Raw genomic sequence first — 57,671 nt, 5'->3', positions numbered from 1 at the left:
GAGTCTTTTCAGCAAAGCAGGAGAATTCAATATCATTATTAGTGCAAATGAGTATGCAGATGTATCAGTTTCACAAAAAATCGTAAATGGATACAATATTCATTTTGTAGTAAAAGGTGAAAAAGCACCATTCGAAGTAAAAGACCAAATCGTATCTCGTCGTATCACAGAACCAGTTGTACATGGTTATGAGTTAACATGGTTTGCAGATGAAGATTGCACAATCCCTTGGGATTTTACAAGTTCAATCTATTCTTCAAAAACGATTTACGGAAAATGGAAACCAGCAAAATACATTGTAGTCTATAACACTCAAGATGCTGGACTAGTAGTTTCATTGAAAGCTGAATACAACACTTTACTAGAAGAAACAATACCAACAAGAACAGGCTATACATTCCTTGGTTGGTATAAAGAAGCAGAAGGTAAAACACTATGGAACTTTGCAACAGACAAAGTAACAGATAACACGATCCTTTATGCGAAATGGAGTATTAACTCTTACACAGTTCACTTTAATAGTAATGGTGGCAACCAAGTAGCTGACAAAACTGCAAATTATAACACAGGAATCGCTTCACCATCAACGACTAGAACAGGATATACTTTAGTTGGATGGTCTAAGGATGCTGCTGGCAAAGTGGCGTGGAACTTTGCAACAGATAAAGTAACAAACGACACTACATTATATGCGAAGTGGCAAATCAATTCGTATAAAGTGAGCTACGTAAGCAATGGTGGTTCTACAGTTCCTACTCAAACGGCAAATTATAATAGCGTCGTTAATTTACCAAAACCAACAAAAACAGGTTATGCATTTGCTGGATGGTACAAAGATGCTTCATTAAAAACGCCAGTAGGAAATTCTGTAACATTAACTAACAACATCACACTTTATGCAAAATGGAACATTAACACGTACACTGTGAAGTTTAACAGTAACGGTGGAAGTTCAGTTGCTTCAAAAACAGCAACTTACAATGGGGCGATTAGCCAACCAAAGTCACCAACAAGAAAAGGCTACACATTCCTTGGATGGTACAAAGATGCTGCAGGTAAAGTAACTTGGAACTTTACGAAGGATCATATTACAGCTAACACGACAATCTACGCTAAATGGGTTGCAAATCCAGCTAAACCATCAAATGCGAAATTATCGAAAGCTGGAAAAGATTCAGTGAAATTATCATGGTCAAAAGTTTCAGGTGCAACAGGATATGAAATTGTTAAAGCAACTTCAAAAACAGGATCATATTCTCACCTAACTAGTGTGACAACAACGAATTACACAAACAAAGGATTAAGTAAAGGTAAAACATACTATTACAAAATCCGTTCTTACAAACTTGTTGGATCGCAAAAAATCTATGGTGAATGGACAAGCGTACTGTCTATCAAGCTATAAAAAATGAGGCAACAAGCAGTGCAATTTTCTCTCAAGCAATAAAGTCAAAAAGGGTGTTTATGATAGTAAGAAGATCAATTAACCACCCTTTTTGTAAGTAAAACGATTAGATCGGCTTTTTCAAATTAAAAACTTCCCTTAAAAATAATAAAAGACAAGAGTACAAATTAGTATTCTTGTCTTCTTTTTATCTAAAAAAGGTTTATCAATAAAAATTAGAGTAATATTAACAATTTTGGGTGTTTTATCAACAAAAAAATGAATATATCAATAAAGTTCACAGCTTTATCAACAAAAGACATAATTTGTTCGTCTTTCTGTTAATAACAACTCTGGAATTCCCCCAAAAAAAATCTTCATAAAAAAGAGCCGTATCAATTAAGAGACAGCCCCGATCTATAATAAAAGTATAAGTCCTAAGCATTCACAATTAATTGTGCAATTTCCATTGCCTGTTCATTTAAATTCATCTTTTTATAATAATTGAATAATTCCTTTTTCGAGCGCTCCACTAAAAATGTGAAGCCATTTTTTATAAACATTGGTAAAGCTTTATTATTAAGGTAGATATGATATTCTTTTTCCTTAGACTTTAATAAATAAAGTAAAAGTTTAAATAAGTGTATATATAAAGTATAGTTATTCTTCTTCGCTATAAGTAGTCCAGAGTCTGTGCCATGAATAAGCTCTTCGATATTAGATGAACCACCATCAAATGAACTTCGAATATAACCTTCTAATGAAAGTAAATATGATGCAGATTCGGAATCCTTCAGTAACATCGATTCTTTGTAGTATTTACTAGCATCCTTATAATGTTTACCTCTATATAATTCATAAGCTAAGTTATGCAGTACTTTTGCTTTTCGCTCAGGTGCATTGCATAGTTCGCAACTTCTAATTAAATTTTTAAAACGATTAATAATTTCTTCATCTAATGTATCACCTTGAACTTGTATAATCATCAACATTTCAGCGTCAATCACTCTAAGATAGTTATTGATTTGTTTGAAAAAATGATGAGATTTTTCAGCATAATAATAGGCTAGTACAGGAGCATTTAAAGTATGGTAAGCCGATGCTAAATGGTAATTATATTCAGGGTTTTTATAAATTGTATTATCGATCGATTTTAAAATTTGGATTACTTTACTATATTCTTGTTTTGCTAAATAATAAATTCCTAAAATATGCTTTAATAAATTTCTTTCATATTGTGCTAATTTATCTTCTTTTTTTTGAATCTTTTTGATGATTTTAAATGCTTCATTACATTTATCATACACTAGAAAATATTTAGCTCTTAGCAGCTGATACATATCATTATATTCAGAGATTTGAATTAACTCTTCCATTTCAAATTCATAATAGATTTGATCCATCTCTTCGAATAATTGCATGATAATAACATCATGCCAATGAAGTAAACGTTGTTTTATATTCATAAAATTTGTTACTTCTAATTCCATATCAATGCCAAGTCTTTGTGATAATAAATTTAGTATTTCTGGTGCGTACTTTGTTTGAGCACACTCTATTTTACTTATATGGGTAACGGAGCAAATGTTTTTTCCTAATTGTTCTTGCGTTAGCTTGTACTTTTCTCGATAAAATTTAATGATTTTTCCTTCATACATAACTAAGTCCTCCTCCCATTCTAGGTTTCAAAAATAGTACCTAATACTAAAATTCTACATTTAACAACAAAATTAGTATATTTAGAATAGTGGTATAGCATGTGAAGTAATACTTAAAGATATGTTAAGAACTGGTAAAAAGGAAAAAGCAGGAAAAGAAAGGGGGAGAAGGAAGTAATTTTTTGCCATCCCTTTCCCGAACTTCATTTTTTTACCTTACGTTGAATTATTTCTCTATTTTATTACCGATTCTAAAGAGCATAGATAGTTGCTTTGCTAGATATTGCGGAGTATAGGGCATATCATTTCTTAACCAAGATACAATTGTACCGATCAATGCTGATGATCCGTACCAAATAATAATATCCTTTTGAATATCAGTTTTAATATGTAAGGAATCAATTTCTCTTCTTTGCGTTATTGTTTCGGTAATGATTTTTAATAATTGCTCCGTAAAGATAGGTGTTTTAGTAGAGGCAAGAACTACTTTATAAAATTTAGCATTCTGAGCTATATGTTCGAGCAATTTTAAAAGCTTCACTGAATCTGTTTCTTCTATAGATTTATAATCCGTTGAATCCCTCATAATTTGGCCAAGCTTTTCGCCCATTTCCAAAGCCATATTCTCCATCATATCTTGTATGTCACGATAATGTAGATAGAATGTAACTCGGTTAACGGTTGCACGCTCAGCAATTCGATTAACTGTGATTTTGTTTAGATCCATTTCATGAAGTAGATCGATAAATGCATCTTTAATCAATTGGCGTGTACGAATGATCCTAGGGTCTACTTTTATTTTATCCTTCAAATCAAATCACCTTTTCCATAAAATTTACAATTTTTTTAGATGTGTATATTAAGTTGGATTTTTGCTACAGAACTAAAAAGTGTGATAACTACAATACATTTCTACAAATATTGTTGGTTGTAAGAACTAACTATATAACTATAATTAATTTATATCATGTTAATTATTAAACACTTTGTAAATTATGTCCATGATAAAGATAGAAGGAGTTGATGGGGGATTGAGTAAAATTACTGTTTCAGACACAAATTCAATAAAAAAAGGACCTATTATGTTCATATTGATTTTAGGTGCTTTTTTAGCAACGTTAAATCAAACGCTTATGAGTGTTGCCATTCCTGAGCTAATGGTTGATTTTCAAATCAAGGCAGCAACAGCACAGTGGTTAACAACAGGTTACATGCTAGTAAATGGTGTGTTAATCCCGATTACAGCATATTTAATGCTACGTTTCACTACGCGCCAGCTTTATCAAGCTTCAATGATTATCTTTTTAGCAGGAACAATTGTATCGGCAATTGCGACTGACTTTCCTGTTTTGTTAACAGGGCGATTGATTCAGGCTGCAGGTGCAGGAATTATTATGCCACTACTTACGAATGTTATTTTGACAATATTCCCACCAGAAAAACGTGGGGGAGCAATGGGGATGGTCGGGCTTGCGATTATTTTTGCACCAGCAATCGGACCTACTCTTGCAGGTTACATTATGGAAAACTACAAATGGGAAACGATGTTTTACGGAATGATTCCATTTGCTGTTTTAGTAATCGTACTTGGGTTTATTTATTTACGTAATGTATCCGATCGTGTCGTAACAAAATTTGATTTACTTAGCGTAACATTATCGACAGTCGGTTTCGGTGCAATGCTATATGGTTTCAGTCGAGCTGGAAGCTTAGGCTGGAAGAGCGCCGAAGTCATTACTACGATTGCTGTTGGAATTTTAGCGCTTGTACTTTTTTCTTGGAGACAAATAGTTTCAAAAAATCCTTTACTTGATTTGCGTGCATTCAAGTTTAGTACGTTCTCATTAACGACAGTTATTAATATCGCAGTAACGATGGTAATGTATGCAGATATGATGCTACTTCCACTTTACTTACAAAATATTCGTGGCTATACACCAGTTGAGTCAGGTCTTCTATTACTTCCGGGTGCATTAGTAATGGGCTTTCTTATGCCAGTTACTGGAAGACTATTCGACCGAGTGGGTGCGAAATGGCTTGCTATTTTCGGGATGATTATTACAATTGCAACAACACTTGGCTTCACAAACTTAACGGATTCAACGAGCTACACTTACCTAGTTTTAATGTCAACAGGTCGACGAATCGGAATGGCATTAATGATGATGCCAATCCAGACAGCTGGTTTGAATCAACTTCCAAAGCAATTAAATGCTCACGGTACAGCAATTACGAATACAATTCGTCAAGTTGCTGGAGCAGTTGGTACATCACTTCTAGTTACAGTTATGACAGACCGTACAAAAACACATATACAGGAATTAATTCCTACAGCGGCCTCTAGCGGTCTAACACAAGCTCAAATGATAAAAGAAGCTTCAATAAATGGAATAAATGACGCTTATTTAGTGATTGTTGGAATAGGAATTCTTGGATTATTGCTTTCTTTCTTTATTAAAAGAGGGAAACAAACAGCTTCTGAAGACGCATCTATTAAGTTAGATAAAGTAACAGTTAAAGCATAAAACATCATAATTAATTGGAGGAATAATCGTGAGACTTCAAAATAAAGTAGCTGTAGTAACTGGTGCAGGTTCAGGTATGGGGAAAGCAATCGCTGTCCTTTATGCAAAGGAAGGTGCAAAAGTAGTAGTATCTGATATTAATGTAGATGCTGCTAAAGCAACCGTTGAAGAAATAAAATCAAACGACGGAGATGCAATAGCTGTAATGGCAAACGTTGCGCTCGAAAATGATGTTCAAAACTTAATTGATTCTGCCATTAATACTTTTGGCACATTAGATATTCTAGTTAATAATGCAGGAATAATGGATAACTTTGAACCTGCAGGTGATATTGAAGATGAAAAATGGGAAAGAGTTTTTGCAGTAAACACAACAAGTGTCATGCGCTCAACTAGAAAAGCCTTACCGATCTTTTTAGAAAAAGAGCATGGAGTTATTATTAACATAGCTTCCGCTGGCGGTTTACAAGGTGCTAGAGCAGGAGCGGCATACACAGCTTCTAAGCATGCTGTTGTTGGATTTACAAAGAATACTGGATTCATGTACGCAACGAATGGAATCCGTTGTAACGCAATTGCCCCTGGTGGTGTTGAAACAAATATCGGCTCATCAATGACAAACATCAACGAGTTTGGTATGGGACGAATTCAATCAGGACTAGGAATAAACCCTCGAGTAGGTAAACCAGAAGAGATTGCAAAGATCGCTTTATTCCTTGCTTCAGATGAATCGAGTTTTGTGAATGGTACTGTTATTACTGGGGATGCAGGTTGGACTGCATATTAAAGCAGGAATTTTATAGTAGGGTGCTATTAGGAAAAGTTTGCCTTTAAAATATCGAATCTTTCATGATCAAATTTGATATAAACAATGAAAAAACCATCATAAATCTAATTTTAGATGGTTTTTTCATGTCTTTGGATCTACTCCAATTAAATTAAAAAAAGAAAATGAGAGTGATAAATCTATAATGAAAATATCTTAGATGCCAATTTTAGGTATAAGTATAAGTGCAACTACCCCTCTGTCTTCACCTAAAGGCTCGCCAATCGGAGAGTTTTCTTTATTTTCCAACCTGCTTCTTAACATCCTTCTTCTCATCAATCCAAGCCTCTAGCTGATCACGGCCAGGTATGTTATCAATCTGATCAGCAGAGAAAACAGGATCCAGACCTTGTTTCTTTTGAGAAATATAATCTATTAATAAGGCTTTTACTACTTTAGCTAAACGTGTAATTGCGTAAAGATTAACGATTACCATTAATCCCATGAAGATATCTGCTAAGGACCAAATTAATTCAGCGCTATATAGTGCTCCGAATAATACCATTCCAATAACTGCAAAACGGTATAGATAAATTGATTTTTTTGAGTGCTTCATGAAGCTAATATTTGATTCACCGTAGTAATAGTTACCCATAATTGTGCTTAGTGCAAATAGGAATACTGAAATTGAGACGAATGTGGCAGCGAAGTCTCCAAGACTTGCGCGTAAAGATTCCTGTGTTAAAGGTATACCAGTAAGTTCAGTTGTTTTATATACACCTGAAACTAATACGATCATTGCTGTCGATGAACAGATGATAAATGTATCGACAATTACACCTAAAGCTTGAATAAAGCCTTGTTTAACTGGGTGAGTTACTTCAGCAGTTGCTGCTGCGTTTGGAGCAGAACCCATTCCGGCTTCGTTTGAGAATAATCCACGACGAATCCCGTGAAGAACTGCAGCACCCATTACACCACCAAACATTTGTTTAAACGTAAAAATTCCTTCAGAGAATATTGCACCGAAAACGCTTGGTAAAATATCAAAATTTGAAATCATTACCCATAAAGCTAAAATGATATATACACCAGCTTTAATTGGAACTAAAACAGTTGAGAATTTTGCAACTGAATGTACGCCACCAAAAATAATTAAAGCTGTAATAATTCCTAATACAATTGCTGTAGTTTTTGTATTTACACCGAATTCATTATTAATAGAAGCAGCAATTGTGTTTGCTTGTACTGCATTAAAAATAAGACCAAAAGATAAAGTAATTAAAATACTAAAGATAACACCAAGCTTTCGATTACCTAAAGCTTTTTCCATATAATAAGCAGGTCCGCCGCGCCATGAAGAACCATCTTTCACTTTATAAAGCTGAGCTAATGTACTTTCTACAAATGCTGAAGCTGAACCAATTAATGCCATTAACCACATCCAAAATACTGCGCCTGGTCCACCTAATGCTACTGCGGTTGCTACACCTGCAATATTACCTGTCCCAATACGAGCAGCCATACCAATCATAAATGCCTGTAATGAAGATACTGTTTTTTTACTTTTGTCTCTGTTTCGACCATCAGCTAATAATCGAACCATTTCAGGGAAGAATTTAAACTGAATAAATCCTAAATACGCTGTTAAAAATAGGCCAATTGCAACTAATAAAATGACAATTAATTTAGCCCATAGATAGTCGTTGATTACTGTAACCAATTCTGTCATGAATCCCTCTCCTTTGTATGAATATTCGCAAAATTATACGATAATTTTGACTATAAAGTGTAATAATAAATTATTACGCCGATGATGACAATGGTTTTTTAATGAAATCTTAATGAAATTAGGTTGAATTAAAAAAAGATTAAAAAAGTGAGTGTTCACTTACTTTTTTGTTGACGAAATGATTTTCGGTTAATATACTAGAAAAGTGAATAAACACTTACTTTTTTTGAGGCATGCTAAAATATAGGTTTAATTCCTTTTTTAACATTAGTTCGTAAGGAGGTAAATGGTGAATAAGGGTGAAAGAACAAAGCATCATATATTAGAACAATCTAAACAGCTTTTTGCGAAGAACGGTTATGATGGAACGACAATTAATCAAATTGCAAAGGAAAGTAAAATTTCTGAAGCGACAATTTATAAGTATTTTAAAAGTAAATTAGATGTATTAATTACTTGTGTAAAGCCTGATATTCAAGAAGTTTGGATGGAAGAGGATTTTAGTAACTATTCGATTGAAGAGTTGCTTAGATTATATGTAGAGAAACGAATTAAATGGGTAGAGATGAATCGAAATCAAATTGAAATTTTGATAAGCGAAACTTTACGCCATCCTGAGTTATCAGAAATTTTCTTTCAACAAATCTATCGTAAAACACCAATTGAAGAAGAAATTGAAGCTAGAATGCTCGCAAAAGAAACGAATCTACATTTAGAAATTCCTATACTAAGCTTAAGTATGATTACGACAATCATATCGATTTTAAATCTACAGAAAAGCGTAATGGGTAAAGATCCAATGCATATAACAGATGATGCTATCAATAAAATGGTGCAATTAATTTTATTTGGTTTAATAGGAAATAAAAGTCCTGAATAAACATGAATATGTATTTAGTTTTTAATGAATAAAACGGGAGAATGGTTTAGTATAACCTTTTATTTTTTATAAAAGGGAGTATTAAACTATTTAAATGACAAGAATTGACCAAAATACAAATTCGGTCAATCAGTCTAAAAGGGGAGTGATATTGTGTTTAAACAAGAATGGAAAAATATTTTTAAGAAGCCAATGACTATAGCAACAATCATTGCAATTGGACTTGTACCGATGCTATACTCATTAATTTTCTTATCTGCTTACTGGAATCCTTATAACAAAACAGAGAAACTTTCTGTCGCAGTTATTAATAATGATAAAGGTACCGAGTTTAATGATAAAAAGCTTAATGTCGGGAAAGATTTTGTCGATGGTTTAAAAGATAATAAATCTTTTAAATGGAAAGTGACAAGTAAAAAACAGGCAATGGATGGACTAAACGATGAAAAATATTATTTAGTCATCGAAATTCCTTCTAATTTCTCTAAAAATGCAGCTACGTTATTAGACGAAAAACCGAAAAAAATGAAGTTAAACTATTACACGAATGCGGGCAAAAACTATGTAGGTGCTCAAATCGGTACTAATGCAATGAAAGAAGTAAATGCTAATATCTCTAAAGAAATTACAGAGCAATATGCTAAATCTGTCTTTGATAACTTCAAGGATATTGGTGATGGAATGACAAAGGCAACTGATGGTGCTGGTAAAATCAATGATGGCGCATCAAAAATAACAGATGGAACAGATGTCTTAAATAAAAATTTAAAAAAATTAAATGATAGCATGCTAACATTTGAAAACGGAAGTAGTCAGCTTAAAAGTGGCGCAACACAACTTTCAGATGGGATTAAACAATCAAATGATGGAGCAAATAAATTAAACACTGGTTTAAACGCACTTCTAGAAGGTACTGGCACATTAAAAGCCGGTTCTAGTGAATTAAATAATGGTCTGTCACAGTTAGTTGATGGTGGAACTAAAATTGAAGCAGGGTCTTCTAAGTTGGAATCTGGAAGTAATCAATTAAATGCTGGATTAAAACAATCTTATGAAGGTGCAAGCCAACTGCAAAAAAGTGGGGCAGGTTTTAATGAGAACCTAGGTGCTACAAATAACGCATTAAAATCAATTGTTAGTGGATTACAAGATGGCTCATTAAGTAAGGAAGATTTACAAAAATTACAAGCAATCTCAAACAGCTTAAATCAGCTTTCACAAGGAAGTAACCAAATTAAAGCTGGTATCGATCAAGTTGCTACAGCGCAAGGTCAATTATATGAAGGCTCGAATAATTTACTTGCAGGACAAAAAGAACTAAATTCAAATTTAAGTTTATTTAATAGTAAATTGCAACAAGCGTCTAACGGAGCGAATCAATTAGCCGGGGGAAGTAATGATTTATACAATGGTACTAAACAATTAAGTGAAGGAAGCTCATTACTTTCATCAGGTTTAGGTAAATTAAATACAGGTGGAGACCAACTAGTTCAAGGTATTGATCAACTAAATGATGGTTCTAAGCAACTATCTGATGGAACAAATAAACTATATAATGGGTCTGGAGACTTATTAAAAGGAGCAACTGATTTATCAAAAGGAACGACTGAACTTCATAAATCATTAAAAGATGGTGGAGATGAAGTAAACAAAGTTAAAACAAGTGATAAAACCGATCAGTTCTTTGCACAACCAACAGAGTTAGTTGCTCATAAAATAAATAATGTTAAAGAGTATGGTGTTGGATTAACGCCTTATATTTTATCAATTGGATTATTTGCAGGTGGATTAATGTTCACTTCAGTTTATCCAATGAGAAAGAACTCAATCACTCCGACAACTGGTTTAGCTTGGTTCTTTAGTAAATATAGCGTTCTAATTTTTGTGGGGATTATGCAATCGATTGTAGCAGATATCGTTTTAATTTACGGTATGGGTCTTGATGTGAAAAACGTCGGATTATTCGTTCTGTTTACAATCATCACTAGCTTAACATTCTTCTCATTAATTCAATTCTTAACTGTTACATTAGGGAATATAGGACAATATTTTGTGTTTGTAATGATGTTATTACAAATTGGAGGAACTTCAGGTACTTTCCCAATTTCATTAACACCGACATTTTTCCAAACGATTCATCCATATTTACCGATGACATATGCTATAAAAGGATTTAGAGAGTTAATCTCAAATTCTGTCAGCAAAGGATTTGTGTGGGATCAAGTCTACTATTTATGTGGATTTGCAGTGCTATTTATTATCCTAACAAATGTAACATTTGCAGTTAGCGTTAAATCATCAAAGAAAAAACAACTAAGTGAAATCGAAGCATAAATCATAAATTAATAAAAAGGATTGAAGTCTAATTAAAAAAAGATTTCAATCCTTTTTTACTATATATGAAATAAAAATCCAGTATCTTTAGGGGAATATTTTATTGTAAAATTAGAGATGAAAAATGGGCATATTGAAGGAAAAATTTTAGTTTTGCTTTACATTGTAAAGTAATTATCGGTAAACTTTAACATGGTAATTATATAGGGGTGCATTTAAGTTCGATTAAATATAAAAAAACAAGGAAGCGTTTTCATTCATAGGAAAAGTGGTGAATAAATGAAATTAACGGACGTAGATAAAAGAATTTTAGAGATGCTCACTAAAAATGGTCGGATGTCTTACGCGGATATTGGAAAAGAACTTAATTTATCAAGAGTTTCGATTCGTGAGCGTGTGAATCAATTAATGAAAAATGGCGTAATTGAGCGGTTCTCTGTAGTTATTAATTCAGAAAAAATTGGAAAAGGAGTATCTGCTTTCTTTGAGGTTGATTGTGAACCAGCTTTCTTAGTAGATGTAGCTGAAGCACTAGCAGATAATCCTGTAGTAGCTAGTTGTTATCAAATGACGGGTCCAAGTACTTTACATATGCATGTATTAGTCGATGATTTTGTCAGATTAGAACAATTTATAAATAATGAATTATATGCTTTAGAAGGTATTACGAGAGTAGAAAGTCATATACTGTTGCGAAGATTTAAAAGTAGAAATGGACTAAAGTTATAGGTACTTTTAACCGAGAGATGTCGTATCTCTCGGTTTTTTTTACTATTTTTTGTAAAAATTCATAAAATTATAGAATATTCTGTCTACCGGGGGTATAATCGAAAATAATTAAATTTACATTGTTAGGTTATTTATTATCATTAGTTAACAAACGTATGTGATTTTAATTAATATACTTACAAATGGAGTAGGTGGAAAGATGGCAGCACTCATATTGAGAAGATTGTTCCAATTGTTTTTACTTTTACTAGGTATCTCTTTTTTAGTCTTTGCTTCGATGCATTTAGCACCTGGTGATCCAGCTGCAGTCATTGGAGGACCTACAGCAACGAAGGCTGATCTTAGTGCCATTCGAGAAAGTTTGGGATTGAATGATCCTTTTTTTGTTCAATATTGGCATTATTTATCAGGTGTATTACACGGGAATTTTGGATATTCCTTTCAAACGAAACAGTCAGTTGCAGAGGCAATTTCAATTCGTTTTCCCAATACATTAAGTTTAGCAATCGCGAGTATGGTTGTTGCGGTAATAATCGGAGTAGTAACTGGCATTATTTCTGCACTTAAGCAAAACTCGTGGATGGATGTATCAAGTACAATTATTGCACTTGCAGGTATATCAGTACCTAACTTTTGGCTAGGGGCGATCCTAATTCTCATATTTGGGGTTAACTTACAAATATTGCCTGTTGGGGGATTAGATTCACCAATTTGGACATTAGCCGGGCTGAAGCAAATTATTTTACCAGCCATCGCATTAGGGACAGCTTCAGCTGCTATGATTGCAAGAATGAGCCGTTCTTCTATGCTTGAGGTAATTCGAGCAGATTACATACGAACTGCTAGAGCAAAAGGTGTAAAAGAAAAATCGATTGTTTGGATTCATGCATTAAAGAATTCGATGATTCCAGTCATTACTGTAATTGGACTAAATTTCGGATTTCTTCTTGGAGGAACAATTATTACTGAACAAGTATTTGCGATTAACGGCGTTGGCAGATTGATGATTGATGCAATTGCATCTAGAGATTTTCCAATGGTTCAAGGGGCAGTATTACTAGTGGCAACTCTATTTGTAATCGTAAACTTATTTGTTGATATTTTATACGTATTTATAGATCCAAGAATTAGCTACGATTAATCAGTGAAAGGAGGAAGGGAATTGTCTACGGAAGTTGTCATTAATAATATAGGTACAAAACAAGTTAGTTCTAAAAAGAAAGAAAAATTTATTGTTCAAACGTTTAAACGACTAGTAAAAAATCGATTAGCCGTTTTTGGATTAATTATTATTATTTTACAAATTTTAATGGCAGTGTTCGCTCCATTAATTACGATCCACGATCCAATTAAACAACATTTATCATCAACGGAGCTACCAGTATTCTCAAGTGGACATTGGTTAGGGACTGATAATTATGGACGTGATATGTGGAGTCGAATTGTATACGGATCACGAGTATCACTTCTTGTTGGGTTTAGCGCAGTAATTCTTGGCTTAATCGGTGGAATTACAATCGGTATGCTAGCAGGATATTACTCAAAACTAGATGGCTTGCTAATGAGAATTGTCGATTTACTCTTTGCTTTCCCAGGAATACTACTAGCTATGCTAATTATCGCAATACTTGGGACTAGCCTTGTAAATGTTGCAGTTGCGATTAGTATATGGGCAATACCTTCATGTGCGAGAATCGTTCGTGGTTCTGTATTATCAATAAAAAAGCAAGAATACATACAAGCAATGAAGACTTTAGGAGCTAGTGATTTACGCATTATGGTGAAACATATTTTACCAAACTGCATGGCACCAATAATTGTTTTTGGCACAATGAAGATGGCCACGGCTATTTTAGCAACGGCATCACTTAGTTATTTAGGCCTTGGAGCTCAACCGCCAACAGCAGAATGGGGATCAATGATTTCGCAAGGGCAAGATTATATGTTTTCTTCACCACATATGACAATCGTACCGGGTATCGCGATTATGTTGATCGTTTTCTCTTTTAATGTCGTAGGTGATGGGTTAAGAGATGCTTTAGATCCAAATATGAATATAAACAATTAAGGAGATGGATATATGAAAAAGTGGATGTTTATCGTATTTAGTGCAATTCTTTTACTTGCTGGATGTTCTAGTAAAACGACTGGATCAAATAGCGCTAATGTTTCTCAAGAACTTACTTATGCTTCAACATCAGATGTAGTTGGTTTATCACCAATTTTAACAAATGACTCAGTTTCGGCTAATGTGATCAGTCAGGTTTATGAAACTTTATTTAAACGAGATCCAAAAACAATGGAAATTGAACCACTTTTAGCAGAATCATATACAAATCCAGACAATAAAACTTGGGATATTACGCTTAAAAAAGGAATTAAGTTTCAAGATGGAACAGATTTCAACGCAGAAGCAGTAAAGTACACATTCGATAAATTCCGTGACCCAAAAACGGCTGCTCCACGTGCTTCTTTATTAGAACCAGTCCAATCAATTAATGTAGTTGATGATTACAAATTAGAAATTAAAACGAAATATCCATACGGACCTCTTTTAGCGGCACTTGCTCACTCAGCTGCTTCAATTGTAAGTCCAACAGCAGATAAAAATGGAGATTTAATGAAAAAACCTGTAGGTACTGGGCCATTTAAGTTTGTTAGCTGGACACCTGGTGACCAAATTGTTCTTGAAGCGAATAAAGATTATTGGAATGGTGCACCTAAACTGAAAAAAGTTACGTTTAAAGTTGTTCCTGAAGTATCTACAGCGATCTCAATGCTACAAACTGGAAAAGTACAATTTATTGATGCAATACCAGCAGAGCAAATTAAACGTCTAGAATCAATTAAAAAAGTAAAAGTTACAAAAGCAGAAGGAACACCTGTTTATTATTTAGGATTTAATATGAAAAAAGCACCAATGAATAACTTAGCATTCCGTCAAGCAGTTGCTTATGGATTAGATCGTAAAGCGTATATTAATCAATTAAACGGATTAGGTATTGAAGGGAATAGTGTAATTGGTCCAAAAGTTTTCGGATATGACCAATCTGAAGAAGAAGCAGGCTATTCTTATGATGTAGAAAAAGCTAAGAAACTGATTAAAGATAATGGATTTGAAGGAAAAGAAGTGAAAATGTTAGTTCCAAACAGAGATATGTATATGAAAATGGCAGAAATTGCTCAAGCTCAAATGACTGATATTGGCTTAAAAGTTAAGCTTGAAACGATGGAATGGGGTACGTTCCTAGATGCAACAATGAAAGGTCAATACGATGTAACGTTCTTAGGATGGGCAAATAGTACAGGAGATGGTAGTGAATTATTATATCCAAACTTCCACTCTGACAATGTTGGAATATCTAACCGAATTTCATATAGTAATCCTGAGTTTGATAAGTTAGTGAATGAATCTCGTCAAACGATTGACCCAGATGCTCGAAAAGAAAAACTAAAAGAAGCGGATGATTTATTAGTAAAGGATGCTCCGGTCATCGTTATGAATCAAGGTGTAGTAACATCTGCAGTTGATCAAACGGTGAAAGGTTTAGTAATTGACCCTACTGGACAATGGTCTTTATATAACGTACACAGAGAGTAGGTAGCATGATGACGACAGAACTTCTATCTGTAAACAATTTAGTAACAACGTTTCGAACAGCTGACGGAGAAATCCCAGCTGTTCGAAATGTATCCTTTTCAGTAAACAAAAGCGAGACTTTATGTATCGTTGGAGAATCTGGTTGTGGGAAAAGCATTACATCATTATCCGTAATGGGATTATTGCCAAGTAATGGATCAATTAAAAGTGGCTCTATTCAATTAGAAGGAACAGATTTAACTAAGCTAACAAATGATGAACTAAGAAAAATTAGAGGTAATAAAATATCGATGATTTTTCAAGAGCCAATGACTGCTTTAAATCCTGTTATTACAATTGGGTATCAACTACGTGAACCACTAATGATTCACCAAAAGCTTACTAAACAAGAAGCAAATAAAAGAGGTATTGAACTTTTAAAACAAGTTGGTATTCCTTATCCAGAAAAAAGAATGCATCAATATCCTCATGAATTAAGCGGCGGAATGAGACAGCGGGTTATGATTGCCATTTCATTAGCTTGTACGCCAGGACTTTTAATAGCGGATGAACCAACAACAGCACTTGATGTCACGATTCAGTCACAAATTTTAGATTTAATCCATGATTTACAAGAACAGCTTGGAATGGGTGTCATCATGGTTACACATGATATGGGAGTCGTTGCTGAAATTGCTGATAAAGTGATGGTTATGTATGCAGGAGAAAAAATTGAAGAAGGCCCTGTAGAAGAGATCTTTAATAATCCAAGTCATCCATATACAATTGGTCTATTAAACTCTGTACCAAATGTTGATGATCCAGATTTTGAATTGGAAGCTATTCCAGGCTCGACGCCGAGCTTAAACGAACAAATAACTGGCTGCCGTTTTCATCCACGCTGTGAACGTGCCCTTGCGCGATGCAAAGTTGAAGTGCCAAAGGAATTTAAAATAAAAAATGGGCACACGGTTAAATGTTGGTTAAGTGAGGAGGATGCACTATGACTCTAGTAAAAAGTAAGTCACCTTTATTAGAGCTTCGAAATGTAAAAAAGTATTACCCAATTCGTGGAGGATTACTAAAAAAAGTACAAGGTCACGTTAAAGCCGTTGAAGCAGTAAGCCTTTCATTATTGGAAGGTGAAAGCTTAGGAGTTGTAGGAGAATCGGGCTGCGGTAAATCTACTTTAGGTAAGACAATTTTAGGTCTTGAGGAAATTACAGATGGAAAAGTAATTTTTAGAGATACAGAAATTCAGCATTTATCCAATAAAAACCGAAATGATTTTAAGAAACAAATGCAGATGATTTTCCAAGATCCATATGCTTCATTAAACCCAAGACAACGAATTGGCGATGCGTTAGAAGAAGTATTTGTAATTCATACTAATCTATCAAAACAAGAACGAAAAGAGAAAGTAATCGGATTGCTTCGTGAAGTAGGTTTAAATGAAGATCATTACGATCGCTATCCCCATGAATTTAGTGGTGGACAACGCCAACGTATTGGAATTGCTAGAGCGATTGCTCTAAATCCATCACTAATCATTTGTGACGAAGCAGTATCTGCACTTGACGTGTCAGTACAAGCACAAGTATTAAAGCTCTTAAAATCATTACAAGCAAAATATCAATTGACTTATTTATTTATCTCCCATGATTTAGGAGTAGTTAGATATTTCTGTGATCGAGTTTTAGTAATGTATTTAGGTAATACTGTTGAGCTAGCTCCAGTAGACAAATTATATAAAAATCCACTACACCCTTATACAAAGGCGTTATTATCTGCGATTCCCCGTCCAAAAGTCGGAAAAAGACATGAGAAAATCCGTTTGACAGGTGAAATTCCAAATCCAGCTAATCCACCTTCTGGTTGTACATTCCGTACACGTTGTCCACTTGCGACAGATCTTTGTGGCCAAAAAAAGCCAGAGTGGAAGGAAGTAGAAGAAAATCATTTTGTTGCATGTCACCATGTAGAAGCATAAAGGAGAAGATACTAAATGCAGTTTGATCATTTAAATAATCCATATTCAGCACAACGTCATACAACATTTGGAAAAAATGGAATGGTGGCAACATCCCAGCCTTTAGCAGCACAAGCAGGGCTAGATATATTGAAAAAAGGTGGTAACGCAATTGATGCTGCAATTGCTACCGCAGCCGCTTTAACGGTAGTTGAACCAACATCAAATGGAATAGGTGGCGACGCCTTTGCATTAGTTTGGGTGAAAGGGGAGTTACATGGCTTAAATGGTAGTGGGCCAGCACCAAAATCAATTTCAATCGAAAAGTTAAAAGAACAAGGAATTGAGAATATGCCAACTCACGGTGTTATTCCTGTTACAGTACCAGGAGTTCCTGCCGCATGGGCAGCATTATCAAAACGATTTGGTAAATTACCATTAGAAGAAGTTCTCCAACCAGCAATTACCCTTGCAGAAGAAGGCTTTCCGATCTCGCCAATTCTAGGGAAGTTTTGGAATATAGCTTATGAAAAGTTTAAAAAACAATTTACTACATCTGAGTTTGACGAATGGTTCAAAACATTCACTCCAGATGATCGAGCTCCGGAAATCGGTGAAATGTGGTCATCCAAATCGCATGCTAAAACTTTACGAGAAATTGGAGCAACAAATGCAGAAAGCTTTTATCGTGGAGAGTTAGCAGAAAAAATTGCTTCATTTATGAAAGAGCATAATGGATATTTAAGTTTAGAAGACTTAAGTGAATATAAAGTGGAATGGGTAAAACCAATCTCTACTAATTATCGTGGATATGATGTATGGGAAATCCCGCCGAATGGACAAGGTATGGTCGCGTTAATGGCATTAAATATTGCTAGAGGTTTTAATTTTTCTACAAAAGATGAAGTTGATACATATCATAAGCAAATAGAAGCTATGAAACTAGCTTTTACTGATGGAAAAGCATTCATTACCGATTCAGAACATATGAATATCGATGTCGATGAGCTATTGTCAGAAGAATATGCTGCATCACGTAGAGAATTAATTGGTGAAAAAGCGATTGAACCGGAAAATTACACTCCTCCAAAAGGTGGTACTGTTTACTTAGCTACTGCTGATGGGGAAGGGAATATGGTTTCTTTTATTCAAAGTAACTATATGGGATTTGGATCAGGAATCGTCATTCCAGATACGGGTATTGCACTCCAAAACAGAGGGCATGACTTTTCGTTAATTCCAGAGCATTCAAATTCACTTAAACCAGGTAAAAGAACATATCACACGATAATTCCTGGATTTTTAACAAAGGATGGCGAAGCGGTTGGTCCATTTGGCGTAATGGGCGGATATATGCAACCACAAGGCCACGCACAAGTTGTAATGAATACGGTAGATTTTCTATTAAATCCTCAAAGTACATTAGATGCACCTAGATGGCAATGGATGGAAGGGAAAAAAGTGGTAGTTGAACCTCATTTTCCAAATCATCTTGCTCAAGCACTTGCTCGAAAAGGCCATCAAATTCAGATTGCTACGGATTGTAGCAGCTTTGGTAGAGGCCAAATTATATGGCGTAATCCACAGAACGGTGTGTTAATGGGAGGAACAGAATCTCGAACAGATGGCGCAATTGCAGTTTGGTAAAGGAATGATTCAATGTTAAATCAATGGCAACTTTTTTTAGCTTTTTTTAGAGTAGGAATGTTAGGTTACGGGGGAGGTCCATCTTCCATACCACTTATACATACAGAGGTTGTAGATAAGTATAAATGGTTAAATAAAGATGACTTTTCCGATGTATTAGCAATTGGAAATGCTCTTCCTGGACCAATCGCAACAAAGCTTGCGGGATATATTGGATGGAGGATAGGTGGGGTAGTGGGTATGCTAAATGCAATAATCGCAACAACGCTACCGACTGTCATCCTACTTATGATTCTATTATCAACGTTAAATCGTTTTAAAGGCATTGCTTGGGTACAAGGTATGTCAAAAGCGGTTGTTCCAGTAGTAGGAGTGATGTTAGCGACTTTAACATGGGATTTTGTAGAAAAATCAAGAGAATCTCTCGGTTGGAAAATTACTAGTATAATTGTAGTAGCTAGTTTTATCCTTCTCTATTTTTTAAATGTACATCCTGCAATACTAATCGGATGTTTAGTTGGATATGCCTTTTTCTCAAAAAGTAAAAATGAAAAGAAGAAGAAGGTGAAGGCATCATGATCTTTTGGAAAATATTCTTGGCATTTTTCTTACCTGGAATTTTCGGATACGGTGGTGGACCAGCCTCTATTCCTCTGATTGAGAATGAAGTTGTAGATAAATACGGATGGATGAGTTCAGTTGATTTTAGTAATGTACTTGCATTAGCCAATGCACTACCAGGTCCAATAGCTACAAAGCTGGCAGGGTATATTGGTTATGCTCAAGGAGGAGCGTTTGGCGCATTTGTTGGATTATTTGCTTCAATCGCACCATCACTTATTTTGATGATTGCATTATTAAGCATATTAATGAAGCACAAAAATTCACCTAAAGTTAAAAAAATGACTGCATTTGTTAAACCGCTAATTGCAGTATTACTTGGCATTATGGCTTTTGACTTTTTCAATGATTCATATAATGGTGTAGGTGTAACTCAAACAATCATTATTAGTGTACTTTCTCTATTATTTTTGGAGCGTTGGAAAATTCACCCTGCATATGTAATCGGGGGAGCACTTGTATATGGAGCTGTATTCTTAGCATAAGTAGTTGAACATTATTGAAGCAACAGTTAATGTGGTGTTGCTTTAATAATGTTTTTTTGCGTTGAGTCTTTTTAAATTTATTACCATAATGTGAAGTGTCATAAAAATAGCAATTATTATAGCATGTAAAAATTATACATATCAACATTTGTGAATTTCGTCACAAAATAGACAATTTATTGACACGAATTTGACATATTAGTTTAAGTCAAAAACCCTTTTAGAAAAGTAAACTATAAGTAACAAGAGATACCGTATGTGATTCTCTAGAAATTACTTAATGAATTATTTGTGAAAAAATGTTCAAAGTTATCCTAAGCTTTATGAAATTTTTTTTGAAATATTCTTTATCCTAAGGGGGATGGACTGTGAGTGTGTTAGAACTTGCAAGAATACAATTTGGTTCCACGACGATTTTCCATTTTTTATTTGTACCACTTTCTATTGGTTTAGTATTTATGGTTGCAATTATGGAAACATTGTATGTTTTTCGAAATAACGAGACATATAAAAAGTTAACAAAATTCTTTGGGCACTTATTTTTAATTAATTTTGCTGTTGGTGTTGTTACTGGTATTATTCAAGAATTTCAGTTTGGTATGAACTGGTCTGAGTATTCTCGATTTGTAGGGGATGTATTTGGAGCACCGCTAGCAATTGAAGCACTTTTGGCGTTTTTTATGGAATCTACGTTTTTAGGTATATGGATTTTTGGTTGGGAAAAACTGTCTAAAAAAATTCATTTATTGTGTATTTGGCTAGTTGCATTTGGAACTGTCATGTCTGCATTTTGGATTTTAGCAGCTAATTCATTTATGCAGGAGCCAGTTGGTTATACGATCAAAAATGGACGTGCACAAATGAACGATTTCTTGGCAATCATTACAAATCCTCAGCTAAAAGTAGAGTTTCCTCATACGATTGCTGGAGCATTAGCAACTGGTGCACTATTTGTAGCTGGTGTAAGTGCATATAAAATTTTAAAGAAACAAGAGATCGCAATCTTTAAGAAAGCATTCAATCTAGCAATGGTTGTCGCTTTAATAGCAGGAATTGGCGTGGCGTTTAGCGGCCATTCTCAAGCGAAGCATTTAATGGAATCACAGCCAATGAAAATGGCTGCAAGTGAGGGGCTTTGGAAAGATAGTGGCGACCCTGCAGGCTGGATGCTCTTTGGTCTGATCGATTCGAAAAAGAAAGAGAATAAATATGAGGTAGAAGTACCATATTTATTAAGTTATCTAGCTTACGAGAAGTTTGAAGGTAAAGTACCTGGAATGAATACATTACAAAAGCAATATGAGAAATTATATGGTCCCGGAAATTATATTCCACCAGTTAATACGACATTCTGGAGCTTTAGAATTATGGCAGGTGCAGGAATGGTCATGATTTTAATGTCGATGCTAGGATTATATTTTAGTTATCGTAAAAAATTAGAATCAAAAAATCTATTCTTAAAGGCAACAATATTCCTTATTTCATTACCATTTATAGCAAATACAGCTGGATGGGTTATGACGGAAATAGGCCGTCAACCTTGGACTGTATTTGGTTTAATGACGACAGCTGCATCTGTGTCACCTAATGTTTCAAAAGGATCACTTATATTCTCTATCATAACTTTTACTTCAATGTACGCAATTTTAGCAGCCGTTTTAGTTTACTTGTTTGTGAAAGAAATTAAAAAAGGAACACATCACGTTAAAAAAGAAGAGGTTCCTACTGTTGATCCGTTTGAAAGGGAGGTCACAATTGTATGATTGGGTTAAATGAATTATGGTTTTTACTTGTTGCAGTTTTATTTATTGGCTTCTTCTTTTTAGAAGGCTTTGACTTTGGTGTAGGTATATCTACGAAGCTACTAGCTAAAAATGATACTGAAAGAAGAATATTAATAAATACAATTGGGCCATTTTGGGACGCAAATGAAGTTTGGTTATTAACTGCTGGTGGAGCAATCTTTGCAGCATTTCCGAATTGGTATGCAACGATGTTCAGTGGCTATTATATTCCGTTTGTATTCGTCTTAATGGCATTGATTGGACGCGGAGTTGCTTTTGAATTTAGAGGGAAAGTTGAAAGTTTGAAATGGGCAAAAGCTTGGGATTGGGTAATTTTCTTCGGTAGTTTATTACCACCATTTTTATTCGGCGTACTATTCTCTAGTATCCTTAGAGGAATGCCGATCGATAAAAATATGAATATATCTGCTGGATTTACTGATTACGTTAATTTATTCACTGTAGTCGGCGGTATAACTGTGACGCTTTTATGTCTATTACACGGATTAATGTTTTTAACTTTAAAAACGGTTGGAGACTTAAGAGATCGCGCACGATCTCTAGCACGTTTAGTAATCATACCAGTATTCCTATTCTTAGTTGCATTTACTGGTATGGCATTTTTTGAAACGGATATGTTTAAAGTAAAAGCGCAAATAACAGTGCCACTTATTTTATTAATCGTAGTATCTTACGTTCTTGCTACAGTCTTCATCATTAAGAAAAGAGACGGTTGGTCATTTACTATGACAGGACTTGGTATTGTACTTACTGTAGGAACTCTATTTACTTCTCTGTTCCCAAGAGTCATGATTAGTTCAATAAAAACAACTTATGACTTAACAGTTTATAATGCATCATCAGGTCCATATTCATTAAAAGTAATGACAATTGTAGCATGTACACTATTGCCATTCGTACTAGGTTATCAAATTTGGAGTTATTATGTGTTTAGAAAAAGAGTGGATGAGAAGGATTTGACTTATTAATGGGAAGAGATCTTATTAAATACAAAGGGATAAAGAGTTTATTTATTATCTTATCTTTTTTAACAATTATACATGTAGCGACAATTATTATTCAGGCATATATGCTTTCACAAGCTATTGTCAAATTGTTCAATGGAAAAAGTAGTAGCGATATTTTATACGCTACTATTTTCTTCATCGTCGCATTTGTCTGCCGATATATTGTCTCAACAATCAAACAGAAGTGTTCGGAAAGCTTTGCAGACATTGCATCGACGGAAATAAAGATGGAAGTTTTAGAGAAGCTTTTTAGACTCGGACCTAGATATGCAAGAAAATCAGGAACAGGAAGCATTGTAACACTAATTATGGAAGGAACTACCCAACTAAAACAATATTTAGAAATCGTTCCTTTGAAAATGATTAATTTAGCCATCATCTCACCAGTAATTGTGGTCTATATTTTCTTTGTTGATAAAGTTTCTGCACTTATATTAATCGTAACATTTCCAATCATTATTATTTTTATGATCTTACTTGGATTAGCGGCTAAAAAGAAATCAGATAAACAATGGAAGATTTACCGAATTTTATCGAACCATTTTACAGATTCACTGCGTGGTCTGGAAACATTAAAATTTCTTGGATTAAGTAGAAAACATATTAAAAAAATTGAAAATGTAAGTGAAAGATACAGAGAAGCGACGATGGGAACTCTGAAAGTAGCTTTTTTATCATCATTTGCGCTAGATTTATTTACTATGCTATCGATTGCTACAGTTGCCGTATTTTTAGGTCTTCGCTTAATTGACGGAGTAATATTATTAGGTCCGGCACTTACGATTTTAATCTTAGCTCCTGAATATTTCTTACCAGTTCGCGAAGTTGGTGCGGATTATCATGCTACATTAAACGGTCAAGAAGCTGGAAAGGCAATGCAGAATATTTTAGATGAGCAGGAGTTTAAAGCTCAAGATACAGCTCCTCTTTCAGAGTGGAGCCATAAAAGTACAATTAATTTGCATGACCTATCCGTAAGCCCTGAGAAAGATGGTCAGACGATTTTATCGAATATAAATTTAAGTATTAATGGGTTTCAAAAGATAGGGATTGTTGGAGAGAGTGGCTCGGGTAAATCAACACTAATTGACTTGATCGGAGGATTTTTGGAGCCTTCACAAGGTACTATTCAAATTTCAGGTGAAGAGGTATCGCATCTTCAATTAGCTGATTGGCATAAACAGTTAATCTATATCCCACAAAATCCGTACATCTTTTCAAAATCATTAAAAGATAATATAAGTTTCTATAAACCTACTGCAACTAACGAGGAAATTGAAGATGCAGCTAGAGAGTCCGGTTTAACTTCTTTAATGAACGAACTGCCGAATGGAATAGAAGAAAAGATTGGTGAAGGTGGCAGAGCGTTAAGTGGGGGACAAAGCCAACGCGTTGCACTTGCTAGAGCTTTTTTAGAAAATCGTCCAGTACTTTTATTGGATGAACCTACTAGTCATCTTGATATTGAAACAGAGTTTGAATTAAAACAAACAATGCTTAAGTTATTTTCAAATAAATTAGTGGTATTAGCTACACATCGCTTACATTGGATGAAAGAAATGGATCAAATTATTGTGATGAACGAAGGTAGCATAGTTGAAGTTGGTACGCACGAACAATTAATGATGAATAAAGGTCATTATTATCGACTAATTCATAGTTAGAGGGAAAAATATGTTAAATAAAAATGGGTGGATTTTACCATATATAAAAGAAAATCGTCGTTTATTTATAGTTGTGATTTTCTTAAGTGCACTGACAATTTTTGCAGCGGCTTCACTTATGTACACTTCTGGCTATTTAATCTCAAAAGCAGCAACTAGACCTGAAAATATTTTAATGATTTATGTACCAATCGTAGCTGTAAGGACATTTGGAATTTTAAGGTCGGCATCTAAATATGTTGAAAGATTAGTCGGGCATCACACTATTTTAAAAATTTTATCTCGAATGAGAACTAGATTATTTAGCAATCTCGAACCGTATGCACTTAATATCAATTCGATGTTTAAAACAGGAGATATTTTAGGATTGCTAGCGAATGATATTGAACATTTACAGGATATTTACTTGAAAACTATTTTTCCTGGCATTGCTGCATTATTTATCTATTTTATTTCGGTAATTGCACTAGGGTTTTTCTCAGTTCCTTTTGCCTTACTAACCGCAATTGTTTCATTTGTATTAATCGGAGTTTTACCACTTTTTTCATTATTAGTTGAAAAAGCACGGACACATCAAATAAAAAAGGAAAAAAGTCATTTATACGAAAATCTAACTGATGCTGTGATTGGTATTAGCGATTGGTTATTTAGTGGTAGGCAAACAAGTTTTATAAAAGAATATAGCAAAATGGATGATTCCTTAAGAAATATCCAAGGCAAAGAAAAAAGATTTAGAAGATGGCGAGACTTAGCTGCACAGTTCGTTGTGGCAATTTTAGTGTTAATGTTGCTTTATTGGGCAGGGAATGAAAGTTTAGCTGGAGAGATACCAAAAACGTTTATTGCTGCATTTGTTTTAGTAATATTTCCTTTAACAGAAGCCTTTATTCCGTTATCAAATTCTCTTGGCAGTGTCCCATTATATTCGGATTCAATCAATCGATTAGATGGGATTAAAGAGGTAAAACGTGTTGAGCAAATACCTGTTTTAGAAGGAAATATTGATGATGATAGACAAATCGAATTTAAAAATGTAAGTTTTCATTATCCTGAAAGCGAAAATATTTTAAACAATATTTCATTTACGATTGAGCCAAATAAAAAAACAGCCTTATTAGGACCAAGTGGATCAGGTAAATCAACGATTCTTAAACTAATTGAGGGAGTAGAGCCTCCTACCCAAGGAAGCGTTAAATTGAATGGAATCGAAAGTGAATCATTCGGCGACCATATTTCGAAAGTTGTCTCTGTACTAAACCAAAAGCCATATTTATTTGATACTTCAGTTTTAAATAATATTCGTTTAGGAAATCCAACGGCAAGTGATGAAGATGTTATAAGAGTAACGAAAATGGTTGAACTGCATGAATATATCGCATCACTTCCGGAAGGTTATCATACTTCTATGCAAGAAACTGGTGTAAGATTTTCAGGTGGCGAACGTCAAAGAATAGCATTGGCGAGAATACTCCTTCAAAATACACCAATTGTCATTCTAGATGAACCAACTGTCGGACTGGATTCAATTACAGAAAGAAAATTACTTCAGACAATCTTTAAAGTTTTAGAAGGAAAAACGGTATTATGGATTACACACCATTTAATTGGTGCAGAAATGGCTGATCAAATTCTTTTCTTAGATAAAGGAACAATCGCAATGAATGGATCACACGATGATCTTTACAGACACGAAACTCGATATCGCAACCTTTTTGAGTTAGATCGCCCATTTACCGTAATAGAATAGACGTAAGTTAAAGGACTCTGACGAATTTGTCGGAGTCTTTTTTGTTCATCAAAATTACAGTTTGACGGAAAATGATTTACATGATATATTTATCTCGAATTCGAGATATATTGAATTCAAAATAAATTTTAATTAATTTTTTCAGTATTCTTCAGCTATAGATTCGCAAAATAAAAATGCTTATATACAAAAAAACTACTATTTGGAGGTATTCGTATGAACGGCTTAAAAGGTATACATCACGTAACAGCAATAACTAGCAGTGCGGAAAAAAACTATGAATTTTTCACTTATGTTTTAGGAATGCGTTTAGTAAAGAAAACAGTCAATCAAGACGATATTCAAACGTATCATTTATTCTTTGCAGACGATAAGGGTAGCGCTGGAACGGACATGACATTTTTTGACTTCCCTGGTATTCCAAAAGGAGCACATGGTACAAATGAGATTTCAAAAACATCATTCCGAGTACCAACAGATGCAGCTCTAGATTATTGGGAGAAACGTTTTGATCGATTAAATGTGAAGCACACAGGAATAAAAACACAATTCGGTAAGAAAACACTATCGTTTGTTGATTTCGATGATCAACAATACCAATTAATTTCAGATGAACATAACAAAGGAATTGCCTCAGGTACACCGTGGCAAAAGGGCCCAATTCCATTAGAATATGCAATAACAGGACTAGGCCCAATCTTTATCCGCGTAGCAAATTTTGCATTCTTTAAAGAAGTAATCGAAAAAGTACTTTTATTTAAAGAAATTGATAAAGAAGATTCATTCCACTTATTCGAAGTTGGCGAAGGAGGAAACGGAGCACAAATTATTGCTGAACATAATGAAATATTACCTCAAAGCTTCCAAGGCTTTGGTACAGTTCACCATGTAGCATTCCGTGTAGAAGATACATCTGTTCTAAAAGAATGGATCAAACGTCTCGACTCATTCCGTTTACCTAACTCTGGCTATGTAGATCGTCACTTCTTCGAATCTTTATACGCAAGAGTAGCTCCACAAATCCTATTTGAATTTGCGACAGATGGACCAGGATTTATGGGTGACGAGCCTTACGAAACACTTGGTGAAAAACTATCATTACCACCTTTCTTAGAACCAAAACGTGATGAAATCGAAGGAATGGTTCGTCAGATTGATACTGTTAGAAGTACGAAGGATTTTGTTAAGGAATAATGTTTGTAAAGGGCACTCACTTTTTTAGTGGGTGCTTTTTTTGTTTGGTGGTGGCGCTGTGCTGCCGCCGATACCGCAACATGACCGGGAAAGCGAACACATTGTGTAATTTATTGATAAAGCTGTGAACTTTGTTGATATAATGGTTATTTTTGTTGATAAAGCATCTGTTTTTGTTGATATAATCGTTAAATTTGTTGATATCTGTATATATCACGCTCCGTTCGAGAGTATTGAGTGGAAAATCACACCTATGGTTAATCAAACTGTTAAAAATTACCTGAAAAAATTAATGTATAAAACGATTTGTTATTCTAATGAAATATTTCACTGAATAAAAATCTTATGAACTAAAATATTTTTTTAGGAGAGGAAACATGAATACTACACCGGATAGGCATTTATCAAAGGATGAAATGGTAAATATAATCCAAAATGGACTAGTGAAGACAAATAATCCAAGAAAGATTGTTATAGTAGGAGCGGGAATTTCGGGATTGGTAGCAGGATCTTTATTAAAGGATGTAGGACATGAGGTAACCATTTTAGAAGCAAATGGCCGAGTGGGCGGTAGGATTTTTACGAAAAGAGCACCCTTTATTAATGATCAGTATTTAGAATTAGGTGCAATGCGTATTGCTTCAAATCACAAGCTTGTACTTGAATATATTAATAAATTTAAGTTGAAAATAAATGAGTTTATAAACGGAAAATCAGAGGATATTATTTATGTAAATGGTGTAAAAACAACGCAAAAGCTATATGAACAAAATCCAGATATTTTAGGTTATCGTGTAGCGGCCGATGAAAAAGGAGTTAATGTAGATCAGTTAATTGAAAGATCGTTGAAAACTGTAATTGACTTTATTAATCAAAATCCTGATGAGAACTGGAAGACCATTATCCAAAATTATGATAATCATTCAATGGATTCATTTTTAAGATATAATCCAATCGGAACACCACTGTCACCTGGTGCTGCGGAAAAAGTGAAGGTACTTCAAGGGATGGAAGGATTTCCTGAACTTGCCTTTACTGCTATTTTAAGAGAGTTCATTGTATTACTTTCAAAGGAAATTAAGTTATACGAGATTACCGGGGGGAATGATCTACTGCCTAGAAAGTTTTTAACACAATTAAAGGAGAATATATTCTTTGGTCAAAAAATGAATAAAATAGTGCAAGAAAATAATCAAGTAACAATTCATTCAGATCATTATACAAGCCATCTGCATTATCAAACTACTGCTGACTATGCCATTATTACCATCCCCTTTTCATTATTAAATTTCATTGAAGTGATCCCAAGAAACTCATTTTCTTATAATAAATGGAAAGCGATTCGAGAATTACACTATGTTCCTTCTACAAAAATTGGACTTCAATTTAAAAGTAGATTTTGGGAAAAGGATGGGACATTAGGTGGGAAATTAATTACGGATTTACCGATTCGGTTTGCTTACTATCCAAGTAATCATAATGGGAATAACGGGTCTGGAATCATTTTAGCTAGTTACACTTGGGAAGACGATGCATTGATTTGGGATAGTATGTCTGAAAATGACCGCATAATGAATGCTTTGAAAGATCTAGCAACCATACATGGAAGTCAAGTTTATACTGAATTTATTACAGGCTATACACATAGCTGGGCTCTTTATCCATACTCTGGTGGGGCTTTTTCTATGTTTAAGCCTGAACAAAATAGAGAACTGTCGCCATATATCTCCACTCCTGAGGGGAAAGTACACTTTGCTGGAGAACATACATCATCTGCTCCTGCATGGATTGAAGGTGCAGTCGAATCGGGCATTCGCTCGGCATTTGAGGTCAATAATCGGACTCTCAATGAAGAATAAAATTCATTTTTCGCATTTCCCGTGAATATAGTGGAGATAGTGGATGTTTTTTTTATTTGAGGGAGTGATCAGTTTGAACGAAAATAACCAAGGACTTCAATTTACCCCTGTTAAAACATATGATGTTTTTCATGGTCCAAATGACCCGTGTCCACCAATCGGGAAAAGATATTTTTCAACACCTCCACATTTATATTTAGGATTTCAGCCACCAGGATTAGAGCAATTTTCATACAAAGAGGCTTTAAAAAAGGGTACTCTATGGAAGGTTTTTTATGACTATTACGAAAATCCATATAAAGCTAGGAGGGATTAAATATGACGCAGCAACTTCCTCCAGAGTATTATCAAGATTTAGAGGAACTTCAAGCAGTTGATTTTGTGCTTGTAGAATTAACTTTATATTTAGATACTCATCAAGATGATCAAAATGCAATCAACCAATTTAACCAATATGCCCAATATAAAAAGCAAATTGAAGCCAACTTTGAATCAAAATATGGCCCATTATATCAATTTGGTAGTAGTTTTTCAGACCAAAACTGGAACTGGCATAAAGGCCCATGGCCATGGCAGGTTTAAAAGGAGGGAGTAGTAATGTGGATTTATGAAAAAAAGTTACAATATCCAGTTAAAGTAAGTACCTGTAATCCCATGCTTGCCAAATTTTTAGTTGAACAATATGGTGGAGCGGACGGAGAATTAGCAGCTGCATTAAGATACTTAAATCAACGATATACAATTCCGGATAAGGTTATTGGACTTTTGACAGATATCGGGACAGAGGAATTTGCTCATTTGGAAATGATTGCTACGATGATTTATAAGTTAACAAAAGACGCAACCCCAGACCAAATGAAAGCTGCAGGATTAGATACCCACTACGCATCACACGACAGTGCACTCTTCTACCATAACTCAGACGGTGTGCCATTCACTACCGCTTATATTCAAGCAAAAGGTGATCCAATCGCAGATTTATATGAAGACATTGCAGCGGAAGAAAAAGCTAGAGCAACTTATCAATGGATCATTGATCTTTCCGATGACACGGATTTAAATGATAGTCTAAGATTTTTAAGAGAACGAGAGATTGTTCATTCGCAGAGATTTAGAGAAGCTGTTGAAATTTTGAAGGATGATCGACAGCAGCGGAAGATTTTTTAAGCTAGATACCCTTTAATAATAAAATTATCAACCTGTTCCTAGTGTTTTCTCGGGAACAGGTTTTTATTTTTTATAAAACATATATGTCACAAAAAGACACACTAAATCGTTATATATATGATTGGAAAATGAGACAAAAGTGAAGCCTAATTCAAGGGTCACAATTTATTCATTTCTAATTCAAGAATGTCACAAAAAGGAACCATAAGTCGTTATATATTCGAGTGGAGATATCCGACTTAAATAAAAGAAAAGAGGTACGAAAATTATGACACAACGTATTGATTATATGAAACAATCACCAGAATTCGTTAACAAAATGATGGCACTTAGCAATGCAGAGAATGAGAGTTCAATCGAAGAAACAATTCTTCATTTAGTACACATTAGAGCATCACAAATGAATGGATGTGGTTTTTGTACAGATATGCACGTTAAGCAAGCTAAAATGCATGGTGAGAGAGAGCTTCGTCTTTACCATATTCCTATTTGGCGCGAGTCTACATTATTCAGTCCACGTGAGCGTGCGGCGTTAACATGGACGGAGATTTTGACTAAATTACCTGAACACGGTGTGCCTGATGAAGTTTATAATGAAGTTCGTGAGCAATTATCGGAAAAAGAATTATCTGATTTAACATTCTCGGTTATGGCAATAAATGCTTGGAACAGAATTAGTATAGCGTTTAAAGCAGTACCTGGATCAGCAGATGTAGCATTTGGATTAACAAAAGCTGGGCTAAAATAAAAATGACAAAAAAGCGCGTGGATTGATCACGCGCTTTTTAAAATTCACGTTCCAAGATGTTGCAGCTTATCTGGGTTCCTGATTATATATACATTTTGAATTAAATTATTTTCGATATGAAGCATGCCGACTGTGTGAATTCCTTCGTTGGAACGGAGAATAAGAGCGGGTTGGCCGTTAATTTGACTGATTTCAATATGTGGAACTCCGTCAACCAATGATGCTTTACGTATTGCACCGAATAGGAATTTTGTAACGTGGTCACTTGATTTAATTGGATTCACAGCAGCGATTACTTTCCCACCACCATCTGCAATTAGTACAGCATTTTGGTCTAGCATCGATACGACTTGATTCAAGTTGCCGTTTTTGAGTGCAGTGATAAATTTATGTGTTAATTCTTGGGAAGCAGTGTCGGAATATATTACTTCTTCAGTACCAATTCCCATTTTTGATTTTGCGCGACTGAATATTTTACGGCAATTGGCTTCGCTTTTTTCTACTAGTTCAGCAATTTCGTAATATTCGAAGCTAAGTGCTTCACGAAGGACAAAAACGACACGTTCTGTAGGTGTTAGCTTTTCAAGTAAAACGAGCATTCCGTATGATAATTGATCTTCAAGTTCGACTGAATCCATTGAATTGTCTTCAGCATAATAAAGGGGCTCGGGAAGCCATTCTCCGAAATATTGCTCCCGTTTCTTGCGAGCTGATTTTTGTATGTCGTGACAGTGGTTTGTTACCATTTTACATAGATATGCCTTAGGTTCGCCTAGTTTGTCTGGGGAAACGTCATATAGCTTTAAAAATACATCTTGGACTACGTCTTCCGCATCTGAAACCGATCCTAACAGCTGGTATGCAAGTTTAAACAATAACTTTTTGTACTTTTCGTAAAGATCTTGCATAGTTTCACATCCATTCTATTTAAACAATTTACTATTGAAGATTTTGAGATAGGGTCTCTTATATAACGAGTTAGGGTAGAATTTTGTGACAGGGTTGATTCTTAAATTTATCTATAACATAAATAACATATCCTAAAATGATTTAATTATGACTTTTAATTGGCAAACGTACGACGAGCGGTTGGTGAATACTCGTTTACAAAAAAACTNNAGTTTTTTTGTAAACGAGTAATTATATATCAACGTGATTTGCCATTATATCAACGGGAATCGGCAATATATCAACGAGAAACAGCGATATATCAACGGAGTTCACAACTTTATCAATATTGTTCACGATTTGTTCGTGTTACGTCCTCTTATTTTTTCTTAAGAAGTGCAATCAGTAAAGCAATCACAGAAAGAACAGCTGCTACAATTGACATTACTAATGAAGTATTACTAGAATTTGACTTCTCAGAATCAGCTTTCTTAGTTGTATCTTGTGTTGCTTTAGCTGGTGCTTCGTTTACAGTTGTGTCCTTCACGATCGTTGTAATTGAGTGTGGAGATTCTGATTTTTCGTCACCAGTCCATTCTACGATACTGCCATCTTTATAGTATTGGTAAGCATCCCATGCGCCATTTACTTCTGAGTCAGGGTTTTTGGCCATGAATACAAATTGTTGAAATTGTCCTGGCAAAATTCCACCATTTTGTGCAGTCCAAGTAACTGATGTGACAACTCCATTTGCATCTTTTGCTTCAGTTAAGTTCCATCCTGGTATTGCTTGGTATGAAACAAATTCAAATTTTGAAGGAACTTTGAGTGTTACTTTTGTTGTAGGTACATCTTTTTCAGTTGGTACTTTCATTGTATAAGTTTCCCATGCACCAGGGGTTGAAGTTTTTGGCATAACGACAACATGTGCACTTGCAATACCAGTAAATAGCAAAGTCATAGCGAATGCTGTGGCAATCGTTTTAGTTGCTTTTGAAATGAATTTTTTCATTTTTTATGTCTCCTTTGAATGTAATAAATCATCTACTACCCACGATATAGTTAAAGTTTACATCTACTGAATCAAGAGAATCCGTTAAAATATGGACCTTCACATTCCAATGTCCGGCCATATTTGTATAAAATCCTTTTGACTCGAAAACACCTGATGAAGCTTGTTTAGCTTGTGTTGTGTTATTACCCATATTCATATCAGTGTTTTTAAAGGTAAGTGTAACTTGTTGAATAGATGTGATGTTTTTATGATTTTTGTCTTTAATCTTAATTGTAAAAGTGTTTTTGCCGACTATATTTGGTGTAGCATGTAGCGATATTGAATAACCTTTATTTTGCTTTACGCCAGTAAATGGACCAGGTGATTCCATTGCAGTAGGCAGATTAGTTAGTAAGGATGATAGTGCGAGTACGATCATTCCGACACTGATTTCAATCCAAACTGATTTGCCTAATTTATTTTTACTGCGTCTTCCTTTAATAAAATGGATTAAGCCTAATACCAACATGACAAGGAATAAAAGTATTTTCCCACATAAAACCTTTCCATAGTTTGTATGTAATAAAGAGTAAAGGTTAGGGATATAGTTTAAACTTGCATAAATACCACTTACTAAAAGTAGTGTAACTGATATAGTTGCCCATTTTGAATATCGTTGGATGGTTTTCCAATAATCTGCGTTATTCTCTTTTTCTATTTGTACTCTAGGAAGTAAATAACATATTCCTATTAATCCTCCTAGCCAAATTGAAACAGAAAGTAAGTGGATAAAATCAAACAGAATTGGTAAAAATTCATTTTCCGTTGCTGCATGGCCAATAAATGCTTTTGTAAGTAATAAGAAAGCGCAGATTACAAACGCACTTAGCCACCAATAAAATGTGTTTTTTTGTTCCTTTTTACAAGCCATATACAATGAATTAGCTAGCACCATTAATAATAGAAGTTGGATGATCCAAACACTTCCAAACTTAGTGTTGTTTATTGTTTCCATAAGTAAGTTCTTATGAAGAACGGCTTGCCATGTTCCATTCGTATAATTTTTTGTCTCAACAATCAGGCTTAAAAGGACACTAAATAATAGCCCGAAATAGGAGAGTAACAATAAACCTTTTGTCTTATTAAAGGCCATTGTGCGATTGGTTTTATCGCTTTTGTAAACAAATAAGCCAAAAAATAAAAGGCCAACAAATAAAAATAAACTAATGTATTCGATCCAATAAGTCCCCATTACATCTGTATTGGATAATGGTTGTGTAGGTTTACTAGAGATATTGGTCTTACTGCCAGCATCTCCTACACTAAATGGAATGACCCCATTAACTGAATGTCCATCACTGGATATAACCTTCCAGACAATATGATAATTGCCATCAGGTAAATTTGGTTTTAAGTTTCCTTCTAAAATTGATTGATTTTGCTTATTAACTTTCCCATCGTGTAAATCAACTCGTTTACCTAATTCATCTAAAACTTGTAAAGAATGAAATGCAGACTGTACTGGTTCATCAAATCGTATTTGAATATGTTGTGGAGATTTAGTAAAAGTCTCATTCTCGTAAGGTGTAGATTTTACGATATAGGCATGTGCTGAAGCAATGGATGGAAAATAAAGAGCAGCAATCAATAAAATTAAGAAAGAAAACCCTATTTTGCGAGATTTTATTATTTTGAGTCACCTCTATATCTACTTTTTGGTATGAGCTAGATGATCAACAACTTCTAAATTCTAAATTAAAATTGTGATAGAAGTGTGATAATCTATAAATATTTATTAAATTTAATTGGAATATTTTAATTCATACTACAAAAGTCCTCAGATAGTAAAATTATTTAACTGCATTTATTCCTTTATGCATGCTTATTTTAAATTACATGAAACAAAAAAAATCCGCAAGAAATCTAATTATCTTGCGGATTTTCGCTATGACGAAGCCCTTGGACTTACATTTATTTTACAAGTAACTTACCAACTGAATTAGATGGTTCTAATGAAATTTGGTATTCCCCTTTTAAAGGATTATTTAATAAGAGGATATTTTTACCGGTTTTCAATGGAATATTAATACCCAAGTCTGCAGAGGTCAATTTTGGGTTTTCTGCGCTTCCTTTTTCTACATCAACAATAATTTTAGTCATTGTCTCAGGTTTAAAGATTGTATTCTTCGGACTAAAACCTGAAGCAGTTACGTGAATTGTTGCGTATTGAAGGTCATTTTGGTCATCTTGTTTTGCAGTCTGCTTCTGGGGTTGCCCAATTACACCAACTTTTACTTTATCGATATTCACTGTAAAAATGATTGCCCATATAAGAAGGGCTGAAATTAATAGTACTGTACTGTTTGATGACCCAATCAGTATTCTCTCGTTTTTTCCTTCTATTATATGCTTCTTTTTTTGAGGTGAATTTGAAACTAGTTTTCGATCAATGAAAAATAATAATAAATAAATAAAAACGATAAACAGAACGTCCACAATAACGATCGTTATACTTGATGTGAATGTCATATATCCGATCGTTGTCCCCACAAATGCTCCGAGTAGAGACGCTAACATGTCAGTAATTCCTTTATTAAATAGTTTCTTAGTTATACCTAAAATTAAAACTGCTAATAAGACGTCCAAAATGAAAGAGATTAGCAAATTGTAATTTATAGTTAAGATGAATAAGAAACTGATAGTAGCTGATGATACACCAACCATTAAAGAAATCATTGAATAGAACGTACTAGAGAATCGCTCTTTATTTCGATAAATGTGATTTAAACTATAATAAGTAAGAAGGAGTACTAAGAAAAGACTTCCATACTTTAATCCCATGATAACACCTCTAAAATAAGTTTTTTAACTATAGCTTTGATCCAAAGTTCCAGTCAGGATATACGTATTGAACACTTGGAGATTTAGCTGGCTCTGATTTTTCAACGTTTATTTTTATAACTGTTTGCCCATTAAAATTAGTGTTACCGATCGTACCAGTAATTGTTACCCATGAATTATTGACAAATTGCTGTGCATCAGTTGATTCTGCAATAATACCGAATGGTGAAATATCAGCGATACAGTGAGTCATTCCCATTCTTGCAATAATAAATTGATTTCCTGCTAACTTAGGATCTCGATAGATAAACCCCTTAATTTTAATTTGTTTATTTTGGAAATTGTCGACAAACGTATTCATTGATTGAAGCTTTTCGATAAACCATTTGTCTTTCATCTCGATGATATTCTGCTTGTATAATCGCATTCCAAGCTTTGCATAATCTTGATCATATACATTTGTTTTGAACAGTTTCTTAAGCGCAGGGTCCTCATTACCTTTTACTTCTACAGCATGTCCACTAGATGAAGATTGAACAGCCAATCCTTTAAAATTCATTTCCTTATTACTAGCAAGAGAACTTGAGCTCGCATGGTTTGGTAACAGATACCCAAGAAACAGAGGTAATAAAAATAGACTATAAATCAAAATATCCTTCAATATTGATTTTTTAAATAAATGATGGTGCTCATGGCCAAAAACTTGATCGTGACTATGATCATGACCACAATCACAAATAATAACATGCCTTTTTAATGAAAGAACGGCTATATATATTTGAGAGATTACCACAATAAACAGAATACCGGTTGCAATTTTTATATAGATTACAAGCTCAGGTACGATAAATTGAAGTATTTCGTCAGTAAGCGTTAATTGAAAAATATAGATAGCAAGTCCTAAGAGAATAGCAGCTTTAATAAAATGATGAATCGACGTGGAACTAATTTTATGCTTCATAGTAAATCACTGCCTTTATAAATTAATAGACTGCAAGACTAACGTTCCAATTAAAACAAAAATGAAAACCAATGTACAAAGAAGTAGAACAAATCGAGATCTAAACACTGCAAGCATCATCAGGATCCCTTTAATATTAATCATTGGCCCAAAAACCATGAAACCTATTAGTGAGCTCTTTGTAAAGATTGTTTGTAGAGATTGAGCAACAAAAGCATCTGATGTTGAACAAAGGGATAGGATAAAACCAAGACCCATCATAAGGATGTTTGCTGCAGGACCACTATTTCCTACTTCAATTAAACTATTTTGAGAAACAATAATTTGAAGTAGGGCAACGATGATTGAACCAAATACTAAGTATTTACCCATATCAAAAAATTCACTTACTGCATGGCCCATAACTTCAATGAATTTGTTTTTAACTGGAAGAGATGCTGGATCGTGCTGATGATCATGATGGTGATGATTTTCTTTAGTTTGGTCAACTTGATCTCGTAATTGATTTGACTTAACAAATTGAAAAACGATCAGTCCGACGATTAGTGCAACAATGAATGCAAGTCCCATACGATAATATGCAACAACTGGCTGATTTCGAAAAGCAGTTAAAGTTGATAGAAATACAATTGGATTTAAAATTGGACCAACTAATATAAAAGTAACGGCAACATAAAGTGGCATTCCTTTTTTTATTAGTTTACGAATAGCAGGTACCATTCCACATTCACAAATCGGAAAAATGATTCCTAAAACACTAGCCGCAATGATACCTAAAAAAGGATTTTTCGGTATAAATCTTTGAACCATTTGATCCGTAACGAAAACCTGAAGGATTGCTGAAACGAATACACCGATTAAAACAAAAGGTAAAGCCTCGATAATAATACTAATAAAGACCATTTTAAAGACTTGTAGTTTTGCAGTCGAAAAAACAGAGCTCAAGCCTGTAGTGGAAGATAGATATAAAAGAAACACAATGATTAAACTAATAATGATTAGAAAATGTCGATTAGAGCTGGCAGGTTTTCGTTTTTCAATAGCAATGCTTCGCAAAGGATTCACTCTTTCCATTTAAGATATGATGCGTTCAAATAACCAAATTCCACCTAATATAAAAGCAAAGCCAGAGGTAGAAATAATTGCTTTTCCTGAATACTTCGAGCGATGTAATTGAGTTAATAATGGTAATAATAAAAGAACAATTGAAAGCTGTATTACTTCAATTCCAAGGTTGAAGCTAACCAAATCTGCTGCTAATTCACTTTTTGATAGATGCATCGCAGTTAATAAATCTGCAAAGCCCATTCCATGAATTAATCCAAAAATAAACGTTAATACCCAGCGATGATTGATGTTTTTACGGAATATATTTTCAATTGCTACATAACAAATGCTCAGTGCAATTGCAGGTTCGACAATATAGGAAGGTATCGAAATAATTCCTAAAACTGTTAATGTTAATGTCAAACTATGTGCAACTGTAAAAGCAGTAATTACTTTTGCAAACTGCTTAAAGCTTTGTCTTGCGATCAGTAACGAAAGTAAAAACAGTAAATGATCATAACCTGTAAGAATATGATTCATACCGAGTTTTAAAAATGTAATCCATCCTTTAGAAGATGGACTTGTAGTAGAGTCCGAGTTGGATTGTTTTGTTATGACAGGCTGTTGTTTTGTAGGTTGAATTGTATTCGTATCATTGCTTAGTCCCTCATATGCACTGTCACTTAGAATCATAGACCACACACGGCCTTCATCAGAAAGAGCGGCAGTACTACTTTCCTTCCCGTAGTTCACTTTCAATAAATCAACATAAGTGGTACTCGTGTTTGAATCATCTTTGTACAAACTATCAGATAGCATAATAGATTGAGAGGGTTGGATTGCCGGGTAATCAACATTAACGATCAGTTGTGTGGCATCGCCTTTTCGATTAAGCTCCAGCTTATTTATTTTTGTCCAATTTTGTTTTTCTCCGTTAATTTTTAAAGTGATGTTGTTTTGGATAGTAGATTCAATTTTTTTCTTAATTGCCTCAAATTCATTTTGGTCTAACATTCCGTTCTTATTAACATCACCACCAGTTAATTCCATGACGGAAACTTCATCTAAAGCAAAGTTCATTGTAGTTTTTGATTTTAAAAGATTTAATGTCGTGTAGCTTGCGCTTAATGAGTGAGCTTCAACTGTTACAAATGATGTGCTAAAAAAAATAAGAATGCATAAAAATAGGGGAAAAGAACGACGTAATTTATTTGTTTTTAAGAAAAAAATACTATTTTTCATTTGTCTCCTCCGGGAAATAAAATAGAAAGATATTGTTATCGTACATAGTAAACATTACAGAATTGTTATATAATTGTAAAGAGTTTGTAATTTTTAGCAAATTTTGTAGAAATTGCTCGTTTAAACATAATATAGTTAATGGGCGATCACTATATTTGGTGAAGGGAGGGACGAAACTGAACCATTATTTCCCAATAGTAAAATAGTCTTGTGTTTTTGGAGAAAGATTTTAGTTGTTTTGAAATAATAATTAAAGTGGGGAAATTTTCATGCACAAAATAATGCAAAGATACAAAAGGTATTTGGGTCTTTTGACTACGATACTGTTGCTATTATCAACAGTTAGTCCACAAATGGCTAAAGCAGCCGCCGCAACTACTTTAGCGAAATGGGATTTTAGTAACGGACAAGTAACTACACCGTCCGCTGGAATTCCTGAAAATATGACTAGTAATATAACAACGACTGGTTCCAAAGTTACTGGGTATAATGCCGGCCCATCTGGAAATACAGTTATTAACGCAAATACATGGTCAAATAATAGTTCATATTGGGAAGTTTCGTTATCAACAAAAAACTATGAAAATATAACTCTTTCATCTAAACAATATAGTTCTACAACAGGTCCGAAAGATTTTAAACTACAATATAGTTTAGATGAAAATACATGGGTTGACGTACCCGATGGTTCTATTTCAAATGGAAGTGCTACATGGACAAGTGGGGGACAATTAATCAATGTAGCGTTGCCAAAAGAGACAAACGATCAGAGTTTAGTTTACTTAAGATGGATTGTCAATTCAGCATTAGCTGCTAAAAATGATGGGTCTAATTTTAGTACTACGACAGGTACAAGTCGTATTGCTGATATCGTTATTAACGGTGAGTCGATTGGAGCTCCAACATTAGAAAAAACAGCTACTCCTGACGCAACAAAAATAAATTATTCTACAAATTCAACAGTAACTGGAAATGCGGGAGCAGTCGCAAATAATTCCGTTGTAAAGGTTTATTATGATGATAATAAATTAGCTGGTACGACGACGGCTGCTGCGGATGGATCATTTACTACTACAATTACCAATTCACAATCAAAATCGGTTGTATATGTTACTGCACAAGAAAACGGGAAAGCTGAAAGTGATAAAGTTTCAGTAAATTTCTCAGGTACTATTGTTCAGAAAACAGCTGCTCCGATCGCTACAAAAATTTCTTTTGATTCGTATACAAATGTATCAGGTTCTGCCGGAGCAGTTGCAAGTAATGCAGTTGTAAATGTCTATTTTGATGACAGTACTATTGTAGCTACTACAACAGCGGCAGCAGATGGTTCATTTAACGTAACATTTGCAAATCCTCAAATGAAATCAGTCATTAATCTAGTTGCTCAAGAAGCAGAGAAGAGTCCTAGTGAAAAGACTGCCGTAAATTATACTGGTCCAACTGAAAACCCAAAAGTTATTTCACCAGGTGACGTAGCATTTAGCCAAATCTATGTAAATGGTGGTAATGGGGGAGCATTCTACAAAACAAAGTTTTTTGAACTCTATAATAATACAGATAAAGATATTAATTTAATGGGCTGGTCAATTGCTTATACTTCAGCATCAACAATGAACTTTGGAGCTGGGCAAGCATTATCAGGCGTTATTAAAGCACATGGTTACTTCTTAATAGCAGGTAGTACGGGTACGACAGGACAAGCACTTCCAGTTACTCCAGATATTACAACTACGTTAAACCCAAGTGGTTCAACAGGTGGCGCATTAGTACTTGCAAAGAAAACGACTGCTGTTACTGGTGTTGATGATCCAGATGCAGTTGATTTATTAGCATTTACGAATGGTACAGCAGTATACAAAAACCCTTTATATTGGGGAAGTCCAATTTCAGACTCTACAATTGGTGGAGGTACGATTCAACGTAAAACAAATATTGGTACAGACCCACGTTCAGCATACGGAATTGGAAACGGCTGGTTTACAAAAGACCCTTCAAAAGATTTTGTCTTAAATAAACCAACAAGTGCGAACTATTCCGATGAAATGGCTGTCCATAACTCAAAATTTATGCTTTCTCCAGATGATTCTAAAATAGCTTATACAAAAGCGAATGGGTCATCATCTGTAACGGGACAAGCTGGCTCAGTACCTGCTTCATCGACTGTAAAAGCTTATTTTGAGAATGAAGGTAAATTAACAAGTGCCGGGCAAGTAACAGCAGAAGCTGACGGTTCATTTACTTTAAGTTTGACAGATTCAAGTGATCATTCAGTAATCTATTTAACAGAAACTGATTCTTCACAACCTACTCCAAAGGAAAGTTATTACTCTAGAGTAGATGTGGCTGGTAATTCAAAATCAGTTACTTCAATTAGTGATTTAAGAAAAAATGATGACAAAGGATTTCCAATCAATAATGGCTATTCCACTACAATTGAAGGAGTAGCAACAACAGATAATCAGCCTAATGGTGATGTGAATACAAATTTCTTTATTCAAGATTCGACTGGTGCAATCAATGTTATTAATCACATGAATCCTTCAACTACGATTCAAGCTGGAAATAAATATAGCATCGATGGACGAGTTGTATTTACAGCGGGGATGACGGAATTTATTCCAACAGCTATTCGTTTCGTTGGAAATGATCAAACACCGGCAGCTAAAAGTATCACAATCGGTGAGCTAAATGAGGCAACTGAAAGTAAATTAGTGTCATTTACTGGAAAGGTCACAAATATTCCAACAGAAGGTCCAAATTACGATATTACAGTAAGCGACGAATCAGGCGATAATTTAGCAATCGTACGTATTCAAGGATCTTTAGATAATATCGAACAAGGTCAATCTTATACTTTTACAGGTATAGTTAACCAATATAAAAAAGCTGCACCTTTTACTAGTGGATATCTACTTATTCCAAGAAACGCAAGTGATGTAAAAGGGCAATTAGTGTTAACTCATACTCCGATTACAAAAGCTTATACAGGAATGGACGCTGCTTTTAATGCGATTGCAAAGAACGCAGATTCAGTTACGCTTTATTATAAAGGAGAAAATGAGGCTACTTATCATTCAGTAAATATGGAAACTGCAGACCATATTAATTACAATGGGAAAATTTTAGAAGCAGATGTTCCAAAGTTAAAATTCTACTATTATATCGAAGCGGAAAATGCTGAAGGTAAACAAGCAGTAGGAAGTTCTTCAAAACCTTTAGAAGTAAATGTAGTAGATGACCAAGATGGTCCTAAATTCTATAATGAGTTACCTGCAAATGGTGATAAAACTGATTCTAGACATCCTGAAATCGTTGTAAAAATGGATGACCCAAGTGGAATTAATCTTTCATCAGCAACTATTTCAATCGATGGCCAAGATAAAACGTCAATCGCAACGATTAATGATACAGAAATTAAGTTAAATCTTACAACTGCTAATGAATTAGCTGAAGGTGAGCATACAATATTAGTGTCTGCAAAGGATAAATTAAATAATCCTTCTACCTTTACATGGAAATTCACAGTTACAGAAAGATTTACTGGTGGAAACCATTATCGTGGAACGACGCACAATCATACGAATATTTCACATGACGCTGCAGGAAGTCCTGAAGAAGCGTTAAAAGCAGCTGAAAAGTATCATTATGATTTCTTTGCTTTCTCAGATCACTCTCACGATATCGATGCAGACCTTGTTAATAAAGACACTGTCGATCGTAAAGGCTTTAAAGAGAGAACAGGCGGAGCAAACTGGCAGTTAACAAAGGATTTAGCAAAACAATATACGAAAGATGGTAAATTCGTTGTTTTCCCTGCGTTTGAAATGACATCAACTACTTGGGGTCACTCAAATGTATTCGGAACAGAGAACTTTATTGATCGCGTAGTAGATGGTGGAGCTTATCAAAATTTACAAAAGTATTATGGATGGGTATTAACGTACGACAATATTGTAGCGCAATTCAACCATCCAAAAATGTCTGCAAATGCATTCGATAACTTCATCCCTTATAACAAAAATTTAGACAAGCTATTTACAATGCTTGAAGTAGGGAACGGATCAGGAAAGTATTCTTATGCGAACGCTGAAGATAGCTACTATAGTGCACTTGATATCGGCTGGCATGTTGCACCAACTTATGGTGAAGATAACCATGATGCTACATGGGGTCAAACGAAAAAGCGTACTGTAATCGTAGCAAAAGATTTAAGCCAAGATGCTTTACTTGATGCAATGAAAAACAGACGTGTTTATATGACAGAGGATCCAAACTTTTCATTGGATGTATCTGCAAGTGGTTTTTATATGGGATCAACAGTGGATACTGATACTTTAGATTTTAATATATCAGGTAAAGATCCAGTTTTAGAACAAGCAAGTGATTCTGATTATAGCTATATTAAAACTGCTTCTAACGATGCAATCGCTAAAGTAGAATTAATTACAAATCATGGAACAGTGGTAGATAAGTATGTTCCGACAAACGATTCAACTTCATTTAATTGGAAGCCAAGCTTTACTGTAGTTGGTGGACAACAATGGTTCGTTGTTAAAGTAACACAAAAAGATGGAGACCAAGTTTATTCAGCACCTATTTGGTCACAACAAAAAGACTTAGCAGTAAAAGTTAGTGATGTGACGACGAAAGATGGAGCGATTATTGGTGGACTTTCAGCTGATTTAACAGCGGGAATTAGTAATCAAGGAACTTTAGATGTTAAGCAAGTAACTGCTCATTTCTATTATGACAGTATTGATGCTAATCATTTTATTGCAGATGCTTCTATTGATTCACTTCCATCTAATACATCAGCAAGTGCTAGTGTTACATGGACGAACCCAGTTCCAGGTACACATAATATTATTGTTGTATTAACGGCAGCTGACGGACATGACCTCGGTAATAATAAATACGAGCAATCATTTACGATTAAGGCTCCTTTAAACAAAGTTGTCATGATTGATGGATCTCATAATAATGAGAATTCGAAACAAGATACTGGCACATATAAAGACAATTTTAAATTATTCACAACTTTAATGAAGCAACAAGGCTATACTGTAGCAGAAAATGCATCGCCGCTTACAGAACAAGTATTGAAAAATGTTAGTGTGTTGGTCATTACACATCCAGCTTCAGCTTATTCTGCAAGTGAAATTTCTGATATTAATAATTTCGTGAAAAATGGTGGATCTTTATTACTAACAGAAAAGAGTAATTTTGGTGCAACAAATCAAAATGTAAATAGTATTTTATCTGGTGTAGGATCGAGTATCCTAGTAAACAATGATGGAGTTTTTGATGAAACAACTGACGGAAACTTCTGGGGTACACCACTGACAGCTAATTATGCTGTAAGATTACACCCAACACCGAACAAAAAAACGACGTTAACAGACTTCGTGCCAACTATTGAATTCTATAGTGGATCAAGTCTTGCTAAAAATGACGGTTCTGGAAATAAAGTCGCATTGACTGACAGTGATACTGTCACAGTTATAGCTAAAGGAAATGAGTCTACATTCCAAGATACAACTACGATCAAACCGGATACTGTAAAATATAATGTTCAAACTTCTAATGGGAAAAATGGACCTCCACTAGATCAAGTTACTGGCGGTTCTAGCATTCCGATTATTGCTTCTGAACAAGTAGGAAATGGTAGAGTGTTTGTTTCAGGTATGAATATCTTTAATGATAAACAAATGGATCAAACATATAATCCAAAAGGAAATGACCCATTTGCTGTAAATGTTGTAAATTGGTTGTCACAGATTAATCCAGAAGTAAAATCAATGGGTGATGCTCGTAAGCTTACGGAAGGTACGAATGTCGTTGTTGAAGGAACTGTTACAGCTACTTCATTCTTTGATGCAGCTTATATTCAAGACAGTACTGGTGGAATTATGGCCTTTAACGATGTACCAGCAGGTAGTTTAGAAGTAGGAGACAAAGTACGCGTATACGGTCATATAAAAATCTTTGAAAACAACTTCGAGTTAGAGTTTGGTAGTTTTGCAGAAAGTATTGTAAAGCTTGGCAAAGGAACGCCAATTGAGGCGAAGGTTGTTAGTACTAAAGATTCAAATAATGATGAAAATCAAGGTCAATTAGTCAAAGTAATTGGTAAAGTAGTTTCTAAGTATGACGATAATTCCTATGTAATCGATGATGGTTCAGGACCAACATTAGTATTCACAGATGGATATGTTGTGAATCAAAGCGGTCCAGTACCAAACTTGAATATTGGAGATACGTTAGAGGCAACGGGACTAGCAGGTAAATTCTCAGAAGGAAATCGTATACGAGTGAGAGATACGAAAGAATTAGTGGGAACTCATACTGCAAAACCGAAAGCTCCAGTAGTAAATGCTCTATCTGATCAAGATGAAAAAATTACTGGAACGACTGAAGCAGGAACAAAAGTAATTGCAAAAGTAAATGATAAAGAAATCGCAAATGCAATAGCGGACAACTCTGGCAACTTTGAAATGAAGATTACAAAACAAGTAGCTGGTACGAAAATCGTGGTAACAGCGGTTGACTCAGCAAATAATGAAAGTGACGGAGTAGAAGTAATTGTTAGTGATAAAACAGCACCAAACGCGCCTGTTGTAAATGAAGTACAAGATAATAGTACAACTGTAACAGGTAAAGCAGAGGTGGGATCAACAATTACAGTTTCAAAAGGAAGTGTAATTATAGGTCAAGCAGTAACAAATCAAGATGGTAACTTTAGCGTTTTATTATCTTCAAAACAAACTGCAGGAACAAAATTATCAGTTGTTTCAACAGACAACGCTGGTAATATAAGTTCGGTAACTGAAGTCATTGTAGTTGATAAGACAGCTCCTATAAAACCAGTAGTAAATGGTATATCTGATAAAGATGAGAAAATTACTGGAACGACTGAAGCAGGGGCAAAAGTGATTGCAAAAGTGAATGGTAAAGAAATCGCTAACGGAATAGCAGATAGTAATGGTCACTTCGAAATGAAGATTTCGAGACAAGTAGTTGGCACGAAAGTTGTGGTAACGGCTATCGATTCAGCAAATAATGTAAGTGATGGAGTAGAAGTTATTGTAAGTGATAAAACAGCTCCAAACGCGCCTGTTGTGAATCAAGTACAAGATAATAGTATGGCTGTAACAGGTAAAGCAGAGCCAGGAACGACAATTTCAGTTTCAAAGGGAAGTGTGGTTTTAGGACAATCGGTAACGAAACAAGATGGTAGCTTTAGTGTTTCATTATCATCAAAACAACCTGCAGGAACAAAATTATCAGTTGTTTCAACAGATAACGCAGGTAATAAGAGTCCGGTAACTGAAGTCATTGTAGTGGATAAAACAGCTCCAATGAAACCAGTTGTTAATTTAGTAAAAGATACTGATACTCATGTAACTGGTACCGCAGAAGTAGGTTCAACAATATTTGTTTCTGTTGGAAATAAGGTTCTAGGTTCAGTAAAAACCAATTCTAAAGGAAGCTTTGATGTTTTAATTACAAAACAAAAAGCCGGAACAGTATTAACGGTTGTTTCCGTTGACTCAGCAGGAAATAAAAGTTCACAAGTTCAAGTAACAGTTGCAGATAAAACACCACCAGTGAAACCAGTTGTGAATGCAGTAAAAGATTCCGATACGAAAGTTTCAGGAAAAGGTGAAGCTGGTTCAACAATTAAGGTTTCTGTAGCAAAAACACTTGTAGGACAAGGTACTGCAGACAAAGCTGGAATATTCAGCATTACTTTAAAATCAAAGCTAAAAGCAGGTACAGTATTATCGGTTGTGTCTATTGATAAAGCAGGAAATAGTAGTTCAATAGTTCAAGTGAAAGTAATCGATAAAACACCTCCAAAGGCACCAAGTGTAAATTCGGTAACAGATAAAACGAAATCTATTACAGGAACGGCTGAAGCAGGATCTAAGGTAATTGTTAAGAGTGGTTCGACTAAATTAGGAGAAGCAACTGCTAATAGTATTGGTAAATTTACGATTACAATTAAATCTTACTTAAAGGTTGGTACGACTTTAACAATAACAGCTACAGATAAGAGTGGGAACACAAGCCCAGTAACAAAGGTTAAAGTAAAAAAACCTGTATCAAACTCATTTAGTCAAAGTGTTGTAAAGTGGATAGCAAGTATACATTTTTGATTTTAGAGTAAAAAAAGTATTAGCGTAATGAAATGCACCTCGAAAGTTAGTCAACCACTAACGTTTAGAGGTGCATTTTTTTACTAAATTTAAGTAGATACTTTTTATGAATTAATACATTAGTAAAATCTGGGGGATGTTATATATCATTATGAATTCGCTAAAATAAAATATATAATATTACTAATATGTTCATAGTTTTTCAAAATCTTATATGATATTATGAAACTATAAATCACGGAAACGTGATTAATACATAATAAGGAGTGTTAATAGCATATGGCAATTTCTTTACAAAAAGGTCAAAAAGTCGACCTTACAAAAGGAAGAGCGGGACTTTCTTCTTTAACTGTAGGTCTAGGATGGGATCCAGTGAAAAAAAGTGGTGGTTTCTTCGGATTTGGTAAACAAGAAAACATTGACTGTGACGCTTCCGTTTTAATGTTAGATGAAAATGACAAGTTAAGAAGTGCAAGTGATGTAATCTATTTTGGTAACAAAAAAAGCTCATGCGGTAGCGTAGTACATTCTGGAGATAACCTAACAGGTGATGGAAACGGTGACGATGAGCAAGTCTTTGTTAATTTGAATAAGGTTCCTTCTTATGTCCATAAACTTGTATTTGTTGTAAACATCTATGCTTGCTTTCAACGTAAGCAAGATTTCGGAATGATTAAAAATGCATTTATCCGTGTAGTAGACAAAGCTTCAAACTCTGAGTTAGTAAACTATAACATCACTGATAGTTATTCAGGTTTAACTGCATTATTCACTGGTGAGATTTATCGTCATAATGGCGAATGGAAATTCTCAGCAGTTGGAGAAGGAACAAAAGATATAGCGCTTGAAAAAATCGTTCAACGTTTTCAATAAATAAAGTAATAAATAATATGAAGAAAAAAGGAGTGCAATTAAAATGACATTAAACTTATTAAAAGGACAAAAAGTAGATTTAACAAAAACAAATCCTGGTTTAACAAATATTGTTGTTGGTTTAGGTTGGGACACTAATAAGTACAATGGTGGAAATGACTTTGATTTAGACTCATCAGTATTTTTATTAAATGGCGCTAGTAAATGTGCTTCTGAACAAGATTTTGTTTTCTATAATAACACTGTAGGTGGAAATGGATCAGTTGAACACCATGGTGATAACAGAACTGGTGCTGGCGATGGAGACGACGAGCAAGTAACAGTAAATCTTACAAACGTTCCTGCTTCAGTTGAAAGGATTGCATTTGCGATTACGATTCATGACGCAGAAGCACGTAACCAAAATTTTGGACAAGTAAGTAACTCGTATGTTCGTATTTTAAACGAATCAAACGGTGAAGAGTTAGTTCGCTATGATTTAGGTGAAGATTTCTCAATTGAAACTTCAGTAGTTGTTGGTGAGTTATATCGTCATAATGGCGAATGGAAATTCAATGCAATTGGTAGTGGATACCAAGGTGGTTTAGTTTCATTAGTTAGAGATTACGGCTTAGACGCTTAAGGCTCCATCAGCATAGAAAGTAATAGTTAAAAGGGGAACGTTCAAATTCCCCTTTTCTTTATCGTTTAGTACATCTTTAGAAAATGAAGCTGCCATTAGAGGAGAGGAGTAGTCTAAAAATAGGTCAATTTTTGGATGAAACTTTGGCAAACAACGTCTATCTAAACATGAACGAATTTCTAACGATGTCCTAGATTGTAAATAGTTAACTAAAAGAAATAGAAATAATTCCCTTAAATGGATTTATAATGCAATGAAATAACGGTTGTAATCACTTAAAAAGTAAATATAGGAATCTCTTGTTCCTATTATGTAATGTTCTCATACAGTATCACCCTTTGGTTCATGAGTTACATTTACCTCATAAGTATTATATTTGGATAATATGTAGATGTTAGGGGTGGGATTTTGAGTAAACAAAGAAATACGATAAATTTAAACGATCCAAGCTTACTTAGTTCGCGTCAGGCTTGTCAAGAATGGGGAATCAATGACTCAACATTAAGGAAAAGAATAACTGATTTTCCAGACGGTACGATACGTAAATTTGGTTCATCTTGGGTAGTAACTCGTGAAGGCATGTCAGTAGTTTTCGGGCAACCTAAAGCGAAATAATTACATCGGAAAGGAGTATTTAAATATGTCTGCGATTAACCCAAAAAAGATGGATATTAATCAGCATGATTGGTTGAGTAGTTTAAAACAACCATCTACATTAAGACGTTCTTACGAAGAGGAAAGCGAATCAATCAGTTTCAATCAAGTTGCTTGGCGAATTTTAGGGACAACCATTGACGAAGATGAGTATTTTGAAAATCTATACGAACTAGTACACGATGATTCACTAAATGCGTTTCTATTAAGTGAAGGCTTGGACAAGACAATTTCGAATGATCTGTTTCAAGCAGTACAAAGAATATTAACAATAAATACTGCTGAAAATGGGTTGTCAGTAAACAGACTTATTGCATTCCTTGATGGTGAGAGATTAATTCCTAAACATGAGAATCAGCATATACATAGATATATTCGCGAGCAAATTAAAACTGTATTTACTACGTTTAAAGATTCGCATAAAAATGGATTCCTAGATAGTAATTTTAGGAGAGTAATAGTTGATCTAGTGAAATGGTTACATAATCATGTGAATAAATGGATTGAGGATTTCCCTAAGAATTCACCTCTTATATTATGGTATGGTGACACGTCATTAAGTGAATGTTATTTCCTTTACTTACTAATATTATTAGGCTTTGATATTGCTATATTTCATCCTGAAGGGAAAGATTTATTAGCTAATTTGGTAGGCCAAGAGAAAAATGAAATAACAATATTACCTTCATCGAGTGCGTTAATACCATTTCCAATTGAAAAACCAGTTAGAAAGAGTACGGTTGCTCATAGAGCATCGATGGAAATTGAGAAATTATTGCATACCGATGATTCATTATTATATAAACCATGGCAATTTAGAAATTATGCTCCAAGATCAATTACATTAAAGACTACCTATGACGAATTATTCATTTTACATAAGGAAAGAGCAATGTTACGTCCAAACTTCCAAGTAAAAGCTAATTTTGTTGAAATACCGGTTTTCTTTATTAAAATTTTAGGTGTAACGAAAAATCGCCGTGAGTATTGGGAAAAGATTAATCAATTAACTGAAGCAAATTTAACACATAAAATAGATATATTTCCTTTTAGTCAATTAGTTAAAGGGAACCAACAATATCATTATCAAAATGCTTTAGGGCCTGATGGCTTACTTGACCCTAATAGTATGATGGCTAGTAATTGGTGGAGATATAAAGAACTTCCAAGTGGATTACAGTTTGGCCTTGCTTCTGCAATTTCTAGATATGTTGAACGCGCAAATATTAAAGTGTTACCAAACGAAACAAAAGAACAAACGCAACTATTTTTATTTAGTCAATCAATGAATATACCAAACGAAGTGTTGAGATTACTACAACAATTTGATTACACTCAGCAAATACCGAAATTAATTATTTATAATACTGAAAAAGATGGCGAGCTAAGTAGAACTGATGCAGCATTACTTCTATTATTAAATGAGTTTGGAATCGATCTAGTTTTACTTAATCCTACAGGTCAGAATGATATTGAATTATTCGTAGACGACAAGTCATTTGACTCTCATTGGCTTGATGAGGTTACTTTTGATAGTGAGTTTCAAGCATTACGTGCACCAGGACAGTCAATAATTAAAACGCTATTTAAAAAAATAGTTAAATAAAGGGGAGCTTAAAATGTCTGTAAATACACTTACTAGTTTAGAAAATCAAGATGAAATCATAAAAGCTAATCCAAATGAAATGAAATTACAATTAAGAAACGAACCGGAAGTACATCGTTTAGCTAATTCAATCGATTACAAAAATCAAATTGCTTTATTAGAGTATGGAAAAGAACCAGCGAATGAAATTTCAACTTTCTCAGGCAAAATATTAAATACGATTAAGGCTTCAAGTATGGAAGAATCTAGCGTTCTATTAAAGCAATTGGGTAAAATTATGGACCGCTTTGATGCGAAGGATTTTGCAGAGGAAAAAGGATTTCTTTCTAAAATTTTTAATCGCGGACAAAAGTTAATCGATAAGTTATTTGATAAGTATCAATCAATGGGGACTGAAATTGATAAGGTTTATATCGAAATTACAAAGTATGAACATGAAATGAAGTCATCTACAAATACATTAGAACAACTTTACGAGCAAAATGTCATGTATTATTTGGATTTAGAAAAATATATTGTAGCTGCAGAATTGAAAGCCGAAGAGCTAAAAACTCAGCTTCCTGCATTAACAGAAAGAGCTGGAACTGGTAATCAGCTTGCTATGATGGAATTAGACACTTTAAAAAATGCGATTGAGCTAATTGAACAACGTACTTATGATTTAGAAATGGCGAAACAAGTGGCATACCAATCAGCACCACAAATTCGTATGTTACAACGTGGTAATACAAAATTGATAGGTAAAATTAACTCAGCATTTGTAACAACAATTCCAATCTTTAAAACGGCATTAATTAATGCGATCTCGGCAAAGAGACAAAATTTAGTAGCTCAATCTATGGATGAGTTAGATAAGAGAACTAATGAATTATTATTACGCAATGCGAATACAATTTCACAGCAAAGTGTTGATATTGCTAGATTATCAGGTGCACCTAGCATTAAAATCGAGACGATGGAAGAGACTTGGAATATCATTATGAAGGGTATGCAAGAAACGAAAGCGATTGAAGAAGAAAATAAAGTTCAACGCGAACAAGGTAAATTGCGCTTAGAGCAGCTTCAGGAAAACTTCATTAAACTTAAGCAAGGAAACTAGGTTTTATAGCATCTAATAAATAGAAGTCAGTAGATAAACAGCTACTGACTTTTATTTATATTAAATAAGTAACTGTGCGGGTATTAACCAACTTTGTAAGTTAAAGAGTATTTGTTGCTTCCTGGCTAGTCTTTTTAGTTAATTTTTAATACTTTTATTTTGAAAAAATGTTATTATAATATAATGAGATGAAATGAAATGTTATTTCCTAATTACATATGTTACTAAAAAAAGTTGATTAGATTCGATTCATTTATTAAATTGCTTGATTGATAATTAAACAATTCTGAAAGTTCAGTATCAACTGTGAAATGTATTGACATTGATTCTCGGTCCAGTATAATAAATAATTGAAAATGATTATCAACATCAACATATAATTAAGGAGAGACAGAAATGATTAGCAATATGAAAATGCCTAAAATACTTGGGATTGTAATGTCTTTATTATTAATAATTGGTCTAGTTGGCTGTTCGTCAGATTCAAGTAAAAAGTCTGATAAAAAGTCTTCAAATGAATCCGCTGTCACAATTGATACTAAATTTGGTAAAGTGGAAATCAAAGGACATCCTAAGCGCGTAGTAGCTCTAGGTTGGGGAGATGCAGAGACTGCATTAAGTCTTGGAGTTGAACCGATTGGTGCAAGTGACTGGCTTGCTTTTGGTGGAGACGGTGTTGGACCATGGTTAAAAGGTACATATAAAAAGTCACCAACTATTCTTGGTACAATGGAACTTGATTACGAGAAAATTGCTTCACTTAAACCAGATTTAATTCTTGATGTAAAATCTTCAGGTGATGAAGAACGATATAAACGACTTTCAGAAATTGCTCCAACGGTTGGAGTTCCTAAAGATGGAGATAATTATTTAACTTCTACTAAAGAACAAGTACAAATGATTGCTCAAGCTCTTGGTAAAGTTAGTAAAGGAGAACAACTTCTTAAGGACGTAGACGTAGCATTTGATAAAGCTGCTAAAGCAAATCCTGAATTTGCAGGTAAAACGATTGCAGTTGGTGCTTACGATTCTTCAGGTTTCGGTGCATACGTAAAAGGAGATTCTCGTGTTGATTTTGTAACGCGACTTGGTTTCAAAAATAAAGAAGAGATCGAAAAATTAGCAAAAGGTAATTTCTTTATTAAAGTTGCTGATGAAAAGTTAGATCTTTTAAACGCTGATCTTACTCTTGTATTACCTATTTTTGTTGATCCAAAAGAGATTACTAACAATAAACTTTATCAGAAGATTCCTTCTGTAGCTGATGGAAGATCATTAATTCTTGATACGAATTCATCAAACGCATTTTCAACGGGAACGGTTCCTGCATTATTATGGGCAATCGATAATTTACCAAAACAATTTAAAACAGCATTAGAAGGCGGGGAGTAATACAGTGAGCGCGATGAAGCAACCAAAAAACAAAACGACTCAAGTAGTTGGGACAAATAAAAAGACAATTACTTCAATACGGTTGCAACGGTTTTTGGGCTTCATCGTAGCACTTTTACTTTTGGTAGCCGTAGTATTTTTAAGTTTAATGATCGGTGCGAAGTCTATTCCACCTAGAGTTGTGTGGGATGCGTTGTTTTCACCAAACAACAGCTATGACCATACGATCATTCTTACTACTCGGGTTCCTCGAACACTAATTGCACTTATAGTTGGACCTGCTTTTGGCTTAGCAGGTGCATTGATTCAAGTACTTACCAGGAATCCGCTAGCGGACCCTGGTATTCTTGGTGTTAATGCAGGTGCAGCTTTTGCAGTAGCTATAGGAGTTGGTGTATTTTCTGTTACATCGATGTCCGCCTATATGTGGTTTGCACTAGCAGGAGCATTAGTAGCAACAATTGCTGTGTATATTATTAGTGGAGGCGCAGGTAAAAAAGCACCTACGCCTGTACAAATTACATTAGCTGGGGTTGCGCTCGGGGCCACATTGAGCGGAATTACAACATCATTAACATTAATAAATAGTAAGGCATTCGCACGAATGTTGAATTGGAGCGTTGGGACATTAGCTAGAAGAAGTCTTGATGACCTTTGGCTTGTTCTTCCTATTTTAATAGTTGGAGCCTTACTTGCTTTTGTTATAACTCCGGCATTAAATGCGATCGCATTTGGAGACGATCGTGCATCATCATTGGGCGTAAATGTTGGTGTGACTCGTACAATCGGATTAATTGCCATCACTTTATTGGCCGGTGGTGCAACAGCAATAGCTGGCCCAATTGGTTTTATAGGCTTGATGGTGCCACATTGTGTACGATGGTTTGTTGGCCCAGACCAATTTTGGATCTTTTTATACTCAATTGTAGCAGCACCGATTCTACTCATTTTATCGGATATTATTGGTAGGGTTGTATTGTTACCTTCTGAAGTTCCAGTAGGGATTATCACAGGATTGGTTGGTGCACCGATTCTATTGATTCTTGTTCGTAGACGTAAAGCGAGTGGATTATAATATGAAAATGATTTGTGGCATAAGTTTGAAAGTAAGAAGGAGTGAATGTTATGCGCCCTATTAATTACGGTCGGCACTATATACAACTTAAATGGCCTATAAAGGCGCGCATTGATGTGAGAAGCATAATTGTAACATTAATCCTTCTTATAGCCACGATTGCAATTGCAATGTTTGCGTTAATGGTAGGTACACTGAAATTAAGTATAAGTGAAGTTTTTTCTGCTTTAATTGGTCAAGCGACAGGTATGACACAAACTGTTGTAGTCGATTGGCGTTTACCAAGGGTACTGGCTGCGATTATTTTTGGAGCTGGTTTAGCAGTAAGTGGAATGATTTTTCAATCAATTACTCGAAATCCATTAGGATCGCCCGATATCATAGGCTTTACATCAGGCTCTTACACTGGAGCGCTTATTGTGCTTCTTGTAGCTAAGTCAACTTCCTACTTAAGTGTAGCAAGTGGAGCTTTAATTGGCGGTTTCACAACAGCCCTCCTTATTTATTTGCTAGCTTTTCGTAAAGGAACACAAAACTTTCGTCTAATAATCGTCGGAATAGCGGTTTCGGCTCTTTTAGGAAGTGTCAACTCAATGCTACTTATTAAAAGTGATGCAGAGGTCGCATTAACTGCGGCAGCTTGGGGAGTGGGATCTTTAAACGGTATAGATTGGAAGCAAATGATTCCACCAGCAATTGCTGTTTTTCTTCTAATAATTTGCGCTGGTATAATGAACAGACCATTGCGTGAAATGGAGCTTGGGATGGATACAGCAAAATCTCACGGTGTTCGAATTGATCGGTCTCAACTCGTGTTGATTCTAATTGCCGTTGCTTTGACGGCTGCACCAACAGCAGTAGTTGGACCAGTTAGCTTTGTTGCACTAGTTGCGCCACAAATCGCTAAACGGATCACGAAATCCGAAGAGAGTTTGTTACCTGCAGCGATGATGGGATCATTTCTATTACTAGGAGCGGATGTACTTGCTCAAAGAGTAATTCCAGGAACAATTTTTCCAGTTGGTGTAGTAACTTTATCATTAGGCGGAATATACTTAGTGTGGCTATTATTTAGACAGGCACGTTCAGCAGCTTAAATAAAGTAGAAATTTGCAAGGTAGTAGGTCCTTTCTAAAAAAGGTTTCCCGTATTACGATATTCTGATTGAAAGAAGTTGAGTTTGAAATATGAAGTTAACAGCAGCAGAAATTCAAAGCCAGAAAATGTCCAAAACAGAGTCTAGGCTTTGGACAGAAAACATTACAATCAAATATGATAATCGAGTAATTTCCAGAAACCTTTCAGTACAGATTCCAGACGGATCATTTACAGTAATTGTTGGTCCAAATGGTTGTGGGAAATCAACCCTACTGCGAACTCTTTCAAATTTGCTTAAGCCGTCTGCTGGAGAAATTTTACTAGACGGGAAAGCTATTACATCTTATAAATCAAAGGAAGTAGCTCGTAAACTAGGTTTGTTGCCACAATCTTCAACTGCACCAGATGGGATTACAGTTGCGAATTTGGTGTCACATGGTCGATATCCATACCAGAATCTTATAAGGCAATGGACTGATGAAGATGAAGCAGCAGTAATGTCTGCAATGGAGCTTACAAATACGAGCGATTTATCGCATCGATATGTCGATGAGCTTTCAGGTGGGCAAAGACAAAGAGTTTGGGTTGCTATGGTGCTAGCTCAGCAAACACCATTGCTACTTCTTGATGAACCAACGACATATCTTGATATTGCTCATCAAATTGAACTGCTAGAACTATTTAAAGATTTAAACCAACAAGGGAACACATTAGTTGCCGTTTTACATGACTTGAATCACGCTGCAAGATATGCAGATAATATTATTGCCATGAAAGATGGCCAAGTCATAGCACAAGGTGATCCTCGTGAAATCATTACCGAAAAACTTGTTGAGGAAGTATTCGGCTTAAAATGTATGATTATCGAAGACCCAGTTGCCATGACACCGTTAGTAGTTCCATTAGGAAAAGACCGATAGCTTATGGTTCGTTTAATATCACTAATAAAAAAATAAGNNCTTATTTTTTTATTAGTGATTTTTTACACATTAAGAAAGTATAGATTGGCAGGCGGTGAAGATCAGTCGACGTAGATGCCAATTATAGGTATAAGTATAAGTGCAACTACCCCTCTGTCTTCGCCAATCGGCGAGTTTTCTTTATATGGCATATTAATTATTTTTGCGATTAAAAACCTGCTTTTATTAAAAAAATTTAATTGAACTAATTCAATTAATTTGAAATAATCATAATGGGATCAAAAAGTATTTAATACAAATTGTTCTAGTAAACAACAAAGCGGAGAATTCATATGAATAAAGAAATGGAAGTAGTCGATCATCTTGAAGAACTGCGTAAAAGAATTATTATTACAGCAGTTACTTTTATTGTTCTATTTATTATTGGGCTTGTTTATGTTGAACCAATCTATAAATTCTTAACGAGGTCTTTAACATATAAACTAGTCGTACTAAGTCCCGGAGATATATTATGGGTGTATTTTTCAATATCTGCTGTTTTTGCGGCCGTATTCACGATTCCAGTGGCAACATGGCAAACTTGGCTATTTGTGAAACCTGGTTTACATCCTTCAGAGCAAAAAGGGATTGGATTTTATATTCCGGCATTATTTTTTCTTTTTATTTTTGGATTAGCAATTGGCTATTATTTTGTTT

The 57,671-nt window shown here is 34.6% G+C and carries 45 protein-coding genes (2 of these 45 only partly in view); 35 read left to right on the top strand and 10 right to left on the bottom strand.

The window, feature by feature from the left end:
* Nucleotides 1-1,405, top strand: the end of a protein-coding gene (locus CN692_RS08250; protein ID WP_098118685.1) for an InlB B-repeat-containing protein. Its footprint begins 7,166 nt before the window's first position; the window shows 1,405 of its 8,571 coding nt (coding positions 7,167-8,571); its start codon lies off the left edge, out of view; the stop codon is at nt 1,403-1,405.
* A 416-nt stretch (nt 1,406-1,821) separates the two neighbouring features.
* Here the strand turns inward: CN692_RS08250 and CN692_RS08245 are convergent, their stop codons facing one another.
* Nucleotides 1,822-3,042, bottom strand: a complete 1,221-nt coding sequence (locus CN692_RS08245; RefSeq protein WP_098118684.1) for a helix-turn-helix domain-containing protein — start codon at nt 3,040-3,042, stop codon at nt 1,822-1,824.
* A 226-nt stretch (nt 3,043-3,268) separates the two neighbouring features.
* On the bottom strand, nt 3,269-3,853 hold the full coding sequence (locus CN692_RS08240; protein WP_098118683.1) for a TetR/AcrR family transcriptional regulator: 585 nt from the start codon (nt 3,851-3,853) through the stop codon (nt 3,269-3,271).
* Between the two features lie 271 nt (nt 3,854-4,124).
* Here CN692_RS08240 and CN692_RS08235 point away from each other — a divergent pair, with 271 nt between their 5' ends.
* Entirely contained in the window at nt 4,125-5,567 is a 1,443-nt protein-coding gene (locus CN692_RS08235; RefSeq protein WP_373605029.1) for a DHA2 family efflux MFS transporter permease subunit, read from the top strand.
* A 28-nt stretch (nt 5,568-5,595) separates the two neighbouring features.
* A complete protein-coding gene (locus CN692_RS08230) occupies nt 5,596-6,354 on the top strand; it encodes an SDR family oxidoreductase (protein WP_098118681.1) in 759 nt (252 codons plus the stop codon).
* A gap of 277 nt (nt 6,355-6,631) precedes the next feature.
* On the opposite strand, the gene CN692_RS08225 is transcribed toward CN692_RS08230, so the two are convergent.
* Nucleotides 6,632-8,065 carry an alanine/glycine:cation symporter family protein gene (locus tag CN692_RS08225; protein ID WP_098118680.1) on the bottom strand — a complete coding sequence of 478 codons (1,434 nt, stop codon included), beginning with the start codon at nt 8,063-8,065 and terminating at the stop codon, nt 6,632-6,634.
* 289 nt (nt 8,066-8,354) lie between these two features.
* Between CN692_RS08225 and CN692_RS08220 the strand changes: the two genes are divergently transcribed.
* From CN692_RS08220 to CN692_RS08120, 21 genes are all read left to right on the top strand, one after another.
* Complete coding sequence (locus CN692_RS08220; RefSeq protein ID WP_179874395.1) at nt 8,355-8,945, top strand: TetR/AcrR family transcriptional regulator; 591 nt, start codon at nt 8,355-8,357, stop codon at nt 8,943-8,945.
* 153 nt (nt 8,946-9,098) lie between these two features.
* A complete protein-coding gene (locus tag CN692_RS08215) occupies nt 9,099-11,279 on the top strand; it encodes a YhgE/Pip domain-containing protein (RefSeq protein ID WP_098118678.1) in 2,181 nt (726 codons plus the stop codon).
* Nucleotides 11,280-11,558: 279 nt separating this feature from the next.
* The gene (locus CN692_RS08210) at nt 11,559-12,008 is read left to right on the top strand and encodes an Lrp/AsnC family transcriptional regulator (protein WP_098118677.1); all 450 of its coding nucleotides are present in this window, start codon (nt 11,559-11,561) and stop codon (nt 12,006-12,008) included.
* A gap of 199 nt (nt 12,009-12,207) precedes the next feature.
* On the top strand, nt 12,208-13,149 hold the full coding sequence (locus CN692_RS08205; RefSeq protein WP_098118676.1) for an ABC transporter permease: 942 nt from the start codon (nt 12,208-12,210) through the stop codon (nt 13,147-13,149).
* Between the two features lie 39 nt (nt 13,150-13,188).
* Nucleotides 13,189-14,076, top strand: a complete 888-nt coding sequence (locus CN692_RS08200; RefSeq protein ID WP_098119103.1) for an ABC transporter permease — start codon at nt 13,189-13,191, stop codon at nt 14,074-14,076.
* A gap of 12 nt (nt 14,077-14,088) precedes the next feature.
* Nucleotides 14,089-15,609, top strand: coding sequence for a glutathione ABC transporter substrate-binding protein (locus CN692_RS08195; protein ID WP_098118675.1), 1,521 nt, complete (start codon nt 14,089-14,091; stop codon nt 15,607-15,609).
* A gap of 8 nt (nt 15,610-15,617) precedes the next feature.
* Nucleotides 15,618-16,595, top strand: coding sequence for an ABC transporter ATP-binding protein (locus CN692_RS08190; RefSeq protein ID WP_098118674.1), 978 nt, complete (start codon nt 15,618-15,620; stop codon nt 16,593-16,595).
* Nucleotides 16,592-17,578 carry an ABC transporter ATP-binding protein gene (locus CN692_RS08185; protein WP_098118673.1) on the top strand — a complete coding sequence of 329 codons (987 nt, stop codon included), beginning with the start codon at nt 16,592-16,594 and terminating at the stop codon, nt 17,576-17,578. The genes CN692_RS08190 and CN692_RS08185 overlap by 4 nt, the downstream gene beginning before the upstream one ends.
* Nucleotides 17,579-17,593: 15 nt before the next feature.
* Nucleotides 17,594-19,204 carry a gamma-glutamyltransferase gene (gene ggt / locus CN692_RS08180; RefSeq protein WP_098118672.1) on the top strand — a complete coding sequence of 537 codons (1,611 nt, stop codon included), beginning with the start codon at nt 17,594-17,596 and terminating at the stop codon, nt 19,202-19,204.
* Between the two features lie 12 nt (nt 19,205-19,216).
* Nucleotides 19,217-19,783 (top strand): chromate transporter, encoded by a 567-nt coding sequence (locus CN692_RS08175; RefSeq protein WP_098118671.1) that lies wholly within the window; start codon nt 19,217-19,219, stop codon nt 19,781-19,783.
* The gene (locus CN692_RS08170) at nt 19,780-20,310 is read left to right on the top strand and encodes a chromate transporter (RefSeq protein ID WP_098118670.1); all 531 of its coding nucleotides are present in this window, start codon (nt 19,780-19,782) and stop codon (nt 20,308-20,310) included. Before CN692_RS08175 ends, CN692_RS08170 begins: the two co-directional genes overlap by 4 nt.
* Before the next feature lie 368 nt (nt 20,311-20,678).
* Nucleotides 20,679-22,073: a cytochrome ubiquinol oxidase subunit I gene (locus CN692_RS08165; protein WP_098118669.1), complete on the top strand. Its 1,395-nt coding sequence runs from the start codon at nt 20,679-20,681 to the stop codon at nt 22,071-22,073.
* Entirely contained in the window at nt 22,070-23,083 is a 1,014-nt protein-coding gene (gene cydB, locus CN692_RS08160; protein ID WP_098118668.1) for a cytochrome d ubiquinol oxidase subunit II, read from the top strand. The genes CN692_RS08165 and cydB overlap by 4 nt, the downstream gene beginning before the upstream one ends.
* A complete protein-coding gene (gene cydD, locus CN692_RS08155; protein ID WP_098118667.1) occupies nt 23,083-24,786 on the top strand; it encodes a thiol reductant ABC exporter subunit CydD in 1,704 nt (567 codons plus the stop codon). The genes cydB and cydD overlap by 1 nt, the downstream gene beginning before the upstream one ends.
* 10 nt (nt 24,787-24,796) lie before the next feature.
* The gene (gene cydC, locus CN692_RS08150; protein WP_098118666.1) at nt 24,797-26,533 is read left to right on the top strand and encodes a thiol reductant ABC exporter subunit CydC; all 1,737 of its coding nucleotides are present in this window, start codon (nt 24,797-24,799) and stop codon (nt 26,531-26,533) included.
* Between the two features lie 216 nt (nt 26,534-26,749).
* Entirely contained in the window at nt 26,750-27,727 is a 978-nt protein-coding gene (locus CN692_RS08145) for a ring-cleaving dioxygenase (RefSeq protein WP_098118665.1), read from the top strand.
* Nucleotides 27,728-28,104: 377 nt separating this feature from the next.
* Nucleotides 28,105-29,586, top strand: coding sequence for a flavin monoamine oxidase family protein (locus tag CN692_RS08140; protein ID WP_098118664.1), 1,482 nt, complete (start codon nt 28,105-28,107; stop codon nt 29,584-29,586).
* A gap of 73 nt (nt 29,587-29,659) precedes the next feature.
* Nucleotides 29,660-29,902 carry a spore coat associated protein CotJA gene (locus CN692_RS08135; RefSeq protein ID WP_172446201.1) on the top strand — a complete coding sequence of 81 codons (243 nt, stop codon included), beginning with the start codon at nt 29,660-29,662 and terminating at the stop codon, nt 29,900-29,902.
* Between the two features lie 2 nt (nt 29,903-29,904).
* Nucleotides 29,905-30,168 (top strand): spore coat protein CotJB, encoded by a 264-nt coding sequence (locus CN692_RS08130; protein WP_098118662.1) that lies wholly within the window; start codon nt 29,905-29,907, stop codon nt 30,166-30,168.
* A 15-nt stretch (nt 30,169-30,183) separates the two neighbouring features.
* Nucleotides 30,184-30,753 carry a manganese catalase family protein gene (locus CN692_RS08125; protein ID WP_098118661.1) on the top strand — a complete coding sequence of 190 codons (570 nt, stop codon included), beginning with the start codon at nt 30,184-30,186 and terminating at the stop codon, nt 30,751-30,753.
* Nucleotides 30,754-31,021: 268 nt separating this feature from the next.
* Nucleotides 31,022-31,501, top strand: coding sequence for a carboxymuconolactone decarboxylase family protein (locus CN692_RS08120; RefSeq protein ID WP_098118660.1), 480 nt, complete (start codon nt 31,022-31,024; stop codon nt 31,499-31,501).
* A 44-nt stretch (nt 31,502-31,545) separates the two neighbouring features.
* Here CN692_RS08120 and CN692_RS08115 read toward each other — a convergent pair whose 3' ends face one another.
* The 7 genes from CN692_RS08115 to CN692_RS08085 form a co-directional block, all read right to left on the bottom strand.
* The gene (locus CN692_RS08115; protein WP_098118659.1) at nt 31,546-32,409 is read right to left on the bottom strand and encodes an RNA polymerase sigma-70 factor; all 864 of its coding nucleotides are present in this window, start codon (nt 32,407-32,409) and stop codon (nt 31,546-31,548) included.
* A 359-nt stretch (nt 32,410-32,768) separates the two neighbouring features.
* Nucleotides 32,769-33,401 (bottom strand): YcnI family copper-binding membrane protein, encoded by a 633-nt coding sequence (locus CN692_RS08110; protein ID WP_098118658.1) that lies wholly within the window; start codon nt 33,399-33,401, stop codon nt 32,769-32,771.
* A gap of 28 nt (nt 33,402-33,429) precedes the next feature.
* A complete protein-coding gene (locus tag CN692_RS08105; RefSeq protein ID WP_098118657.1) occupies nt 33,430-35,031 on the bottom strand; it encodes a copper resistance protein CopC in 1,602 nt (533 codons plus the stop codon).
* Nucleotides 35,032-35,354: 323 nt separating this feature from the next.
* The gene (locus tag CN692_RS08100; RefSeq protein WP_098118656.1) at nt 35,355-36,224 is read right to left on the bottom strand and encodes a hypothetical protein; all 870 of its coding nucleotides are present in this window, start codon (nt 36,222-36,224) and stop codon (nt 35,355-35,357) included.
* A 28-nt stretch (nt 36,225-36,252) separates the two neighbouring features.
* Entirely contained in the window at nt 36,253-37,185 is a 933-nt protein-coding gene (locus CN692_RS08095; protein WP_098118655.1) for a TIGR03943 family putative permease subunit, read from the bottom strand.
* A gap of 15 nt (nt 37,186-37,200) precedes the next feature.
* Nucleotides 37,201-38,241, bottom strand: a complete 1,041-nt coding sequence (locus CN692_RS08090; protein WP_257143991.1) for a permease — start codon at nt 38,239-38,241, stop codon at nt 37,201-37,203.
* A gap of 18 nt (nt 38,242-38,259) precedes the next feature.
* Nucleotides 38,260-39,474 (bottom strand): HupE/UreJ family protein, encoded by a 1,215-nt coding sequence (locus tag CN692_RS08085; RefSeq protein WP_098118654.1) that lies wholly within the window; start codon nt 39,472-39,474, stop codon nt 38,260-38,262.
* A 269-nt stretch (nt 39,475-39,743) separates the two neighbouring features.
* On the opposite strand from CN692_RS08085, the gene CN692_RS08080 reads away from it, so the two are divergent.
* From CN692_RS08080 to tatC, 11 genes are all read left to right on the top strand, one after another.
* Nucleotides 39,744-47,636: an Ig-like domain-containing protein gene (locus CN692_RS08080; protein ID WP_098118653.1), complete on the top strand. Its 7,893-nt coding sequence runs from the start codon at nt 39,744-39,746 to the stop codon at nt 47,634-47,636.
* 279 nt (nt 47,637-47,915) lie between these two features.
* On the top strand, nt 47,916-48,509 hold the full coding sequence (locus CN692_RS08075; RefSeq protein WP_098118652.1) for a TerD family protein: 594 nt from the start codon (nt 47,916-47,918) through the stop codon (nt 48,507-48,509).
* A gap of 43 nt (nt 48,510-48,552) precedes the next feature.
* The gene (locus tag CN692_RS08070) at nt 48,553-49,131 is read left to right on the top strand and encodes a TerD family protein (protein WP_098118651.1); all 579 of its coding nucleotides are present in this window, start codon (nt 48,553-48,555) and stop codon (nt 49,129-49,131) included.
* A gap of 408 nt (nt 49,132-49,539) precedes the next feature.
* A complete protein-coding gene (locus CN692_RS08065; RefSeq protein WP_257131654.1) occupies nt 49,540-49,746 on the top strand; it encodes a helix-turn-helix domain-containing protein in 207 nt (68 codons plus the stop codon).
* 25 nt (nt 49,747-49,771) lie between these two features.
* Nucleotides 49,772-51,391, top strand: a complete 1,620-nt coding sequence (locus CN692_RS08060) for a YceG family protein (RefSeq protein ID WP_098118650.1) — start codon at nt 49,772-49,774, stop codon at nt 51,389-51,391.
* 13 nt (nt 51,392-51,404) lie between these two features.
* Complete coding sequence (locus CN692_RS08055) at nt 51,405-52,490, top strand: toxic anion resistance protein (protein WP_098118649.1); 1,086 nt, start codon at nt 51,405-51,407, stop codon at nt 52,488-52,490.
* A gap of 396 nt (nt 52,491-52,886) precedes the next feature.
* Nucleotides 52,887-53,882: an iron-siderophore ABC transporter substrate-binding protein gene (locus CN692_RS08050; protein WP_098118648.1), complete on the top strand. Its 996-nt coding sequence runs from the start codon at nt 52,887-52,889 to the stop codon at nt 53,880-53,882.
* 13 nt (nt 53,883-53,895) lie between these two features.
* The gene (locus CN692_RS08045) at nt 53,896-54,957 is read left to right on the top strand and encodes a FecCD family ABC transporter permease (RefSeq protein WP_257131653.1); all 1,062 of its coding nucleotides are present in this window, start codon (nt 53,896-53,898) and stop codon (nt 54,955-54,957) included.
* 50 nt (nt 54,958-55,007) lie between these two features.
* Nucleotides 55,008-56,054 (top strand): FecCD family ABC transporter permease, encoded by a 1,047-nt coding sequence (locus CN692_RS08040; RefSeq protein WP_098118646.1) that lies wholly within the window; start codon nt 55,008-55,010, stop codon nt 56,052-56,054.
* Between the two features lie 90 nt (nt 56,055-56,144).
* Nucleotides 56,145-56,975 (top strand): ABC transporter ATP-binding protein, encoded by an 831-nt coding sequence (locus CN692_RS08035; RefSeq protein ID WP_098118645.1) that lies wholly within the window; start codon nt 56,145-56,147, stop codon nt 56,973-56,975.
* A gap of 332 nt (nt 56,976-57,307) precedes the next feature.
* A protein-coding gene (tatC, locus tag CN692_RS08030) for a twin-arginine translocase subunit TatC (protein WP_257131652.1) crosses the window boundary here: on the top strand, nt 57,308-57,671 show its 5' portion. Its footprint extends 347 nt past the window's final position; only the first 364 of its 711 coding nucleotides appear in the window; its start codon is at nt 57,308-57,310; its stop codon lies beyond the right edge, outside the window.

Source organism: Bacillus sp. AFS002410 (assembly GCF_002556365.1).
Classification (GTDB): domain Bacteria; phylum Bacillota; class Bacilli; order Bacillales; family Bacillaceae_G; genus Gottfriedia.
Note: the sequence above shows the minus strand (reverse complement) of the source record. Positions and strands in the feature narration are given on the sequence as shown.

What these genes read in the sequence shown, in the direction of transcription:
- CN692_RS08045 (WP_257131653.1), top strand. Translation starts at nt 53,896, where the DNA reads ATGAAGCAACCAAAAAACAAAACGACTCAAGTAGTTGGGACAAATAAA.
- CN692_RS08035 (WP_098118645.1), top strand. Translation starts at nt 56,145, where the DNA reads ATGAAGTTAACAGCAGCAGAAATTCAAAGCCAGAAAATGTCCAAAACA.
- CN692_RS08075 (WP_098118652.1), top strand. Translation starts at nt 47,916, where the DNA reads ATGGCAATTTCTTTACAAAAAGGTCAAAAAGTCGACCTTACAAAAGGA.
- CN692_RS08175 (WP_098118671.1), top strand. Translation starts at nt 19,217, where the DNA reads ATGTTAAATCAATGGCAACTTTTTTTAGCTTTTTTTAGAGTAGGAATG.
- CN692_RS08085 (WP_098118654.1), bottom strand. Translation starts at nt 39,474, where the DNA reads ATGAAAAATAGTATTTTTTTCTTAAAAACAAATAAATTACGTCGTTCT.
- cydB (WP_098118668.1), top strand. Translation starts at nt 22,070, where the DNA reads ATGATTGGGTTAAATGAATTATGGTTTTTACTTGTTGCAGTTTTATTT.
- CN692_RS08040 (WP_098118646.1), top strand. Translation starts at nt 55,008, where the DNA reads ATGCGCCCTATTAATTACGGTCGGCACTATATACAACTTAAATGGCCT.
- CN692_RS08115 (WP_098118659.1), bottom strand. Translation starts at nt 32,409, where the DNA reads ATGCAAGATCTTTACGAAAAGTACAAAAAGTTATTGTTTAAACTTGCA.
- CN692_RS08190 (WP_098118674.1), top strand. Translation starts at nt 15,618, where the DNA reads ATGACGACAGAACTTCTATCTGTAAACAATTTAGTAACAACGTTTCGA.
- cydD (WP_098118667.1), top strand. Translation starts at nt 23,083, where the DNA reads ATGGGAAGAGATCTTATTAAATACAAAGGGATAAAGAGTTTATTTATT.
- cydC (WP_098118666.1), top strand. Translation starts at nt 24,797, where the DNA reads ATGTTAAATAAAAATGGGTGGATTTTACCATATATAAAAGAAAATCGT.
- CN692_RS08100 (WP_098118656.1), bottom strand. Translation starts at nt 36,224, where the DNA reads ATGGGATTAAAGTATGGAAGTCTTTTCTTAGTACTCCTTCTTACTTAT.
- CN692_RS08050 (WP_098118648.1), top strand. Translation starts at nt 52,887, where the DNA reads ATGATTAGCAATATGAAAATGCCTAAAATACTTGGGATTGTAATGTCT.
- CN692_RS08245 (WP_098118684.1), bottom strand. Translation starts at nt 3,042, where the DNA reads ATGTATGAAGGAAAAATCATTAAATTTTATCGAGAAAAGTACAAGCTA.
- CN692_RS08185 (WP_098118673.1), top strand. Translation starts at nt 16,592, where the DNA reads ATGACTCTAGTAAAAAGTAAGTCACCTTTATTAGAGCTTCGAAATGTA.
- CN692_RS08130 (WP_098118662.1), top strand. Translation starts at nt 29,905, where the DNA reads ATGACGCAGCAACTTCCTCCAGAGTATTATCAAGATTTAGAGGAACTT.
- CN692_RS08195 (WP_098118675.1), top strand. Translation starts at nt 14,089, where the DNA reads ATGAAAAAGTGGATGTTTATCGTATTTAGTGCAATTCTTTTACTTGCT.
- CN692_RS08055 (WP_098118649.1), top strand. Translation starts at nt 51,405, where the DNA reads ATGTCTGTAAATACACTTACTAGTTTAGAAAATCAAGATGAAATCATA.
- CN692_RS08170 (WP_098118670.1), top strand. Translation starts at nt 19,780, where the DNA reads ATGATCTTTTGGAAAATATTCTTGGCATTTTTCTTACCTGGAATTTTC.
- CN692_RS08070 (WP_098118651.1), top strand. Translation starts at nt 48,553, where the DNA reads ATGACATTAAACTTATTAAAAGGACAAAAAGTAGATTTAACAAAAACA.
- CN692_RS08205 (WP_098118676.1), top strand. Translation starts at nt 12,208, where the DNA reads ATGGCAGCACTCATATTGAGAAGATTGTTCCAATTGTTTTTACTTTTA.
- CN692_RS08120 (WP_098118660.1), top strand. Translation starts at nt 31,022, where the DNA reads ATGACACAACGTATTGATTATATGAAACAATCACCAGAATTCGTTAAC.
- CN692_RS08235 (WP_373605029.1), top strand. Translation starts at nt 4,125, where the DNA reads ATGTTCATATTGATTTTAGGTGCTTTTTTAGCAACGTTAAATCAAACG.
- CN692_RS08145 (WP_098118665.1), top strand. Translation starts at nt 26,750, where the DNA reads ATGAACGGCTTAAAAGGTATACATCACGTAACAGCAATAACTAGCAGT.
- CN692_RS08080 (WP_098118653.1), top strand. Translation starts at nt 39,744, where the DNA reads ATGCACAAAATAATGCAAAGATACAAAAGGTATTTGGGTCTTTTGACT.
- CN692_RS08210 (WP_098118677.1), top strand. Translation starts at nt 11,559, where the DNA reads ATGAAATTAACGGACGTAGATAAAAGAATTTTAGAGATGCTCACTAAA.
- CN692_RS08060 (WP_098118650.1), top strand. Translation starts at nt 49,772, where the DNA reads ATGTCTGCGATTAACCCAAAAAAGATGGATATTAATCAGCATGATTGG.
- CN692_RS08140 (WP_098118664.1), top strand. Translation starts at nt 28,105, where the DNA reads ATGAATACTACACCGGATAGGCATTTATCAAAGGATGAAATGGTAAAT.
- CN692_RS08225 (WP_098118680.1), bottom strand. Translation starts at nt 8,065, where the DNA reads ATGACAGAATTGGTTACAGTAATCAACGACTATCTATGGGCTAAATTA.
- CN692_RS08125 (WP_098118661.1), top strand. Translation starts at nt 30,184, where the DNA reads ATGTGGATTTATGAAAAAAAGTTACAATATCCAGTTAAAGTAAGTACC.
- CN692_RS08110 (WP_098118658.1), bottom strand. Translation starts at nt 33,401, where the DNA reads ATGAAAAAATTCATTTCAAAAGCAACTAAAACGATTGCCACAGCATTC.
- ggt (WP_098118672.1), top strand. Translation starts at nt 17,594, where the DNA reads ATGCAGTTTGATCATTTAAATAATCCATATTCAGCACAACGTCATACA.
- CN692_RS08095 (WP_098118655.1), bottom strand. Translation starts at nt 37,185, where the DNA reads ATGAAGCATAAAATTAGTTCCACGTCGATTCATCATTTTATTAAAGCT.